Origin of the sequence: Arthrobacter sp. 1088, assembly GCF_031455315.1 — a bacterium.
Classification (GTDB): domain Bacteria; phylum Actinomycetota; class Actinomycetes; order Actinomycetales; family Micrococcaceae; genus Arthrobacter.
Window position 1 is genome coordinate 57,672 of sequence record NZ_JAVDSM010000016.1, and the last position, 46,917, is coordinate 104,588.

General features: G+C 62.1%; 44 protein-coding genes and 1 riboswitch (1 of these 45 cut by a window edge). Of the genes, 32 read left to right on the forward strand and 12 right to left on the reverse strand.

Annotated features, from left to right (window positions below; all coding sequences use genetic code 11):
* Both J2Y41_RS20535 and J2Y41_RS20540 read right to left on the reverse strand, forming a co-directional pair.
* Window positions 1–561 carry the 5' portion of a fused MFS/spermidine synthase gene (locus J2Y41_RS20535; protein WP_309931281.1) on the reverse strand. The gene continues 99 nt to the left of window position 1, outside the view, so only the first 561 of its 660 coding nucleotides appear in the window; it begins with the start codon at window positions 559–561; the stop codon falls past the left edge of the window.
* Window positions 562–692: 131 nt separating this feature from the next.
* A complete protein-coding gene (locus J2Y41_RS20540; protein ID WP_309931283.1) occupies window positions 693–1,940 on the reverse strand; it encodes an aminotransferase class I/II-fold pyridoxal phosphate-dependent enzyme in 1,248 nt (415 codons plus the stop codon).
* Between the two features lie 35 nt (window positions 1,941–1,975).
* Here J2Y41_RS20540 and coaD point away from each other — a divergent pair, with 35 nt between their 5' ends.
* The 9 genes from coaD to J2Y41_RS20585 all read left to right on the forward strand — a co-directional run bounded on the left by coaD (window position 1,976) and on the right by J2Y41_RS20585 (window position 8,648).
* Window positions 1,976–2,458, forward strand: a complete 483-nt coding sequence (gene coaD / locus J2Y41_RS20545; RefSeq protein WP_223933289.1) for a pantetheine-phosphate adenylyltransferase — start codon at window positions 1,976–1,978, stop codon at window positions 2,456–2,458.
* Between the two features lie 183 nt (window positions 2,459–2,641).
* Window positions 2,642–3,169: a DUF177 domain-containing protein gene (locus tag J2Y41_RS20550; RefSeq protein ID WP_224090813.1), complete on the forward strand. Its 528-nt coding sequence runs from the start codon at window positions 2,642–2,644 to the stop codon at window positions 3,167–3,169.
* Between the two features lie 33 nt (window positions 3,170–3,202).
* Entirely contained in the window at window positions 3,203–3,406 is a 204-nt protein-coding gene (rpmF, locus tag J2Y41_RS20555; RefSeq protein ID WP_011775139.1) for a 50S ribosomal protein L32, read from the forward strand.
* A 23-nt stretch (window positions 3,407–3,429) separates the two neighbouring features.
* Window positions 3,430–4,140, forward strand: coding sequence for a ribonuclease III (gene rnc, locus J2Y41_RS20560; protein WP_216923862.1), 711 nt, complete (start codon window positions 3,430–3,432; stop codon window positions 4,138–4,140).
* A gap of 19 nt (window positions 4,141–4,159) precedes the next feature.
* Window positions 4,160–5,116: a bifunctional DNA-formamidopyrimidine glycosylase/DNA-(apurinic or apyrimidinic site) lyase gene (gene mutM / locus J2Y41_RS20565; RefSeq protein WP_309931287.1), complete on the forward strand. Its 957-nt coding sequence runs from the start codon at window positions 4,160–4,162 to the stop codon at window positions 5,114–5,116.
* Window positions 5,117–5,162: 46 nt separating this feature from the next.
* Entirely contained in the window at window positions 5,163–5,597 is a 435-nt protein-coding gene (locus tag J2Y41_RS20570; protein ID WP_224090809.1) for a hypothetical protein, read from the forward strand.
* On the forward strand, window positions 5,594–6,286 hold the full coding sequence (locus J2Y41_RS20575; protein ID WP_224164591.1) for a hypothetical protein: 693 nt from the start codon (window positions 5,594–5,596) through the stop codon (window positions 6,284–6,286). Before J2Y41_RS20570 ends, J2Y41_RS20575 begins: the two co-directional genes overlap by 4 nt.
* 8 nt (window positions 6,287–6,294) lie before the next feature.
* Complete coding sequence (locus J2Y41_RS20580) at window positions 6,295–7,614, forward strand: MFS transporter (protein WP_309931291.1); 1,320 nt, start codon at window positions 6,295–6,297, stop codon at window positions 7,612–7,614.
* Complete coding sequence (locus J2Y41_RS20585) at window positions 7,611–8,648, forward strand: hypothetical protein (RefSeq protein WP_309931293.1); 1,038 nt, start codon at window positions 7,611–7,613, stop codon at window positions 8,646–8,648. Before J2Y41_RS20580 ends, J2Y41_RS20585 begins: the two co-directional genes overlap by 4 nt.
* 170 nt (window positions 8,649–8,818) lie before the next feature.
* On the opposite strand, the gene J2Y41_RS20590 is transcribed toward J2Y41_RS20585, so the two are convergent.
* Entirely contained in the window at window positions 8,819–13,567 is a 4,749-nt protein-coding gene (locus J2Y41_RS20590) for a DUF4082 domain-containing protein (RefSeq protein ID WP_309931295.1), read from the reverse strand.
* 367 nt (window positions 13,568–13,934) lie between these two features.
* Here J2Y41_RS20590 and smc point away from each other — a divergent pair, with 367 nt between their 5' ends.
* Window positions 13,935–17,519: a chromosome segregation protein SMC gene (smc, locus tag J2Y41_RS20595; RefSeq protein WP_309931297.1), complete on the forward strand. Its 3,585-nt coding sequence runs from the start codon at window positions 13,935–13,937 to the stop codon at window positions 17,517–17,519.
* 20 nt (window positions 17,520–17,539) lie between these two features.
* Window positions 17,540–18,748 (forward strand): signal recognition particle-docking protein FtsY, encoded by a 1,209-nt coding sequence (gene ftsY, locus J2Y41_RS20600; protein WP_309931299.1) that lies wholly within the window; start codon window positions 17,540–17,542, stop codon window positions 18,746–18,748.
* Window positions 18,749–18,824: 76 nt separating this feature from the next.
* Here ftsY and J2Y41_RS20605 read toward each other — a convergent pair whose 3' ends face one another.
* Window positions 18,825–20,045, reverse strand: coding sequence for an MFS transporter (locus tag J2Y41_RS20605; RefSeq protein ID WP_309931302.1), 1,221 nt, complete (start codon window positions 20,043–20,045; stop codon window positions 18,825–18,827).
* Between the two features lie 227 nt (window positions 20,046–20,272).
* Here J2Y41_RS20605 and J2Y41_RS20610 point away from each other — a divergent pair, with 227 nt between their 5' ends.
* Window positions 20,273–21,592, forward strand: coding sequence for an ammonium transporter (locus J2Y41_RS20610; protein WP_224164585.1), 1,320 nt, complete (start codon window positions 20,273–20,275; stop codon window positions 21,590–21,592).
* Window positions 21,589–21,927 carry a P-II family nitrogen regulator gene (locus J2Y41_RS20615; RefSeq protein ID WP_223933265.1) on the forward strand — a complete coding sequence of 113 codons (339 nt, stop codon included), beginning with the start codon at window positions 21,589–21,591 and terminating at the stop codon, window positions 21,925–21,927. Before J2Y41_RS20610 ends, J2Y41_RS20615 begins: the two co-directional genes overlap by 4 nt.
* Before the next feature lie 150 nt (window positions 21,928–22,077).
* Here J2Y41_RS20615 and J2Y41_RS20620 read toward each other — a convergent pair whose 3' ends face one another.
* Window positions 22,078–23,478 carry a glucose-6-phosphate dehydrogenase gene (locus J2Y41_RS20620; protein WP_309931303.1) on the reverse strand — a complete coding sequence of 467 codons (1,401 nt, stop codon included), beginning with the start codon at window positions 23,476–23,478 and terminating at the stop codon, window positions 22,078–22,080.
* A 171-nt stretch (window positions 23,479–23,649) separates the two neighbouring features.
* Here J2Y41_RS20620 and ffh point away from each other — a divergent pair, with 171 nt between their 5' ends.
* Window positions 23,650–25,227 carry a signal recognition particle protein gene (gene ffh, locus J2Y41_RS20625; RefSeq protein ID WP_309931305.1) on the forward strand — a complete coding sequence of 526 codons (1,578 nt, stop codon included), beginning with the start codon at window positions 23,650–23,652 and terminating at the stop codon, window positions 25,225–25,227.
* A gap of 109 nt (window positions 25,228–25,336) precedes the next feature.
* Window positions 25,337–26,059 (forward strand): alpha/beta fold hydrolase, encoded by a 723-nt coding sequence (locus tag J2Y41_RS20630; protein WP_224090790.1) that lies wholly within the window; start codon window positions 25,337–25,339, stop codon window positions 26,057–26,059.
* Here the strand turns inward: J2Y41_RS20630 and thiC are convergent.
* Window positions 26,042–27,889 carry a phosphomethylpyrimidine synthase ThiC gene (thiC, locus tag J2Y41_RS20635; protein WP_275964515.1) on the reverse strand — a complete coding sequence of 616 codons (1,848 nt, stop codon included), beginning with the start codon at window positions 27,887–27,889 and terminating at the stop codon, window positions 26,042–26,044. The genes J2Y41_RS20630 and thiC overlap by 18 nt on opposite strands.
* Window positions 27,885–27,992, reverse strand: a riboswitch (TPP riboswitch). It overlaps the preceding gene by 5 nt.
* Before the next feature lie 97 nt (window positions 27,993–28,089).
* Between thiC and J2Y41_RS20640 the strand changes: the two genes are divergently transcribed.
* The 17 genes from J2Y41_RS20640 (at window position 28,090) to J2Y41_RS20720 (ending at window position 41,346) form a co-directional block, all read left to right on the forward strand.
* On the forward strand, window positions 28,090–29,172 hold the full coding sequence (locus J2Y41_RS20640; RefSeq protein ID WP_309931309.1) for an amidohydrolase family protein: 1,083 nt from the start codon (window positions 28,090–28,092) through the stop codon (window positions 29,170–29,172).
* A gap of 77 nt (window positions 29,173–29,249) precedes the next feature.
* The gene (locus tag J2Y41_RS20645) at window positions 29,250–30,122 is read left to right on the forward strand and encodes a VOC family protein (RefSeq protein ID WP_309931311.1); all 873 of its coding nucleotides are present in this window, start codon (window positions 29,250–29,252) and stop codon (window positions 30,120–30,122) included.
* 107 nt (window positions 30,123–30,229) lie between these two features.
* Window positions 30,230–30,682, forward strand: a complete 453-nt coding sequence (locus tag J2Y41_RS20650) for a hypothetical protein (RefSeq protein ID WP_309931313.1) — start codon at window positions 30,230–30,232, stop codon at window positions 30,680–30,682.
* A 188-nt stretch (window positions 30,683–30,870) separates the two neighbouring features.
* Window positions 30,871–31,290 carry a 30S ribosomal protein S16 gene (gene rpsP / locus J2Y41_RS20655; protein WP_017199647.1) on the forward strand — a complete coding sequence of 140 codons (420 nt, stop codon included), beginning with the start codon at window positions 30,871–30,873 and terminating at the stop codon, window positions 31,288–31,290.
* A 1-nt stretch (window position 31,291) separates the two neighbouring features.
* Entirely contained in the window at window positions 31,292–31,534 is a 243-nt protein-coding gene (locus J2Y41_RS20660) for an RNA-binding protein (protein ID WP_144659985.1), read from the forward strand.
* Between the two features lie 131 nt (window positions 31,535–31,665).
* Window positions 31,666–32,217, forward strand: coding sequence for a ribosome maturation factor RimM (gene rimM, locus J2Y41_RS20665; protein WP_224090781.1), 552 nt, complete (start codon window positions 31,666–31,668; stop codon window positions 32,215–32,217).
* Window positions 32,218–33,015, forward strand: coding sequence for a tRNA (guanosine(37)-N1)-methyltransferase TrmD (trmD, locus tag J2Y41_RS20670; protein WP_224090779.1), 798 nt, complete (start codon window positions 32,218–32,220; stop codon window positions 33,013–33,015).
* 266 nt (window positions 33,016–33,281) lie between these two features.
* Window positions 33,282–33,635, forward strand: coding sequence for a 50S ribosomal protein L19 (rplS, locus tag J2Y41_RS20675; RefSeq protein ID WP_014922079.1), 354 nt, complete (start codon window positions 33,282–33,284; stop codon window positions 33,633–33,635).
* Window positions 33,636–33,715: 80 nt separating this feature from the next.
* Entirely contained in the window at window positions 33,716–34,390 is a 675-nt protein-coding gene (gene lepB / locus J2Y41_RS20680; RefSeq protein ID WP_224090770.1) for a signal peptidase I, read from the forward strand.
* The gene (lepB, locus tag J2Y41_RS20685) at window positions 34,391–35,224 is read left to right on the forward strand and encodes a signal peptidase I (RefSeq protein ID WP_309931319.1); all 834 of its coding nucleotides are present in this window, start codon (window positions 34,391–34,393) and stop codon (window positions 35,222–35,224) included.
* Between the two features lie 5 nt (window positions 35,225–35,229).
* On the forward strand, window positions 35,230–35,940 hold the full coding sequence (locus J2Y41_RS20690) for a ribonuclease HII (protein WP_224090766.1): 711 nt from the start codon (window positions 35,230–35,232) through the stop codon (window positions 35,938–35,940).
* Window positions 35,941–36,008: 68 nt separating this feature from the next.
* Window positions 36,009–36,353, forward strand: coding sequence for a DUF2469 domain-containing protein (locus J2Y41_RS20695; protein WP_216923842.1), 345 nt, complete (start codon window positions 36,009–36,011; stop codon window positions 36,351–36,353).
* A gap of 113 nt (window positions 36,354–36,466) precedes the next feature.
* Window positions 36,467–36,832 (forward strand): YraN family protein, encoded by a 366-nt coding sequence (locus J2Y41_RS20700; RefSeq protein WP_224090765.1) that lies wholly within the window; start codon window positions 36,467–36,469, stop codon window positions 36,830–36,832.
* Window positions 36,832–38,373, forward strand: a complete 1,542-nt coding sequence (locus J2Y41_RS20705) for a YifB family Mg chelatase-like AAA ATPase (RefSeq protein ID WP_309931323.1) — start codon at window positions 36,832–36,834, stop codon at window positions 38,371–38,373. The genes J2Y41_RS20700 and J2Y41_RS20705 overlap by 1 nt, the downstream gene beginning before the upstream one ends.
* Window positions 38,370–39,617 (forward strand): DNA-processing protein DprA, encoded by a 1,248-nt coding sequence (gene dprA, locus J2Y41_RS20710; protein WP_396133572.1) that lies wholly within the window; start codon window positions 38,370–38,372, stop codon window positions 39,615–39,617. Before J2Y41_RS20705 ends, dprA begins: the two co-directional genes overlap by 4 nt.
* A gap of 65 nt (window positions 39,618–39,682) precedes the next feature.
* Window positions 39,683–40,609 carry a tyrosine recombinase XerC gene (locus J2Y41_RS20715; RefSeq protein WP_309931325.1) on the forward strand — a complete coding sequence of 309 codons (927 nt, stop codon included), beginning with the start codon at window positions 39,683–39,685 and terminating at the stop codon, window positions 40,607–40,609.
* Window positions 40,610–40,842: 233 nt separating this feature from the next.
* Window positions 40,843–41,346, forward strand: a complete 504-nt coding sequence (locus tag J2Y41_RS20720) for a DUF3145 domain-containing protein (RefSeq protein WP_309931327.1) — start codon at window positions 40,843–40,845, stop codon at window positions 41,344–41,346.
* 106 nt (window positions 41,347–41,452) lie between these two features.
* On the opposite strand, the gene J2Y41_RS20725 is transcribed toward J2Y41_RS20720, so the two are convergent.
* From J2Y41_RS20725 to J2Y41_RS20750, 6 genes are all read right to left on the reverse strand, one after another.
* The gene (locus J2Y41_RS20725; protein ID WP_224164572.1) at window positions 41,453–42,688 is read right to left on the reverse strand and encodes a beta-ketoacyl synthase; all 1,236 of its coding nucleotides are present in this window, start codon (window positions 42,686–42,688) and stop codon (window positions 41,453–41,455) included.
* Between the two features lie 133 nt (window positions 42,689–42,821).
* Entirely contained in the window at window positions 42,822–43,067 is a 246-nt protein-coding gene (locus J2Y41_RS20730) for an acyl carrier protein (protein ID WP_011692310.1), read from the reverse strand.
* Window positions 43,068–43,181: 114 nt separating this feature from the next.
* On the reverse strand, window positions 43,182–44,243 hold the full coding sequence (locus tag J2Y41_RS20735) for a beta-ketoacyl-ACP synthase III (RefSeq protein WP_224090758.1): 1,062 nt from the start codon (window positions 44,241–44,243) through the stop codon (window positions 43,182–43,184).
* Window positions 44,240–45,169, reverse strand: coding sequence for an ACP S-malonyltransferase (locus J2Y41_RS20740; RefSeq protein ID WP_224090757.1), 930 nt, complete (start codon window positions 45,167–45,169; stop codon window positions 44,240–44,242). Before J2Y41_RS20740 ends, J2Y41_RS20735 begins: the two co-directional genes overlap by 4 nt.
* A gap of 88 nt (window positions 45,170–45,257) precedes the next feature.
* The gene (locus tag J2Y41_RS20745; protein WP_224090756.1) at window positions 45,258–46,502 is read right to left on the reverse strand and encodes a CdaR family transcriptional regulator; all 1,245 of its coding nucleotides are present in this window, start codon (window positions 46,500–46,502) and stop codon (window positions 45,258–45,260) included.
* A 205-nt stretch (window positions 46,503–46,707) separates the two neighbouring features.
* Window positions 46,708–46,917 (reverse strand): hypothetical protein (locus J2Y41_RS20750; RefSeq protein WP_309931333.1); only part of this gene is annotated, 210 nt, incomplete at its 5' end.

Genomic DNA, 46,917 nt, shown 5'->3' on the forward strand with positions numbered 1-46,917 from the left:
TCGGGTGCCCACCAGGATGATGTTGCCGGGGTAGCGCCCCGCGAACATTCCCGTCTCGGCAAATGCGATAACGTCCGCCATGGCTTGCCGGAGGGCTTTTACCTGGCTTCGCACCAGGGTTAGCGCCGGTTCGTCGCCGACGTTCACGATCAGTACGCCGTTTGGCCGCAAGCGGGCAGCGGCCTCTTCGTAGAACTCCCTGCACGCGATGTGGGCTGGTGCTTCCGGCCCGGAGAAGATATCAAGGATGACGACGTCGAACTCCACGTTGGCGGGAAGTTCGGCCAGCGCCTCGCGTGCGTCGCCTATATGGGTGTGCAGCCGCGTGCCCGCCGGCATGGGCAGCTTTTGCAGGACGAAGTCCAGCAATTCGCGTTCGAGTTCCACTGCATACTGGTCTGAACCTGGACGCGTTGCCTGGATGTATCGGGCCAAAGTCAGGGCGCCGGCGCCGAGGTGAAGCACGGAGAGCGGTTCACCAGGCTCTGCGGCCAGATCCACCACATGAGCGATCCGGCGAAGATATTCGTAGAAGATCTCCGCGGGGTTGGCCATGTTCACGTGGGATTGTTCAGCACCACCGATGCTGAGGATGTAACTGCCTTCAATGAGCGTATCGGCATCAACAGTGGCGTGCTGCCCTGTGGTCCGCAGGAAACGCGTGGCGTGATGGCGGCCGGAGTCGTTGCGGTTCAGAGCAGGTCCTTAAGTGCGGACAATCGTTCGGCCGCTTCTTCCAGGACGCTGGTTTTCTTGCAGAAGGCGAAACGCAACAGGCTGCGGGTTCGCTGCGCTCCTTCAGGGTGGCAAAAAACAGGAACCGGGATCGCGGCGACACCTACCAGGCCTGGCAACCGGCGTGCCAGGTCCACGGAGTCCTTGATGCCCAGTGGTTCTGTGTCGACGTTGACGAAGTACGTACCGCGAGGCGTGAAGACGTTGAATCCTGCAGCGCGAAGGCCCTCGGAGAGGATGTCGCGTTTGTGGCGAAGCGTTTCGGCTATCCCGGTGTAGAACGTGTCGGGAAGGGCAAGTCCCACCGCGATGGCGCTTTGGAACGGCGTGCCCGAGCTGTATGTCAGGAACTGTTTGACGGTGCGGACGGCGGCAACCAGGTCCTGGGGGCCGCTAAGCCACCCGATTTTCCACCCGGTGAAGGAGAAGGTCTTTCCTGCAGAGGAGATTGTGAGGGTCCGTTCCGCAGCCCCAGGCATGGAAGCGACTGGAATATGTGTTACGCCGAAGGTGAGGTGCTCGTAGACTTCGTCGCTGACAATGATGGCGTCGTACTTGATGGCCAGCTCAACCACCTTTTCCAGGACCTCCTGGGGGAAAACGGCGCCGGTGGGATTGTGCGGGTTGTTCAGGAGCACCACCCTGGTCCGGCTGCTGAAGGCATCTTCCAGCCTGGCGGGGTCCGGAAGGAAATCCGGGGCCGCCAGGGGAGCGGTGACATGTTGTGCCCCTGCCAATCCGATGATGGCTCCATAGGAGTCATAGAACGGTTCGAAGGTGAGGACTTCGTCACCGGGCTGGACGAAAGCCAAAAGTGACGCCGCTATGGCTTCGGTGGCGCCGGTAGTGATGATGATTTCCGTTTGCGGGTCTGGAGTGAGTCCATAGAACCGGAGTTGGTGTTCCGCGACAGCTTCGCGCAACTCCGTGGTGCCCTTGCCGGGTGCGTATTGGTTGGCTCCTGCGGCGATGGCTGCCTGCGCTGCGGCTTTGATCTCCGTGGGCCCGTCCTCGTCGGGGAAACCCTGTCCGAGGTTGATGGCGCCGGAGGACATTGCCAAGGTGGTCATCTCCTCGAAGATGGTCACTCCGAGGTTTCCGTCAGGCGAAAGCAGGTTGGCGCCGGTGGCGGCCCGCTGCCATGGCGCGGAGGCCTGGCCCGTATGAAGCGGTAAAGTCCTGCCTGCTGATGACATGTCAGCCATGGTATCCCGGCGAAGCTATGGGGTAGGTTCGTGTCATGAGACGTGCGGTATGCCCTGGATCCTTTGACCCTATCCACAACGGACATCTCGAAGTCATCGCGCGGGCAGCGGGCCTGTTTGACGAAGTCATCGTGGCCGTGTCCACCAATTACGCCAAGAAGTACCGCTTCAGCCTCGAAGACCGGATGGAGATGGCCCGCGAGACGCTGGCATCCTTGCGAGGCATTATCGTTGAGCCGATGGGGGAGGGGCTGTTGGCCGAGTACTGCCGCCATCGGGGTGTTTCGGCAATCGTGAAAGGCCTGCGCTCGTCCTCGGACTTTGACTACGAATTGCCGATGGCCACCATGAACCGTCAGCTGACCGGCGTCGAGACCGTCTTCCTGCCGGCAGAAGCGCACTATGTCCACCTTTCGTCCACCTTGATCAAAGAGGTCAATGTATTGGGCGGTGACATTTCGGATTTCGTACCGAAATCTGTGTTGAAGCGGCTCCTCGCTGGCGAGTCTGGAACGTAACCCTCCCGCAAGGGGGTAGTCTTGATAGGTACCTCGCAGCTTCTTGCGGTGGATCCCAGCTGAAACCGTGGCGTTCTTTGCGCGCCCGGCACCGGTTTGAGTCCTCAGGCTTGATCAGGCTAAGATGGTACGTCGGTCATATGTTCTACAGGAGTTCTCATTAAGCGAGATGCAAGTTCGCCCTTGGCGCTGGTAGTCAAGGACCTTGGACGCAGTCCAGGAACCATGCGGACACTCAACGAACATGTACCTGCGCCAAGTGACCTTGGTGTGGCGCTCATTGGCGTGAAGGAAGGCTCGGATGTCGAGTTGGATCTTCGCCTTGAGGCCGTACACGAAGGAATTCTGGTATCAGGATCCGTAATCGTCGAAGTAACCGGCGAATGCGGTCGATGCCTGGATCCCCTTGCGTATGACCTTGAAGTCAATGTGCAAGAACTTTTCTTCTATGAAGGCGTCGAGCTTTCTGACGAAGAAGACGATGAAGAGCAACGTCGAGTCGAGCACGATCTGATCGATCTTGAGCCGGTGTTGCGGGACGCAGTTGTCACTATGCTGCCGTTCCAGCCGGTGTGCCGGGAAGACTGCCAGGGCCTTTGCTCCGAATGTGGAGCACGCCTGGAAGACGAGCCGGGGCACCACCACGAGGTCATTGACCCTCGCTGGGCTGCCCTAGCTGATCTGGCTAAGACTGACCGGCAAACTGATTAGTAAGTGTTGGACTAAGAGAGAAATGAGATAGCCGTGGCTGTTCCCAAGCGGAAAATGTCTCGCGCAAACACACGCGCCCGCCGTGCCCAGTGGAAGGCAACTGCCCCCAACTTGGTCAAGACCATCGAAAACGGTCAGGTTACTTACAGCCTGCCGCACCAGGCAAAGGTCGTCACTGACTCTGCCGGCACCGCGCTGTTCCTTGAATACAAGGGCCGCAAGGTAGCAGACGCCTAATCTGCCCCATAGGCTGACAAAGGATGTCTTCAACTGAAGAGCTTCTGAAGCGTCTCGGTGTCTCCATTGACACCGAGACGCTTCGTCTTGCTCTGACACATCGCTCATACGCGTATGAGAACGGTGGGATTCCCACCAATGAGCGTCTCGAGTTCCTCGGCGACTCCATTCTGGGGTTCTCCGTGACCGATTCGCTCTACCGCGAGAACCCCGCGCTGCCTGAAGGCGAGCTCGCAAAGCGGCGATCCGCCGTCGTGAGCACGCGTGCCCTCGCTGGTATCGGTCGCGAGCTTGGCGTGGGCGAGTTCATTTACCTCGGGCAGGGCGAGAAGCTCACCGATGGCAAGAACAAGGCCTCGATCCTCGCGGATACGATGGAAGCGCTCATAGGTGCGACGTACCTCTCCAACGACATCGAAACGGCACGCCAGCTGGTGATGCGCCTTGTGGGCCCGCTCCTGAAGGACGCCGGCGCCCTTGGAGCGGGTACCGACTGGAAGACGAGCATCCAGGAACTGACCGCCAGCCGCCAACTCGGAGCAATCCACTATGCCGTGGAAGGCTCGGGCCCGGATCATGCGCGTACGTTCGAGGCCGTCCTGAACATTGGTGGGACTCCTTATGGCCGCGGCGCGGGCCATTCAAAGAAGGAAGCCGAGCAGGAGGCTGCCGCCGATGCCTGGCGTGCCCTGACTGCCCTGGACCAAGCTCCTGCCGGACCCGCTTCCGCCTGAAGCCGAGTCCACAGACCCAATGCCTGAACTTCCCGAAGTAGAAGTGGTTCGCCGTGGCCTGGCCCGCTGGGTCCGGGGCCGGACGATCACCGGGGTTGACGTCCTTGACTCCCGCTCCATCCGCCGGCATGCCCTTGGCACAGAGGATTTCATCGGCAATCTTGAGCACGCCACGGTGATGGACGTCGTCCGCCGCGGTAAGTTTCTCTGGATGCCGCTCGCCATGGACAGCCTGGATTCCGTTGGCAGCACCCTGCCCAAGGTAGCGCTCATGGCTCATCTGGGGATGAGTGGACAATTGCTCATGCAGGACCCCCATGTCCCTGACGAGAAGCATCTCAAAGTCAGAATCTCCCTTAGCCCGGTGGAGGACATGCCGGAGCAACTGCGATTTGTGGACCAGCGTATTTTCGGTGGCCTGTTCGTGACGTCCCTGGTGCCAACTCCCGACGGCGGCCCTGGAGGCTTGGGCGAGACGCCGTTGCCTGAGATCGCTGATGAAGCCTCCCACATTGCCCGGGACCCGCTGGACCCCTACTTTTCCTTCGAGGCGTTCTACCGCAAAGTCAAAAGCCGAAAGACAGGCCTGAAGCGGGCCTTGCTGGACCAGTCGGTCATTTCCGGGATTGGCAACATCTACGCGGATGAGGCCCTCTGGCGCGCGCGCCTCCATTACGCCCGGCCTACCGACACGTTGCGCCGCAGCGATGCTGCCCGGCTTGTGCAGGCCGTGGAAGACGTCTTGAACGCGGCACTGGCGGCCGGAGGCACGAGTTTTGATTCCTTGTACGTGAATGTCAATGGCGATTCGGGATACTTCGCCCGATCGCTCAATGCCTACGGACGCGCGGGTGAGTTGTGCAGCCGTTGCGAAGCAGCAGGCCTGCACAGCATTATCAAACGTGAGCAATTCATGAACCGCTCTTCCTACACGTGTCCGGTTTGCCAGCCACGGCCACGAAACGGGCGTTGGTAGGGCCAAAACTGTTCCGGAATCCGGATCGCAATGGCAGACTGTCCCCATGAAAAGCTTGGCGGTTCGGATCGCCATCGCACTGGTTTTCAACGCCATCACGTTGTGGGTGGCGTCAGTTCTTCCCGGGGTCCGTTTGGGAGCCGGGTTTCTTTGGGCCGTCGTGGTGTTCACGGCGGCCACGCTTTTGGTCAAGCCGTTGATCCTGGCCTTTTTCCATCACCGTCACGTCCAGCGGGCCGAGCGGCGTACGTGGCTGGTCACCAAGGTCCTGACGGTGCTGGCCGGGCTGCTGGCCACTTTCGCCATCCTTGTGGTGACGAGCATCTTTTCCAATGGGTTCACCATCAATGGCATCTTCGGCTGGATCGCGGCGACAGTGGTGATCTGGTTGGCATCGTTTATTTACGATTTCGTCGACGACGGGCTTGAGGCCAAGGCCCATGAGCTCCTTGGCGGCGCGGCAAGTCCGGGCAAGCCATGATGGCGCGGCGACTGGTGATTGCGGGCATCTGCCTCGCAGTGCTGATTGCCGCTGTAGCTCTCGTGCTGGACCAGATGGCTTCGAAGCCCGGATCTGTTACGGCCCAAAGCCCGGCATCTTCGAGCCCTGGTGCGAACCCCTCGAACGGCTCGGCTTCCGGCAGCGCCAGTGCACCTCCTTCCGGCAGTCCGACGTCGGGCAGTTCCGCAAGTGGCCCGGCGGACGGTGGAGGCGACGGCGGTACAACAGCCAAGCCACTTGAGGTCCTGCCCCCGGTCACATCCACACCCACCGGGCTGCCGGAGCCGTCTGCACCGGCCCCACTTATCACTGGCCCGCTGCCGAAACCCGGCACAGCGAAGGGCTCACTGGTGGAGGGCTGGCCGAGCAGCGTTGTGGCCATGCCGGCCGGGACCACAGTGGGCTCCACCAGCATCTCAACCTCCGGCAACGTCCTGCAGTTGACTGCCGACGGAATCGTGGGCACCCCGCAAGAAGACGTTCTGGCCGCCTTCCGCCAATCCTTGGTCCCTCAAGGCTTCTGGTCCGAGGATGCGCCCGCGCCGGATGGAGCCGTCGCCGCGAGGTTCGTGCGTGGCACGGACACAGTGACGGTGTCGGTTTCGGTGACCGGAACCGGCGTTTCACGCTTCCAGCTTTTGGGCAGCCTGCACACGACGGCGGACTAGGGGCACGCATGTACATCTCACTTTCGGATCGCAGCGGTGGCAAACGGGAAAAGCCCCGGGGAGCCACGACGGCACTATCCAGCGAGGTGCCGTTTCGTTTGTCTCCGGTCATCCTGTGGCTAGGCCTTGTCAGCATGGTGACGGACGTGTCGTCCGAGTCCGTGACGGCAATCCTCCCGCTGTATGTGACAGGATTTCTGGGCCTGTCAACCATCGCTTTCGGATTCATTGACGGCATTAACCAAGGCGCGAGTGCAATTGTCAGGATCGCGGCGGGCTGGGCATCGGACCGCAGCGGACACCCGAAACGGATCGCATTGGCCGGCTATGGGTTGTCCATGCTCGCCAGGATAGGTTTCCTGTTCCCAGGAGGATTCTGGGCCATAGCAGCCATTGTGACCGGGGACAGGATCGGCAAAGGCATCCGCACGGCTCCACGTGATGCGCTGATCACTGTTTCAGCGCAACCGGAACACTTGGCCCGTTCTTTTGGCGTGCACAGGATGTTGGACAACATTGGAGCGGCCGCAGGGCCAATGATTGCCTTCCTCGTGTTGCTGTTGATCCCCAATGGGTTCAGCACCGTTTTTGTGGTGTCGTTGGCCTTTGCGGTCATCGGCGTTGCAGTTCTCGGGCTGGTGGTGCCGGACCTTCGGGCGGATGGGCTAAAAGGGATTGAAGCGAACAGCGGTGCCGAACAAACAGCCGGCTCCCGGAAGAAAGGCCCCAGGCTCTTCGCGTTCTCGTGGAGCCACTTGCGGGAGCCGGGCCTGGGCAAGCTATTGATTTCTGCGGGTCTCCTTGGCCTACTGACCATTGGTGACGGTTTCATCTACCTTGTTTTGCAGGATCGGGATTCCTTTGCAGTGCAGTGGTTTCCGTTGCTTTTCGTCGGCACCAACATTGTGTTCCTGGCGTTTGCGATTCCGCTGGGGCGGCTGGCCGACCGGGTGGGCAGGGTACCGGTCTTCGTGGGAGGCCACATCGCGCTGCTTGCCTGCTACTTCCTGGCGGCGGCGCCTTTCGGTGGAATATGGAGCACCGTGGGCTGCCTGATCCTTGTTGGCGGGTTCTACGCAGCCACTGACGGTGTGCTGGCGGCACTGGCCAGCCAGTTGACTCCATCGGGGAAGCTGGCCACAGGCATCGCCTCTGCACAGACGGTGGTCGCGCTGAGCAGGATGACAGCCTCGGCCGGTTTTGGCGTTCTCTGGTACGCAGTAGGAGCCTCCACAGCCATGGTTGCGGCCGGAGCGTTGTTGGCATGCGCCGTGGTGGCGGTCGTCTTCATCCTTCCTGGGGCAAGGCCAAAGCTGGGCAGCGAATGAGCACTACCTTCACTGGCGGGAGGCTGCGGTGGGCCATCCTCCTTGCGGTAACGGCGGTGGTGCTCGCTGCGGCGGGTGTTTATGCGGTTGGCGCCTACCAGCGGTTTGAGCAGAGCCGCACTGCCGCGCCGTCCGTAGGGGTCACTGCAGGCCAGCCGTTGCCGGATGTTCCGTTCGTCCTTTTTCGGAACACGGCAGGCGGACAGGGGTACGGTAATGCCGCTACCGTAGCGTTGTCCTCGCCTGACGGAACGCGCGCGGTGAGCGAACAGGCCTGCGACAGGGTCTACGGAACCGTGTCCACGGTAATTTGCCTCAAAACGAACCGTGGCCTCGTGACCGCGTTCGAAGCCGCCGTCCTGGATCGTGACTGGCAACAGCAACGGGCATGGCCTGTGCCGGGGATACCGAGCCGCACGCGGATCAGTGCGGACGGCTCCATGATTGCAACCACTGTCTTCGTCACAGGCCATTCATATGCGACTGCCGGGTTCTCCACCGCTACTGAAATCAACTTCACTGCGGGTGGTTCAGGTGGTTCGGGGAATCTGGAGGACTTCGCACTGATAGTCAACGGCGAGCGCTTGCAGGCCACGGACAGAAACATTTGGGGGGTTACCTTTGCACCTGGGCAAAGCGACGTCTTCTACGCCACTGCGGCTTCCTCCGGGCGTATCTGGCTTGTTCGTGGCAGTTTGTCGGCCAAGACCCTGACTGCGGTCCACGATAACGTCGAGTGCCCGTCCATCTCACCGGATGGCACACGGATTGCCTACAAGAAGAACGACGCCGGGGCGTTGACTGCGCACTGGAAAGTCGCACTGCTTGACTTGGCTACGGGACGGGAAACTGTTCTTTCGGAGAAGCGAAGCGTGGATGACCAAATCGAATGGTTGGACAACCAAAACCTGCTTTACGGATTGGCCGACGAAAATATCCCAGGTGATAGCAATATCTGGAAGCTGGGGACGGATCCAGCGTCACAGCCCAGCCTGTTTATCCCCCATGCGTGGTCGCCCAGCGTAGTTCGATAAACCCAGCGTAGTTCGATAAAGACGTAGCCCGCTGAAGGGCTGCGCTGGGTTGATGCTTAAATGCCGACGTCCGGCCCTGGAGTTCAAGGGGGCCGGACGCCGGCAGATCGGGGCGGGCTTAGCGCATCAGGAGATCCTCAGCTGATTCCAAGGAGGCCGCTCGCCTGGGCTCAGGCCGGAGGGGTCGTAGTGGTGGAGTAGACCACGTCCACAAAGTAGTTCGTGGCATTCCATGAACTGCTCGGCATTGTCCCGGAGGCACCATACCGATACACGCCATTATCGGGACCGGAAGCCGTGAAGACGCCACTGGTCCACGTTTGGTTGAAGAAGCCGGTGGTGTAGGAGTACCTGCCATTGGGTGCCCGGTAGGAGACCACGTATCTCTGACCTGTAACCAGTGCCACTGGTGTGGACAGTGTGGCTGTTTGCCATCCGGTTGCTGTCTCGTTGACGAAGGTCACTTGTGCCAGGCGGGTGCCGGACGCGTTCCACAGCGACCCAACATGGGTGCCGGTGTTCCCGGTGCCTTTATAGAAACGAATGCCCGTCACGTTGCCTGCTTGGGAGACGCTGAATGCCGTCCCCAGTTCCACCGCTTTCGTTTCCGAAGCCGAGGCCACCTGCGGTAGGAGCGACCCAAAGATGGTGGACTGTTGCACGGTGGGGCTGGCTGTAGTGAACTGCCAGCTGGTAGGCGGCAGGGTTTGCCCCTGTAGCGAAACCACGTTCGTCACGCTGACGGATACTGATGCGCTGTTGGGCAGCGCCGTGGTCGGCGTAAACGTCAACGTCCGGCCGTCTGCTGACAACGCGGTGGTGCCCGCAACAGATGCGCCATTGACAGTCAACGTCATGGATGCTCCGGATCGAATGGCCGAGGACAGCGTTATCGAGGGTTTGACGTCGGTGGGGATGCCCGTAGCGCCGGGTGCCGGCACTTGGGCTGTGACCGTCAGTGGAGGTTCCGGCACCGTGAGCACCAGGTCCACCAGATAACTTGCCGTGGAAGGCACGTTCGGGAAATCGCTGCTGTATGAGTACGCGCCTGCGTCTGATGCGGTTCGCAGGGGTCCGCTGGTGAGACCCTCACCGAAGCCGTTGGCGGTGTAGGAGTACTTGCCGGTCGGAGACTTGTACGCAACAACGTATTCAGTGTCAGCGGCAATATTAACTGGTTGGCTGAAGGTTGCTGTCTGCCAACCCATACTCGACTCGTTGGTAAACGTGACCGATGCAAGGAGCTGCCCGGCGCCGGAGTAGAGCGAACCCGTATGCGTCCCGGTGTTTCCAGCGGACTTGTAGAAGCGGATGCCCGTCACCTGGCCTGCAGTGTCGCTGGAGAAGCGGACGCCCAACGTCAGCGGTGTACCGTCATCAACCTCGGCAGTAGTCGGTGTCACGCTGTCCTGGTACAGGGTGCAGGGGCACGAGCCCGGAACACGCGGGGCTGGAACTGTGGTGAAGGTCCAAGTGCCTCCGGTCAACTGCTGCCCGGAGGCAGACGATGTCGCAGCCAAAGTGGCCGTGAATGACGTACCCGCGGCGAGGGGCGAGGCGGGAGTGAACGTCACCTGGCGCGTTGTTTGGTCATAGCTTGTTGTTCCGGCTACGGCGGCGCCACTGGCTGCATTCACTCCAAGCGTGACGCTTGACGGTGTGGCCGCTTCGGACAGTACGGCGCTGACCTTGGTGTCCAGCGGGACACTGGATGCGCCGGGCAAAGGCGACTGTGCGCTTGCCGTGAAGGCAGGCGGTGGAATCATGGCGACGACGTCAACCAGGTAGCTGGCGGTTGAACTGGAAGCGGGGAAGCCTCCGCTGTACGTGTAAGCACCAGCATCCGAGTCTGTCCGCAAGGGCCCAACACTCATGCCTGAACCGAAGCCATTTGTGGTGGCAGAGTATGTGCCGGTGAGCGATGTGTAGGAGACGATGTATTGCGTGTTGGCAGCGATCTGGACAGACTGGCCGAAGATCGCTGTTTGCCATCCGGAAGCACTCTCATTGGCGAAGGTTACTGTCGCCAACTGTTGTCCGGACGCGGTGTACAGGGCCCCATTGTGGGTGCCGGTGTTGCCGGCCGACTTATAGAACCTGACGCCGGTGACCTCGCCGGCCCTGACGCTGTAGAAACGGACACCGAGCGTTAGCGGAACTCCGTCCCGGATCTCGGCGATTCCAGGCGTAACGCTGTCATCGAAGAGACTGCACGGGCAATCCCCGGCGACCGGCAAGGTTGCCGCCGTCGTGAAGGACCAGGTTCCGCCCGCAGTTACCGATCCGCCGATCGAATCGGTGCCGGACAGGGTCGCCGTGTACGTCGTGCTGAAAGCCAAGGCTGACGACGGCGTGAACGTCGCCCGACGCGTGGCGGAGTCATACGCAGTGGTGCCCGCCACGGTCCCGGAGGAGGACTTCAACGTCAGCTGGACGCTGGATGCAGTGACCGGTTTGGAGAACACAGCACTGACCTTGGTATCGACGGAGACGCTGGAAGAGGACGGGTAAGGCGTTTGTCCGGAAACCGTCATCGGCGTGGTGTCAACCGTGCTGAAAAGGGCGTCAACGAAGTAGTGGCCGCCGTTGTGGCTGGCGATCGGGAATCCCGATCCGCTGTAGACGCCCGCAGGCTGGGCACCGAAGCCGCCGGCAACCGTCAACGGCGCATCCGTTGAACCGCTGTAGGCCCACTGGTATTCCTTGCTGGCATAGTGGCCGTTGGGATCCCAGTAAGAAACTGTGTAAGTTTGGCCCGCAGCCACAGGGACGGCCTGGCTGAAGAGGACTTGCTGCCAGCCGGAGGTTGTTTCGTTGGTGAAAGTGGCCGTGGCCAGGCGCTCGCCGGAGCCGCTCCAGAGTGAACCGATGTGAGTTCCTGTATTGGCCTGGCTCTTGAAGAACCTCACACCCGTGACGAAACCATCTACAGTTGGCGAGAACCGCAGTCCCAGTTCATAGGCACCGGCGTCGCCGGCGTCCTGGATGGCGGGGACAGTCTGGCCAAAAACGCTGTAGGGGCCCGTGATTGTGAGGTTCCGGGTGGACGTGGCACCAATGTTGGCACTGTCATCGATGGCCCGGACCTGGACAGTGGCTGATGAGAGGCCTTTCTGGATGTAGTTGTAGGTCCAGTTCTGCTTCCCTTGTGCCGGGTGCCACGTCGCGCCACCGTCCGTTGACACCTCGACGCCGGCCACAACGCCGCCCCCAGTGTCTGAAGCAGTACCGGATACGGTGACGCTTGTTCCGTGGGCGATGGTGGCAGCGTTGGCTGGTGCTGCAATGGCGACGGTTGGCCCGGTCAGATCCGTGCTGGCCGTTGCCGCGGCTATGCCCGCTGCCCGTGTAGCCGGTTGAGCACCCATGTCTGCAAGCAGGTTGACTTGGGCCTGCCGCATCCGGGGATCGGCCGCTGCGCCGCCGCCATCATGTTCCTGGTCCAGGCCCCAGGTCCACTGGACGCTGCCGGCAGAGAACACCAAGGCACCACTGGGGGCGCGGTACAGAGTCAGGTGGTGTGTTGTGCGGCCCGGCTTGACCGTGTTGCCGAAGTCCTGCAGGTACTGATCAACGTCCCCAACTGTGGTGGACAGCTGGATCAGCCCTGCCGGCCGGAAACCATTGTCCAGGTCCTCGTCCGACTCATACCCAATGGTGTGTGGGGCCAGAGCTGCCGAGGAACCTGCAGGCAGCGAAGTCAGGGAAGTATTTCGCCACAGCCTCGTCTTCCCTTCCTCTGCGGATACGGTCACGGGCAGATCGGTGTAGTTGGACATATAGAGAGTCCCGGTAAGCCCGTTTTCCGGTAAGCCTGCACCAGCGCTTTGCGAAGCAAACCGTGGGTCACGCCACGTGCCAGTCCATTGGGTAGTTGGATCGCTCTTGGTGTTGGCCCACGTCTCCTTGTAGCAGGTCAAAGTGCGGCCAGCGCCGCCATCAACCGTCGAGGCCTCGAAACGCGTGCGCCAGTACATCTCATTGCCGGAGAGGAACTGTAGGTTTACCCCCGCGTCCCTGGCCGCGGTGACGGCGGCGCGTTGCGGACCGGACCAGTATTCATCGTGGCCCACTGACAGGAAGACCTTGTGGTTAAGCAACTGGGCGCCGCTGCGGTCGGTATCCAGACCACTGATGTAGCTTACGTCGTAGCCGTTCTGCTCCAGGAAGCGGACCATCGGATACTCGTTGGCGAAGTAGAAGTCCCGCCCGCCGATCCCGCCACGGGTATCCATTGGACGGTTGTAACTAAGTTTGTAGGCCCGGCCATTGGCCGCGCCCTGGTAGAAGTTGGAACCGCCATAACCGTTGTACGCCTGCCACGTGGTATCGGAGGTCTGGAAGACGACGTCGGAATGGTTGCCATCGTTTCGCACAATGAACGTGATGTGGCTCTGGTCCCCGTTGTCAGGCCGCGTGAGAAGAGCTATGTAAATTCCCGAGACAGCTGTCGACGGAACCTGCCAGGTAGCTGAAACGGCCCAGTTGCCGCAGTCATAGAGTTCGGTGGTCAGATCGCTGATGCATTGGGGCTGGTTCTGTCGCAGTACCGAGGGCGTTACATCGGCAATCTTCCGGGCGCCGTTCCCGCCGTACCAGCCTGTGCGGTAGATGGCGATGGAGTAGTTCGAGGCGTTCGTATCAATCTTAAACTTGATTGGCTGCCCGGCGTTGACACTGATCTCCGTGGAAAATCCCTGTATCCCGGCATCCCCTGCGCCGGCAATGTCCCACTCTGAAGGTGGACTTCCGGGTTTGGAGTTTTCACACACCACAGGATTCATCCCGGGATCGCAAGGCCCCGCTGCGACGGCCGCCGGGGCAGTAAGAGGCAGCAAAGCTGCAACCATGGCAATCACCAAAGGCAAGAGAAAGCCTTTGACGACTTGCTGTGGTCGGGTAGCTGAAGGACCGGTCATCAGAACTCCTGGAGTGGTACGCCAAATGCGAATATGGGTCCGCGTCTAGCGCACGGTCCCTGCTTGCCGCTCCCCAGCCAGGGTCAAACCAAGATCTTCAGTTATGGAATACGGGTTCTGCACCTGGATGATTGTTTCCGAATATCTGGACCGTATCCAGCCTTTACCCGAGGGACCTTCAGGTCAAAGCCGGATCACCGGAGCGAATCCGCCAAGTAACCCTTGGCAGGAGTGTAGGGGTGCGGCATCCCTGCCGCAAGGCTTTCCCGTTACAGATCCATGGATTTCGGCCAAACGGCAGTAGATTTAGGGAGAGACAGCCGCCCGCAAGGGCTGACAACGGGCCATCCAGGAGAACCGAACCGCCTTGCATTTGAAAAGTCTGACTGTCCGCGGATTCAAGTCGTTTGCGTCGGCCACGACGTTCGACTTCGAGCCCGGCGTCACCGCAGTAGTCGGTCCGAACGGCTCGGGTAAGTCCAACGTCGTGGATGCCTTGGCGTGGGTCATGGGGGAGCAAGGCGCCAAGACTCTGCGCGGTGGAAAGATGGAAGATGTCATCTTTGCCGGCACGTCCGGCAGGCCTCCTTTGGGACGCGCCCACGTTTCCCTGACGATCGACAACGCGGACAACGCGCTTCCCATTGAGTACAGCGAAGTCACGATTTCCCGCACACTTTTCCGGACCGGAGGCTCCGAATACGCCATCAACGGTGCGCCCTGCCGGCTCCTGGACATCCAGGAGCTTTTGTCCGATTCCGGACTGGGACGCGAGATGCACGTGATAGTCGGCCAAGGCCAGTTGGACCGCGTACTACACGCGACACCTGAAGACCGCCGCGGTTTCATCGAGGAAGCCTCAGGTATCCTCAAGCACCGGCGCCGCAAGGAAAAAACCGTCCGTAAGCTCGAAGCCATGCAGGCCAACCTGGCCCGTCTTGGCGACCTCACCGCAGAGATCCGACGCCAGCTGACACCCTTGGGCAAGCAGGCAGAAATCGCCCGGCGTGCACAAACAGTCCAGTTCGATGTCAGGGACGCCCGCGCCCGGCTCCTCGCCGACGACCTCGTAGCGCTGACATCGAGCCTGGAGCAGGACGTCGCAGACGAAGCCGCCCTCAAGGAACGCCGCCAGGTGGTCGAGGCAGAACTGGGCCACGGCCGGCAACGCCAAGCCGCATTGGAACAGCAGGCAGCGGAAGCAACCCCCCGGCTCAACGCAGCGCGGGACAACTGGTACCAGCTGTCGGCGGGCCGTGAGCGGCTCCGCTCGCTGGGTTCCCTGGCAGCCGAACGTCGCCGGCTGCTGGGCTCCTCGGAACCTGTACCGGACTCCGGCCGGGACCCCGAACAGCTGGAGCGCCAGGCGGCGAAGGTCCGCGGGGAACAAGCGGCCTTGGAACACGACATCCTCGCCAAGCAGGCCGCCCTCCTGGAAGCAACAGTGGCGAAGGACTCTGCTGAGGCGCTCGCAGCCGCCGAGGACAAACGGCTGACGGCCATGCTAAGGGCAGCTGCCGACCGTCGTGAAGGTCTGGCCAGGCTCGCAGGCCAGGTCGCGGCCGCACGCTCCAGGGCAGAAGCAGCGGAGGCCGAGCGCGGCCGGCTCCGCGAATCACTGGCTGCGGGCAACGAGCGACGCCGCCACGCTCAGAGCGAATTCGCAGCCCTCGAATCCCAGGTCGCCGGGGTTGAAGATGGCGAAGAGAGCCTTGACGCTGAGTACGAGAATGCCAATGAGGCCTTGGACGCCGTGCTGGCGGAGATCGAAGAGCTGAAATCCGCAGAACGGGAAGCACTTCGCCAACGGGATGCCCTGACCGCCCGCCGCGATGCACTCCTTTTGGGGCTGAACCGCAAGGACGGCTCAGAACGTCTGCTCTCCGGCGATGTCCAAGGCATTCTGGGGCCGCTCGCCGGGATGCTGGCCATTGAGCCCGGTTATGAGGCCGCGATAGCAGCGGCGCTGGGCTCTGCATCGGACGCGCTCGTGGTCGGGGACTCCGCTGTCGCGGTCGCCGCGATCAAACTGTTGAAAGAGGACGACGCCGGCAGGGCCGCGCTGCTCTTGGCTGACGTTGTGCCTGGGGCTACTGAAGTAGCATCCTCCTCACAGCTCCCGGCTGGCTGCAGATGGGCGGTGGACGTCCTCAAGGTCACGGAACCATCTGCCCAAGGTGCCCTGGCCCTCCTGGCCGGGATCGCCGTGGTCGATGATCCGGCAGCGGCGGCAGCGCTGATTGGTGACCAACCCAAACTTAAAGTGGTCACCCTCGCAGGCGACGTCTTCACGTCGCTAACGGCCCAGGGCGGTTCAGCCACGGCCCCTTCACTGTTGGAGATCCAGGCAGCAGTGGACGACGCCGTAGCCGGGCTTCAGGAAGTTACGGCACACTTGGAGCGGGGAAGGTTCGCCCTGGCTGGTGCTGAAGCTCGTCGCGCCGAAGCCCAGGACCGGGCCGATGCAGCATTGGAAAGGCTGCATGAATCAGATGCCCGCCTTGCCGCCGTGGCAGAGCGCTTGGGGCATTTGAACTCGCTTCTTCGCAGTGCGGTGGGTGAAAGCGAACGCCTGGAGGGTTCGCTGGCGCGTGCGGAAGCGAACATTGCAGAAGCCCGGTTGGACCTTGAAGTCGCGGCCGAGCGGCTCGCCGCCGCCCAGGAAGCTCCGGACGAGGAACCATCCACGGATCATCGGGATGAGCTCGCGGGGCAGGCGAGGTTGGCACGTTCGAACGAAATGGAAGCCCGGCTCGCCCTGCGAACGGCCGAAGAACAACTGGGGGCCATCTCTGGCCGGGCCGCCTCCCTTGAACGCGCAGCAGGTACGGAGCGGCGGGCCCGTGAAGAGGCCGCCCGCCGGGCGCAGAGGCGCCGCGCCCAAGCCCAGCGTGCCGGTGCAGTGGTGTCTGCCGTTGAGCAGGCGCTTCGCTTCATCGATATTTCCGTGGATGTCGCCGGCCATGAACGCGACCTTGCCGAGCAAGCGCGTGAGCAACTGGAGAAGGAACTGTCCGGCGTGCGTTCCGGAAACGATTCCCTGGCAAAGGAACTCGCCGAACTTACAGACTCTGTGCACAAGGACGAGATGGCCAGGACCCAGCAGCGTCTTCGAATCGAGGCGTTGGAGGCCCGTTCCATCGAAGAACTCGGACTATCGGCTGAACAGCTCGTTGCAGATTACGGCCCAGATCAACCTGTCCCACAGCCGGCTGGCGCAACCACGGACAAATGGGCAGAACTCCGGGCGCCGGTGGACGAAACGGGTGCGCCGCTCGTGCAAGGAATTCCCTTCGATCGGGCGGAGCAGGAGAAAAGACTCAAAAAGGCCGAGCGTGAATTGGCGGCACTGGGGAAGGTCAACCCCTTGGCGCTGGAAGAGTTTGCCGCACTTGAGGAGCGTCACCAGTTCCTCAGTTCCCAACTGGAGGATCTCAAGTCCAGCCGGAAGGACTTGCTGGACATCATCAAAGAAGTGGACAACCGCGTCCAGCAGGTCTTCGCCGAAGCCTTTGCCGATACCTCAGCGCAGTTTGACCGGGTCTTCGCACGGCTCTTCCCAGGAGGCGAGGGCAGGCTGGTCCTGACGGATCCGGACGATATGTTGACCACTGGCATCGAGGTGGAAGCCAGGCCGGCAGGTAAGAAGATCAAGAGGTTGTCCCTGCTCTCCGGCGGCGAGCGGTCACTCACCGCTGTGGCACTGCTGGTGGCGATCTTCAAAGCCAGGCCGTCGCCGTTTTACGTCATGGACGAAGTAGAAGCGGCCTTGGATGACACCAACCTGGGCCGGCTCATCACCATCTTCGAAGAGCTTCGGGAGTCCAGCCAGTTGATCGTCATCACGCACCAGAAGCGCACCATGGAAGTGGCCGACGCCCTCTACGGTGTCACCATGCGTGGTGACGGAGTGTCCACCGTCATCAGCCAGCGGCTCGGTGCCGGGGCATAGCTTTATGAGAAGGTAGGGGAGTGAACGATTTCCTACCCATAATTCTGTCCATTCTCGCTGCGCTCGTCGTGGTCGGCGGACTGGTGCCGGTACTGATGAAGGCCCGGAAGTCAGGGGCCAAGTACCCCGGAACGCGGGACGCCAATGACCCCGTCCAGTCATCGGCAGCAGGCAGCGGAACCCTTGTGGAGGACCGGCCGGATACCGTAACAGCACCTCCGGCCCCAACCTTCGACGGAAGCGTCGAAGGTGCTGACGTTCCGGATGATGCCGCCGGGTTGGAGACCATCGCCGTTGAGACGCCGGCGCCTGTGGAAGGCCGCCTGACCCGCCTCCGCGCCCGCCTCGTGAAGTCGAACAACATTCTGGGCAAGGGCCTGCTGGCGCTGCTGTCCGGCGACAAAATCGACGAGAACGTGTGGGACGAGGTTGAGGAGACACTGCTTCTTGCCGACCTCGGCACCGAGCCCACCATGCAGTTGGTCGATGCCCTCCGGGAACGCGTCAAGGTATTGGGCACCCGCAGCCCCGAGGATGTTAAAGCCATGCTCCGTGAAGAACTCATCAAGCTCGTGGATCCCACCATGGACCGTTCCCTCAACGTCGAGCGCAAGGGTGACCGACCCGCCGTCGTGCTTGTTGTTGGCGTCAACGGTGTGGGCAAGACCACAACAGTAGGCAAGCTGGCGCGCGTGCTCGTGGCCGAGGACAAAGACGTGCTGCTCGGTGCGGCCGATACTTTCCGCGCCGCCGCCGCTGAGCAGTTGGCCACATGGGGCCAGCGTGTTGGCGTTCCCACGGTCAAGTCCGACATCGACGGCGCCGACCCCGCCTCCGTTGCCTACGAGGCCGTCAAAGCGGGCATTGACCAGGAGGTCGACGTCGTTATGGTGGATACCGCCGGGCGCCTGCAGAACAAGACCGGCCTGATGGACGAACTCGGCAAGGTCAAGCGTGTTATCGAGAAACTGGCTGAGGTGGACGAGGTCCTGCTGGTCCTTGATGCCACCACGGGTCAGAACGGCCTGAACCAGGCCCGCGTCTTTGCCGAGGTAGTCAACATCACGGGCATCGTGCTGACCAAATTGGATGGCACGGCCAAGGGCGGCATTGTGGTCGCTATCCAGAAGTCGCTGGGTGTGCCTGTCAAGCTCATCGGTCTCGGCGAAGGTCCGGACGACCTCGCGCCGTTCGAAGCGGAGGGCTTCGTGGACGCGCTGCTTAACTAGTTCCCGTTCAACCAAAGTCTCCACGCTGGCTGGCCGGCAGCGGTGGTCCTCAGTGAGGGCAATCGCTGCCTGCCGGTCAGTTTTTGCTTTTAAGGGGTTCGCGCGCCAAGAGCCAGCCAGCGGCGGTGAGCAGCAGAACTCCGCCGGTGACAGCGAAGGCGAGCCCGTAGCCGAAGCGGTCGGCGAGGATCCCGGCTACGACGGGGCCGATGATGGCACCGGTGTCTGCGGCCATCTGGAAGACCGCCAGTACTTTGCCGCCGGAGCGTCCCCGGCCAATGACATCAGCGACAGCAGCCTGCTGCGCCGGGCCCAGCAACCCGGAACCGAAGCCCGCCACAGCGGAAGCCGCGAAAAATGCGGGAAGGTCTGTGGTTAATCCGATGACACCGGTGGCGAGGCCAGTGATGACAAGACCCGGAACGAGCAGGGGCTTCCTGCCCCAGGCATCGGCGAGTCGCCCGGAGAACGTCAAAGCGACGGCGTTGCCCACGGCAAAGACGGCCAATGCCCACGCCGCCGTCTCAGGCCGCGACTGAAGCGCCGCGACGGCAAAGAGCGGGATGGTTGCCATCCGGACGCCAAAGGTGACCCAGCCATTTCCGAAGCTGGAAAAGACAGCCGCCCGGTACGCTGAGTCGGCCAGCGCCTCCTTCAATGTCATGGGCGGAGAGGGGGTGGCATCCTGACCGGGGGTACCCTCGCCGCTAAGCATGGTGCGGACAACCAGCGCCGCAAGGAGCAAAGCTCCCGCATAGGCAAGGAACGGTACCCGAAGGCCGAAGCCTGCCAGGAGGCCACCGACAACCGGCCCCAGGACGCTGCCTATCAGAAAGGCCGATGCGTACGCACCTGATACGCGTCCCCTGCGTTCCGGCGGTGCCAGACGGATGAGCAGCCCCATGGCGGCGACTGTGAACATTACGGAACCCGCACCCCCAAGGCCCCGGAAAATCAGCAGCTGCCAGTAATTCTGGGCGAACGCACAGGCGGCAGTGGAAACGGCAACGATCAAGAGGCCGGATACGTACACGTTCCGCTCACCGAAGCGTCCGATGAGTGAGCCCCCCGCCGGGGCGAAAACCAATCGCATGAAAGCGAAGATGCTGACAATGACGGCGGCGGCGGTGGCGCCAACGTCGAAGGTGGTGGCGAATTGGGGGAGCACCGGCGCTACAAGCCCGAAGCCCAGCGCAATTAAGAACGCTGCCGCCAACATCACCTTGATGTCGCGGGGCAGCGGTTCCTTCTCCCGCCGGATCCTTGGATCTTCAACGGATCTGGGCGACTCAGTCATGCGGTGCGGGTCCTTCAATTCTGGGTATTTGCGGGGAAGTGTGACGCATGAAACATATCCGTAACAACGGTGATATGCACCATTTACGTTGGGGAGGTTGTTGTAACGAGCCCGCAATGTAAAACCTGCGCAGGCGAAACACGGCGGCACAAAAATCTTAAGCAGGACGCAAAACGGCGTCAGGACGGCGGTTGAACCGCAGATCTAGCAAGAGAGGAACGTGCACCATGGAACTTACCGCAGGTCACGTATGGGTCATGGTGGCGGCGGCACTCGTGCTGTTCATGACTCCCGGTTTGGCATTCTTCTACGGCGGCATGACCCGCGCCAAGGCAGCCCTGAACATGATGATGATGAGCTTCATCTCCATCGGCATCGTGGGTGTGGTCTGGGTGCTGTGGGGCGCGTCGATGAGCTCAGGCGAAGGCTTCATGGAGATCGTGGGCAATCCGTTTGCCACCTTCGGCCTTGAAGGTATCACCACACCCGATGGTTTGATCAAGGTCGGCTACGCGGCCACCTTCGCCATCATCACGGTAGCCCTTATCAGCGGCGCCATCGCAGACCGCGCCAAGTTCGGCGCCTGGAGCCTGTTCGTTCCCGTTTGGGTCACCCTGGTCTACTGCCCGCTTGCCTACATGGTCTGGGGCGGCGGCCTGTTCGGCCCCGAAGGCGCGATCGGCAAGGCCCTTGGCCCGGCCATCGACTTCGCAGGCGGCACCGTGGTGCACATCAACGCCGGTGTTGCAGCACTCGTCCTCGTTCTGATCATCGGTAACCGCCGCGGCTTCGGCAAGGACCCGAACCACCGCCCGCACAACATCCCGTTCGTCATGCTCGGTGCAGCCATCCTCTGGTTCGGTTGGTTCGGCTTCAACGGCGGTGCAGCAGCCACTGCTGAGCAGGCCGGCCTGATCTGGATCAACACTCTGGCGGCTCCCGCCGCAGCCATGATCGCCTGGCTCGTCACCGAACGCATCCGCGATGGCCACCCGACCTCATTGGGTGCAGCTTCCGGTGTGGTCGCCGGCCTGGTTGCCATCACTCCCGCTTGCGCCAATGTCAGCCCGGTGGGTGCCCTTGGACTCGGTGTTGTAGCCGGTGTCGCTTCAGCCCTGGCAGTCGGCCTGAAGTTCCGCTGGGGCTTCGATGACTCCCTGGATGTTGTCGGCGTCCACCTCGTGTCGGGCATCATCGGCACCGTGGCCCTTGGTTTCATCGCCCTTCCTGTCGACGGCGTTGGCGGTGGCCTCTTCTACGGTGGCGGCATGACGCAGATGTGGGCACAGCTCGCAGCTGCCGGCGTCGCAATTGCCTTCTCGGCAATCATGACGGCCATCATTGCCTTCGCAATCCACAAGACGATGGGCTTCCGGGTCTCCACCGAGCAGGAGAGCGTGGGTGTCGACCTCAGCCTCCACGCCGAGACTGCCTACGAATTCGGCGTCGGTGGCCACGGCGGAAGCTTCCAGCCGCTGCACGACCTCGTTACGGGCAAGTCTGAAGAGAAAGCTGCCGCCGAAGGCAAGGAGAGTGTCCAGGCATGAAGCTCATTACAGCGATCGTCCGCCCGGAAAAGCTCGAAGCAGTCCGGGAAGGCCTGGAAGCGTACGGGGTCCAGGGTTTGACGGTCAGCGCGGCAAGCGGCTACGGCCGGCAGCGCGGCTACACCGAGGTGTACCGCGGCGCCGAGTACAACGTGGACCTGCTGCCCAAGATCCGCATTGAGGTTCTTGCCACGGACGAGCAGGCAGATGACATCCTGGATGTCCTCATCGCCAGCTCCAACACAGGACGTGCCGGAGACGGCAAGGTCTGGACCGTGGATGTTTACGAAGCAGTTCGGGTTCGGACCGGTGAGCGCGGCTCAGCCGCCATCTAGGTCCTGAAACCAGGTTCATACACAAGGCGGGCCGGGTACCAGTAAAGGTATCCGGCCCGCCTTCTGCGTCCCCGGCCTGCTGAAGCAACGCGGGGTCACTTACGGCCCGTGGTGAGGCCATTTATGGGCCGTAAGTGACCCCGGGTTGCGTTAAGGCGCGACGGCGGTAGGCCAGTCCGCGGGTCCGGCGCTACCGGCGTCGTATTCATCCAACGGGACGGTGTCCCGCTCCCATGCCCGGAGGACCGGCTCTATGATTCGCCAGCAATCCTCGGCGGTGTCGCCCCGGACTGAAAGCAGGGGATCGCCGGTGACGATGCCCTCAAGGACTTCGCCGTATGGCAGCATGCCCGGCTCGTTGAGCTCGGTCACGAGGCTGGCGCGGTCCAAGGTGAAGATGTCCCCGGGGCCGTTCACATCGACGTCGAGTTGGAGGACATCCGGACCGAATCCAATCCGCAGCTGGTTGGGGGAGTCCACGCCGGAGAACCCGGTGGGAAGGTGGGGTACGGGACGGAAAGTGATCACCGCTTCCTTCCGCCGGCGCCCTATGGCTTTGCCGGAGCGTAAAAGGAAGGGAACGCCCTTCCAACGCCAGTTATCGATGTCCACCCGCACCTCGGCAAGCGTCTCGGTATTGCGGGCAGGATCAACGCCTTCCTCGGCGGTGTAGTCCGGCACTGTGCGTTCGCCGAGGGTTCCTGCCGCATAGCGTGCCCGCCGGGTTGACTCGCGGTAGGGGGCCTTGACGCTGCTGGCCCTCAAGACCGTGGCCACGGCATCACGGAGATCACGTTCATCGATGCTGGCTGGTGCATCGATCGCGATAAACGCCATGATGTGCAGCAAATGGCTTTGGATCATGTCACGCAAGGCACCAGCGCCGTCGTAGTAGCGGGCCCGTCCTTCAAGTGCCAGGTCCTCGTCGAAGACGATTTCCACCTTTTCGATGTGGTCGCGGTTCCACACTGGCTCAAGGAACCGGTTGGCAAAGCGCAAGCCAAGGATGTTCAGGACTGTGGCCTTGCCCAGGAAGTGGTCAACGCGATGGATGTGGTCCTCCGGGACCAGCGTGGCCAGCGTTTGGTTGAGTTCGCGTGCAGACTCACTGCCGGAGCCGAAGGGCTTTTCCAACACCAGGCGCGTGCCGGCTGGCAATTGCCCGCGCCGCAGGACCTCGCATGCCTTCTGGCTAACGTGGGGCGGCAGGGCGAAGTAGATGGCGATGGGTCCCTCCAAGCGTGCCAGGAGGTCTGCCAGCGGGCCGTCGGCCGTGACGTCCAACTGGTGGTACTCGGTGGATTCGGCCACGTTTGCCAAGGCATTACGCCCGCCCGCATCGGCTGCCTTTGACGCAGCCGCAAATGCGCCATTGACCCTCTCCTGCCATTGTTCCGGCGACCAGGGGTCCGACCCCGCGCCCACCAGCCGCAAACCGGGCGCCCTGCCCGTGCCAATAAGCCCTGCAAGTCCGGGGAGGAGCAGCCTTCCCGTAAGGTCCCCGGATGCGCCGAGGATGAGCAACGTTTTCACAGTTGTTTTGCTGGTCACTGTGCCAGCATGCCATCTTGCAGGTGCGACTTGGTACCCTAGATAGTCGAGTCCCCTGATTGGCGCAGATTTGTTGGGGTTGAGGCAAATTTGTTGGGGCAGGATTAAGTCAAGACTCTGGCGTGCCGCATTGGCCGCCAATCGCAGACCATCGAAAGAAGTGCACGGCGCGTGTTCAATTCACTCTCTGACCGGTTGACAGCAACCTTCAAGAACCTCCGTGGCAAGGGCCGCCTCTCCGAGGCTGATGTCGACGCCACCGTCCGGGAGATCCGCCGCGCCCTGTTGGACGCGGATGTTGCCGTTTCGGTGGTCCGCGAATTTACCTCGCGGATCCGCGAGCGGGCTCTGGGTGCTGAGGTGTCGGGTGCGCTGAACCCGAGCCAGCAGATCGTCAAGATTGTCAACGAGGAACTCGTGGAGATCCTCGGCGGTGAAACCCGGCGTATCCGGATGGCCAAGACCGGCCCCACGATCATCATGCTTGCCGGTCTCCAGGGTGCCGGTAAGACCACCCTTGCCGGCAAGCTCGCCAAGTGGCTGAAGGCCCAAGGCCACAGCCCCATCCTCGTAGCTTGCGACCTCCAACGGCCCAACGCCGTGACGCAGCTCCAGGTTGTCGGCCAGCGGGCAGGCGTTCCTGTCTTTGCGCCTCACCCCGGAGCCACCTCGGAGTTGGAGCACCCGGCCGGTGACCCGGTGGCGGTTGCCAGCGCCGGTGTGGCGGAAGCACGCCAGAAGCTGCACGACGTCGTGATCGTTGACACCGCCGGACGCCTCGGTGTGGACGCCGAGATGATGGACCAGGCGCGCAGGATCCGCCAGGCGATCATCCCGAACGAAGTGCTCTTCGTGATCGACTCCATGATCGGCCAGGATGCCGTCAACACGGCCATGGCGTTCGACAACGGCGTCAACTTCACCGGCATCGTGCTGTCCAAGCTCGACGGCGATGCCCGCGGTGGTGCCGCACTTTCGGTTGCGTCCGTCACGGGTAAGCCGGTCATGTTCGCGTCCACCGGTGAAGGTCTGGACGACTTCGAGCTCTTCCACCCGGATCGTATGGCGTCGCGCATCCTGGACATGGGTGACGTCCTGACCTTGATCGAACAGGCTGAAAAGGCCTGGGACAAGGACGAAGCTGCCCGGATGGCGAAGAAGTTCGCCGACCAGGAAGACTTCACCCTGGACGATTTCCTGGCCCAGATGCAGCAGATCCGCAACATGGGTTCCATGAAGAAGATGCTCATGATGATGCCGGGTGCCCAAAACATCCGCCAGCAACTGGAGAACTTCGACGAACGCGAAATCGATCGCGTCGAGGCGATCGTCAGGTCCATGACGCCGCACGAGCGCGTGGCTCCCAAAATCATCAACGGCTCCCGCCGGGCCCGCATAGCAAAGGGTTCAGGTGTGCACGTCTCCGAGGTCAACGGCCTCCTGGAGCGCTTCGCCCAGGCCCAGAAAATGATGAAGAAGATGGCCCAGGGCGGCATGCCCGGTATGCCGGGCATGCCTGGAATGGGTGGCCCCGGTGGCGGCCGCAAGAATGCCAAGAACGCTCCCAAGAAGAAGGCGCGCTCCGGCAACCCGGCAAAGGCAGCCCAGGAACTCCGGGAGGCCGAAGCCAAACGTGCCAACGCGGCCTCGGCAGCTCCTACAGGAGCGGCGTTCGGTCAGGGCGCTGCGGACTTCGATCCGTCCACGCTGAACCTCCCCAAGGGCTTCGAGAAGTTCCTGGGCAAGTAACCCGGAACCTCCGACTCAACACTGTGACAGTTGGCGCCGTTATGAATGCACATAACGGCGCCAACTGTTTTTGGGCGGCGATGTCAGGGCTCTGGACTAGGGTGAATCCATGCACAAGCAGCGCGTAGTCTTCGTCCACGGACTGGGGAGCTTTGGCGCCTCGGCATGGCCCAGGCAGCACGGCATGGCCCTGTCATATGACGCACTTTTCCTCCGCCGGCACGGCTTCGATCCCGTCGCTGAACCCCTGGAATCGGACGTCGCTGCGGATATCGGCATCGTCGTTGCTTCGCTGGAGGATGCCGGGGGCGGGCACGTCGTGGCGCATGAGCAAGGTGCAATCTCTGCCATGCTCGCAGCAGTTGAACGCCCGGACCTGGTGCACTCACTGACACTGGTTGAACCGGCTTGTTTATCCTTGACCGCCGAGCTGCCGGCCACCACTTTCCATCGTTCGCTCATGGAACCGTTGTTTGACGTGCGGAACCAGGTTCAGGATGCCGACTACGAACGCGAGTACTTCAGGCGTGCATTTTCGGCCGAAGCCAGCGGGCTGGACACGCCCGAAGCCCGCCGTTCCGCACGTCGCCTCCGGCTTCAGGCGCCTCCTTGGGAGGCGCCCCTTCACATCGTTCCCGGCGTGCCTACTCTCGTCCTTACGGGCGGGTGGGAACCCCTGTACGAAGAAATCGCCGGGTACCTGGAGGACACCGGTGCCCTCCGCCGCGTAGCAGCTGGAGGGCACCGGCCCCAGGACTCGGTTGATGGAGACCGGATTATCCGCTCATTTGTGGCCGATGTTGTCCGGACGAGGTCAGTTAAGGTTTCCTGACGCTCCGGCCGCGTGGGTAGAGGGAAGCTGCAGCTCAGGCAGGTACACCTTGCCACCTGAAGCCAGGAATTCTTCGCTCTTTTCCCGCATGCCGTCGTATATCCCCGCAATAGCTGCCTGCGCGTCGGCCGAACCGAACTCGTCCCTGATGTCCTGGCTGATACGCATCGAGCAGAATTTGGGTCCGCACATCGAGCAGAAGTGCGCGGTCTTCGCCGGTTCCGCTGGCAGTGTTTCGTCGTGGAATGCCTCGGCGGTGACCGGGTCCAGGGACAGTGCGAACTGGTCCCGCCAACGGAACTCGAACCTGGCCTTGGAGAGAGCATCGTCGCGTTCGTTGGCGCCCGGGTGTCCCTTGGCGAGGTCCGCCGCGTGCGCTGCGATCTTGTACGTGATCACACCGGTCTTGACATCGTCCTTGTTTGGCAGCCCCAGGTGCTCCTTGGGAGTTACGTAGCAGAGCATGGCGGTGCCGTAGCGGGCGATTTCCGTGGCACCGATTGCCGAAGTGATGTGGTCATAGCCGGGAGCAACGTCCGTGACCAGCGGTCCCAAGGTATAGAAGGGGGCACCTTTGCAGAGTTCCTGTTGGCGCTCCACATTCTCGCGGACCAAGTGGAAGGGAATATGCCCGGGGCCTTCAACCATCACCTGGACATCAAATTCCCATGCCCGCTGGGTCAGTTCGGCGAGCGTGTCCAACTCGGCGAACTGGGCGGCGTCATTGGCATCTGCCGTGGCGCCCGGGCGCAGCCCGTCACCGAGGGAGAATGCGACGTCGTACTTGGCGAAGATTTCGCACAGCTCATCGAAGTGCGTGTAGAGGAAGTTTTCCTGGTGGTGCGCCAGGCACCAACCCGCCATGATCGAACCGCCGCGGGACACGATGCCGGTGACGCGGTTGGCTGTCAGCGGCACGTACCGAAGCAGCACGCCGGCGTGGATGGTCATGTAGTCCACACCTTGCTCGCACTGCTCGATCACGGTGTCGCGGAAGATCTCCCACGTGAGTTTATTGGCCTCGCCGTTGACCTTTTCCAGGGCCTGGTAGATCGGGACAGTTCCGATGGGCACGGGGGAGTTGCGGATGATCCACTCACGCGTGGTGTGGATGTCATCGCCGGTGGACAGGTCCATAACGGTGTCGGCACCCCATTGGGTGGCCCACTGCAGCTTGTCTACTTCTTCGGCAATGGAGCTCGTGACGGCGGAGTTGCCGATGTTGGCATTGATCTTGACCAGGAATGCCTTGCCAATGATCATCGGCTCGGATTCCGGGTGGTTGATGTTGTTGGGAATGATGGCCCGGCCTGCGGCGACTTCACTCCTGACGAGTTCAACTTCGCAGTTCTCACGCAACGCCACGAACTGCATTTCAGGCGTGATGATGCCCTTCCTGGCGTAGTGCATCTGGGTGACGGTCTTGCCTTCGACGGCGCGGCGGGGCACCGGCTGCGCGCCCTTCCACTCAGCTGACGCTGCGCCTCGGCGGACGGCCGACTTGCCGTCGTCGAGCAGGTTCCGTTCGCGGCCGGAGTAGGCTTCCGTGTCGCCACGGCCCTCAATCCATGCGGCCCGGAAGGGCTCCAGGCCCACTACGGGATCACTGCCGGGCCCCGCGGTCCGGTACACCTGCAGCGGAGCGTTTGCCTCACCGTTTGGGGACGGTTCAAGCGCGATTTCCGTGACGGGGACGCGAATGCCGTTGGCGGGGTCTTCCAGCCAGGCCAGCGAATGGGACTTCAGCGACTGCGTGACGGTTTCAGCCGCCTTTTCGCTGGTGTTGGCCTGGTTTTCGGCAGGGCTGTGCTGTGTTTCGGTGGTGCTCAAAGGATTACTCACTTCCTTCGCCGGCATTACCCGGACAGGTTCAACGGTCGCAGACTGCTTCAGTCCGATCTCAGCCCCTGCAGGGGCCCCCGTGTGGTCGTAGACGAAGCTACCACAGCTCCCGATCCGGGGCCCAGTCATGATCCAAACGCAGACCCGTCGGTAAACCTGTGTCATGCAGGGCAGATTAGGCTTTTGCCATGGCCAACATCATCGAATTCACCGGTCCTGTGCTTGTTGCAGGAGACGACCAACGGCACGGGCTGTGGTCCGTTGATGGCAACCTGACGTTCGAACGTCCCGTGGCCGCACCCGATTCCATACTGGAGGGATGGGTCCTCCCTGGGTTTGTGGACGCCCATTGCCACATTGGACTTGGCGTCGGCGGGGCAGTTGATGAGCAGACAACCCTTGCCCAGGCCCAAGCCGACCTGAAAGCCGGCACGTTGTTGATCCGTGACGCCGGCTCGCCAAGCGATACACGCTGGGTTCAGCGGCGGGAGGATCTCCCACGGCTGCTTCGTGCCGGGCGCCACATCGCCCGGAGCCGGCGTTACCTGCGTGGATTGGGTCACGAAGTGGAGCCCGGCGAACTCGTGGAAACAGTCCGCAAGGAAGCCCGGGATGGGGACGGTTGGGTGAAACTCGTGGGCGACTGGATCGATCGCGGTGCCGGCGACCTCGCGGTTTCCTTCCCTCGGAACGTGGTGCGGGATGCGATTGCTGCCGCCCACGACGAAGGGGCCAGGGTGACGGCCCACTGCTTCGCTGAAGACACTATTGATGACATGCTCGACGCCGGGATTGACTGCATTGAGCACGCCACCGGCCTTTTGCCCCGGCACATTCCCCGTCTGGTGGAGCAGTCTGTCCCGATTGTTCCTACGTTGGTAAACATCGCGACTTTTCCGGATATCGCAGTCCAGGCCGCACCTAAGTTTCCGGTCTACGCCGAGCACATGACCCGGCTCTGGGAGCGACGACGTGAACGGGTGCTCGAGGCCTTTGAAGCCGGTGTTCGCATCTACGCGGGAACGGATGCAGGGAGTGTGATCAAGCACGGCAGGATCGCTGATGAAATGCAGGAACTTTACGACGCCGGCCTGCCAGCCACTGCCGTACTGGACGCCGCCACGTGGGGCGCACGGGAGTGGCTGGGAGCCGAGGCCATCAGCGAAGGGGCAAGTGCCGACGTCGTGCTGTGCCGGGATGATCCCAGGGAGAACCTCGCAACTGTGGCAAGCCTGAACCATGTAGTCCTTCGCGGGAAAGTGGTCTACTAGGAATAAATTGAAGCTTCAAGTAATTTAGATAGGTAGGACGTGCCGAAGGGCGGCCACCTATGAACCGGGAGCTTCACATGACGACGACATCCAACCAGGATCTCCTTCCTGCCGAACTCACCATGGGCACGGTTATGCTCAAGGTCGGCGATATGAAGGTCATGAGTGACTACTATCAGCGGGCCTTGGGCTTGGAGATCGTGGCCGAGCAGGATGGCGGGCTGTACCTGGGACGACTGGGCAAGCCTGTAGTCCACCTCGCTCCCGCGGCCGGCCTGCAGATTCCAGGCCGTGGGGAAGCGGGGCTTTTCCATACCGCCATCCTGTTCCAGGACCAGCCTTCCCTGGCAGCCACCATCGCCACGGCGGCACAGTACGAACCGCGCGCCTTTGTAGGCAGCGCCGACCATTTGGTGAGTGAAGCGTTCTACTTCACCGATCCGGAAGGCAACGGCATCGAGCTCTACTACGACAAGCCGCGCGATGTCTGGCAGTGGGATGGCAAGAATGTGGTGATGGACAATGTTGCCTTGCCGCCGCAGCGTTTCCTCCAGCAGCACTTGAGCGAGGCTGCCGTGACTGGCCAGCGGGAAGCCGCTGCCGGCGTCGGGCACGTGCACCTTCAGGTAGGTGACGTGCAGACCGCCCAGGATTTTTATGTGGACACGCTGGGTTTTGAGAGGACAGCGGGCTGGCATGGGCAGGCGTTGTTTGTTTCTGCGGGCGGCTACCACCACCATATGGCGATGAACGTATGGAACAGCCGTGGGGCCGGGCCCCGCAGGGATACGCTGGGCCTGGGCGAAGTCCTGATCGAGCTTCCATCTGCCGAGGATGTCGCCGCACTGGCTGACCGGCTGAAAGTTGCGTCCGTGGCGAACCACCATACGGGCCTGGCGTTGCAGTTCGAAGACCCCTGGCGCAACAAGCTGCGCGTGGCAGTTCGCTAAGCAACCTCCCACTGCCTTTTCGAGGGCATGGGCCGGGACTGCACTAGGCTGGGTCTTGACGGTATTCGTCCCCTGGGCCCTTGCCGCCGCCCCGTCAGCACGAACGAATGAGAGCACTCTCCATGGGCTTTGCCGAAATTTTTGTAGCCACCCACGATGAAGCCCTCAAGAGGGCGGCTGCCCTGGACCGGGGCGCCGACGTTACCGGCCCCGCCGTCAGGATTGATGGCATCACCGACTTTGAGGTCGAGCAACTGGGTGACCTTGCCGGCAAAGCCGTTCATGCTGCCGGCGCAGACTACGAACTGGCGTTGGTGGACGTCACCAGCGACGCACTCCTTGGCGTTCCAGAGGCGATGGTGAGGGCGCTTGCCGAGCTGCTGACGTACGAAAGCGAAGGCGACGGGAACGTTCTTGACGACGTCGCTGCTGCGTGGGCAGCGCAGGAAGACATGCCTTTTGGCGCGGACGAATCGCGTCAGTACGTGCAGCAGTTGGCCTCCCTGGCTACTGACGTGGAAAAAGCGGAGCGGTCAGGGCTCTACGTCTGGTCTGTCTGACCGTTGGGGCCGGGAGTGGCGAAAGTCGTAATTACTTCCCGCATCTGGCACAATGGTCAGGTACTTGATTGGCACGGCCCCTCTCTCCGTGCCCAAATCTTGTCCTTTCGAACCCCCAAGTATGGCCCGCCCCACGGGTGCAGAACGTCGGGTTCAACCCCGTTTCAGAAACAGGAGTGACCACAAAAGTGGCCGTAAAGATTCGCCTTAAGCGCTTCGGTAAGATGCGCGCACCGTACTACCGCATTGTCGTCATGGATGCCCGCGCCAAGCGCGATGGCCGTGCCATTGAAGAAATCGGCAAGTACCACCCCACCGAAGAGCCGTCGTACATCGAGGTCGCTTCCGAGCGCGCCCAGTACTGGCTTTCCGTTGGCGCCCAGCCGACCGAGCAGGTTGCCGCGATCCTTAAGATCACCGGTGACTGGCAGAAGTTCAAGGGCCTGCCGGGCCAGGAAGGCACCCTGAAGACCAAAGCTCCGAAGGAAGCCTTCGTAGCCCCGGAGAAGGGTTCCGTCATCATTCCGGAAGCCATCACCAAGAAGGCCAAGAAGGACGAAGCCGAAGCTCCGGCTGAGGCTGAAGCAGAGACCACCGAGGCTGAGTAAATTGCTGGCAGAAGCGCTCGAGCACTTGGTCCGTGGGATCGTTGACAGCCCTGAGGATGTCAAGGTCAGTGCCAGGAACAACCGCCGCGGGGAATCCCTTGAGGTGCGTGTTCACCAGGAGGACCTCGGACGGGTGATCGGCCGTCAGGGACGTACCGCACGCGCATTGCGCACTGTGGTTGCAGCCTTGGCAGGTGGCGAGCAGGTCAGGGTCGACGTCGTCGACACCGATCGTCGCCGGTAACGCGCTCAGCAATACTTGTCTTAGATCCGGCCCCTTCACCGAATATGGTGGAGGGGCCGGATTGCTTTATCGATCATTTCACTTCCGCTGCTGCCCGGCAGCGCGGGCACAACGAGAATTCAGAGGAACCCATGCAGCTCCAGGTGGCCCGGATCGGCAAACCCCATGGCATACGCGGCGAGGTGACGGTGCAAGTGCTCACCGACGCCCCCTCCGAGCGCTTCGTCGCTGGAACCGAATTCGTCGTCGAGCCGGCCTCTGCGGGCCCGCTGACCATCCGAAGCGCCAGATGGAACAAAGACATCCTCCTGCTGGGCTTCGAAGAGATTGCAGATCGCAACGCCGCCGAGGCCATCCGTGGTGCGAAGCTTTTCATCGAAACCGAAGAACTCGATGACGAAGACGACGAAGGCTGGTATGAGCACGAACTCGTAGGGTTGGAGGCGCGGGTTGGCTCACAGGTTGTGGGCAAAGTTGCCGCTCTGACCACACTGCCGGTCCAGGACCTGTTGACCATTAAGACGGAGGAAGGGAAGGAAATCCTGGTTCCCTTCGTCGATGAGATCGTGCCTGAGGTCAACATCGAGGACGGCTTCATTCTCATCACACCGCCTGCTGGTCTCTTCGAAATCAACGATGACACGGCCGGGGAGTCCAGGGACGGCGCCGGGGATGATGCCTGAATGAGGATCGATGTCGTCAGCATCTTCCCTGAGTACCTTGCCCCGCTTGAACTTTCGCTGATAGGCAAGGCACGCCAGGATGGGCTCCTGGAACTTAACGTCCACGACCTCCGGACGTTCACCACTGACAAGCACCGGACCGTGGACGACACTCCTTACGGGGGCGGCGCCGGCATGGTGATGAAGCCCGAGCCGTGGGCGCAGGCGCTCGAGTCGGTCGCCGCGGTTCGTGAGGGCACCAAGCCTGTGCTGATCGTGCCTTCGCCGGCAGGGGAGAGGTTCACCCAGGCCCTTGCCTATGAGCTCGCCGAAGAGGAACAGTTGGTCTTTGCCTGCGGGCGGTACGAGGGAATTGACGAGCGCGTCATCGACTGGGCCCACGAGCACTTCACGGTGCGGCCTGTCAGCCTTGGCGACTACGTACTCAATGGCGGCGAAGTTGCTGTCCTGGCCATGGTGGAAGCCATCGGTCGTTTGCTTCCAGGCGTGGTGGGCAATCCCGAATCGCTCGTTGAAGAATCCCACTCGGACGGCCTGCTGGAGTATCCGGTGTATACCAAGCCGTCCTCATGGCGGGACCACGAAGTGCCTCCGGTCCTGCTCAGCGGCAATCACGGAAAAATCGCGCAGTGGCGGCGTCACGAACAGTTCCGTCGCACTGCCGAGCGCCGTCCGGACCTCCTTGACCACTTCGACGCCGGTCAGTTGAGTCGTGCGGACCGCAACGCACTCGCGGACCTGGGTTACGACGTCGTGGATGGTCGCCTGCGCCGCCGCACGGAAAGCAGTGCGACATAGCGGACCCGCTGCCCGCCCCCGGGCATTGCGAGTCAGCATAGTTGGCCCGATGCCGGGGCGTGTGGCAGAATTAACCCTTGTGTCTGCTGGGCCAGCACCTGCCACAGGGGGAGCGAAGCCAACAGCCGGACAACCCGGTGCCGCCAATCAGTGGCGGAATCGGACACTAAGAAACTTCGGCGGAGATTTCCGGTTGGCTTTGTGCCGCGGGCTTGTCCGCCGTAACCCAAAGTGGATGACCTGTGGCGTTCACCAGGAGTGGATTAATGCATATCCTCGATAGCGTAGATGCAGCCTCGCTGCGTAACGATGTTCCCGAGTTCCGCGCGGGTGACACCCTCAAGGTTCACGTCAACATCATCGAAGGCAAGAACTCCCGTGTCCAGGTATTCCAGGGCTTCGTCCTGGGCCGCCAGGGTGACGGCGTTCGTGAAACCTTCACCGTGCGCAAGGTTTCCTTCGGCGTCGGCGTAGAGCGTACCTTCCCGGTACACTCCCCGATCATCGACAAGATCGAGGTCGTCACCAAGGGTGACGTCCGTCGTGCCAAGCTTTACTACATGCGCGCACTGCGCGGTAAGGCTGCGAAGATCAAGGAAAAGCGCGACTTCGCGAAGTAAGTCCACGACTTACGCAACGGGTCCAGGATCCGTGCCCGGTTTGTTCCGGAGCAATCCGCAACGCAACAGGGATACGAGTCATGGACACATCAGAACGCCAGCCCCGGAAACAGGGCTGGCGTTTTGTTTTGCTGGCATTGGTCCTTGCCGTCGCAATCAGTGGCCTGGTCCGCTCTTTGTGGATCGACGTCTACTACATTCCTTCCGAGTCCATGGAGCCGTTGCTGGGCACGGGGGACAGGATCCTGGTTTCGCGGACGGCGTTCACCGCCGGGCCCATCCAGCGTGGAGACGTGGTTGTCTTTGATGGGCGTGGGTCGTTCGCCCCGCTCAGCAGCGGTAAGGGTCCCCTTGTTGATGCGGCTGCTGCAGCAAGCCAGTGGTTCGGGCTCACGGGAAGCGACACCACATATGTGAAGCGGGTTATTGGGGTTCCGGGTGACCACGTTCAGTGCTGCTCCCCCGACGGCCGCCTCACAGTGAACGGTCAGGTACTTGAGGAACCCTATGTTTATCCCGGAGACGAACCCAGCAAACAGAAGTTCGACGTCGTAGTCCCCGAGGGCCGGCTCTGGCTGATGGGCGACCACCGATCCCGCTCTGCTGATTCCCGCGGACTGCTGGGAGCGCCCGGTGGGGGAATGGTCCCGCTTGACCGGGTGATCGGCAGACCGGTCCAGATTATCTGGCCCCTTGATAGATTTGCAGAGGTGCCTCGCTCCGCGCAGGCCGAACCATCAAAGAACGGACAATAAATGCCGGACAAAGTTCCCGAGAATCCCGAGCGGCACGACGACGACGCGCGGCTCTCGGACGGAACGGCTGGCGTGGCCGGAGTGGCTGAGCCCAGCCCGGTCGCTGACGCTACTGACGATACCGGCAACAAATCCGAAGAGGGCGAAAAGCCCCACAGGAACCCTGTCCTTGGATGGCTGAAGGAAATCGTCACGGTCGTGGCCATTGCCGTAGTGCTCTCCTTCCTTATCAAGACCTTCCTTTTCCGGGCGTTCTACATTCCTTCTGAATCCATGGAAAGCACCTTGGACGTGAATGACCGCATCTTCATCAATCTGCTGGTGCCGGAGCCCTTCGCCTTGGAACGGGGCGACGTCGTGGTTTTCAAGGATTCGCAAGGTTGGCTGCCCGCAGTTCTCAAGAAACCGGCGGGACCCCTTGATTGGGTAGGCGACACTTTGGAATTCGTCGGGTTGGCAGCCGACGACAATGAGCAGCACCTGGTCAAGCGCGTGATTGGGCTTCCGGGCGATCATGTTTCCTGCTGTGACGCGCAGGGTCGGGTCAGCATCAATGGCAAGCCAGTGGACGAAACATACATCAATCCCGCGGAAGTGCCCCAGCCCAACCCGTTTGACATCGTCGTTCCAGAGGGCAAAGTCTGGGTGATGGGAGACAACCGCAACCACTCGGCCGATTCCCGGGCGCACCAGGAAGTCAATGGTGGTTTCATTAATATCGAGGACGTTGAAGGCAAGGCCACGGTCATCGCCTGGCCCGTCAACCGGTGGACGGTGCTGGACAATTACCCGGATGTCTTCAAGAACGTTCCCGCGGCCACGTCAGGAAAGTAACGGCCATGGGAAGCACCCGGCTGAAAACCAAGACACCGACCGACGTTCCAACCCTGGACGTCGAGCGTTCCTTCCTGTCTCCCCGGGTTCGACTGCTGGCAGGTGTGGACGAGGTTGGCAGGGGAGCCCTGGCTGGCCCCGTGAGTGTGGGAATCGCAGTGGTCAATCTTCAGGACCACGCCCTTCTGGCCGATGTCAGGGACAGCAAATTGCTCAAGCCCGAGGATCGCGACAGGTTGGAGCCTTTGGTCCGGGACTGGGCTGTAGCGTCCGCAGTTGGACATGCGTCCGCCCGCGAAATCGATGAGGTGGGTATCATAGCTGCCCTGCGCCTGGCGGGAACGCGGGCGTGGTGTGAGATTCTGGCCGGTGGCATCACGCCCGACGTCGTGTTGTTGGACGGCAGCCACAACTGGCTTTCTCCGGAAGTTCAAGCTTCACTGTTCGACACCGCACCCACAGGACCCTGGTGTGAAGCTCCGGTCCACACGAAGGTAAAGGCAGACATGAGCTGTCTCAGCGTGGCTGCTGCCAGTGTTTTGGCAAAAGTAGCTCGCGATCGGATCATGGTTGATCTCCACTCTGAAGTACCGGCGTACGGCTGGAACGAAAACAAGGGTTACGCCACCGCAGCCCATCGCGAAGTGATCAGGCTGCAGGGTCCCAGTGCCTATCACCGGACAAGCTGGAACCTCACCGGGCCGGACGTTGTCTGACTGCTTGCTTGGCAGCGTGTGTCCTGCTGATGGCGTCCGGTGCGCGGCAGATGGTGCAAGATGGAACTATGAGCGCCGAGGACCTTGAGAACTATGAAACCGACATGGAGCTGCAGCTCTACCGTGAATACCGGGACGTTGTCGGTTTGTTCAGCTACGTTGTCGAAACTGAGCGGCGTTTCTACCTGGCCAACCATGTTGATTTGCAAGCCCGCAGCGCAGACGGCGAAGTCTATTTCGATCTAACCCTGCAGGATGCGTGGGTTTGGGATGTTTATCGTTCAGCCCGCTTCGTGAAAAATGTCCGGGTAATAACGTTCAAGGACGTCAACGTCGAGGAACTTCCACGCAATGAAGACCTTGCGTTGCCCAAGGATGGCGGCCTGGGAGATCTGGGCGATCTCGGGAATTAGCCCCGCTTCCGCATAACTCTTCCTCCACAAGACGGTGATGTGACGGGTTTACCCACATAGCGCCGGGACTGTCTGTCACCGACCGCTGCCAGCGTGAAAGCTGGGTAGCGGAGGTGGTGCTCATGAGGGCAAAAGACATTCTTGGCCGTAACGGCGAGGCTTTGGCCGCAGGATTCCTGGAAGGCCAGGGCATGCGGATTGTCGATCGAAATTGGCGGTGCGCCGACGGTGAAATCGACATCGTGGCGTTGGAGGGCGACACCCTGGTGGTCGCGGAGGTAAAGACCCGCAGCAGCCTGGATTACGGACATCCGTTTGAAGCCGTGGGTCCAGCCAAGCTGGCACGCCTGCACCGGCTCGCGTCATCGTGGTGCCGGGAGCATGAACTGAATGCTCCGCAAAGACGTGTGGACGTGGTGTCGGTCATCCATGACGGCATTGGAGACCCCCAGCTGGAACACCTGAGGGGTGTTGGCTGATGGGGGTCGGACGCAGCTACTGCATTGCCCTCGTTGGCCTCAACGGCTACATCGTCGAGGTAGAAGCCGACATCGGCCAGACGCTTCCCGCTTTCGTGATCCTGGGCCTCCCGGATGCCGCATTAAACGAAGCCAAAGAACGAATACGCTCCGCGGCACAGAACTCGGGAATTCCTCTGAGCCGGAGGAAGATCACCGCCAATCTCATTCCAGCATCCTTGCCCAAACGTGGTTCGGGCTTTGACCTCGCCATCACCATGGCTGTTCTCCGTGCTGCGGAGGACATTCGTTCGATCGATGGAACAGTCTTCATTGCCGAGCTCGGTTTGGACGGCCGGCTTCGGCCGGTGAGGGGCATCCTCCCGGCCGTGATGGCTGCCGTCCAGGCGGGGTATCCGGAGATTGTCGTAGCAGAAGCAAACGTCGCGGAGGCAACATTGGTGCCGGGGGCTCGCGTCACGGGATACCGGACTCTTGCCCGGCTGGCGTACGACTTCGGTGCGGACCCCAAAGAACTCGCCCTGGACTACGACCCGCCCGGTGCTGATCCCGGGGATGAAAATGATGACGCAGAGGGCATCGTGCCCGATCTTTCCGACGTTTCGGGGCAATCGGAGGCCCGGCGCGCCCTGGAAGTCGCAGCGGCAGGTAGCCACCATATGCTCCTGACCGGTCCACCGGGTGCCGGTAAGACGATGCTCGCAGAGCGTTTGCCAGGACTCTTGCCGGACCTGGCGGACAAGGCGGCAATGGAGGTTACTGCCATCCACTCCCTGGCGGCGGTCCGCTCATCAACCGGAACATTGCTCCGGAGGCCGCCGTTTGAGAATCCCCACCACAGTGCTACTTCAGCTGCCATCATCGGCGGAGGCTCGGGGCTTCCCCGTCCGGGCGCTGCCTCGAGGGCACACCGTGGGGTCCTCTTCCTGGACGAGGCTCCCGAGTATGAACGACGCGTCCTGGATGCCCTGCGGCAACCCTTGGAGAGCGGCGAGCTGGTCATTCACCGTTCGGCGGGAACGGCAGCTTACCCCGCCCGGTTTCAACTGGTACTGGCAGCCAATCCTTGCCCCTGCGGCAAAGCCTCGGGCAAGGGGATGGACTGTACCTGCACCGCAATAATGCGGCGGCGGTACTTCGGCCGAATATCTGGTCCTCTCCTGGACCGCGTCGACATACAACTCCAAGTGGAACGCGTGTCCCTTGCCGATTTTGGACAAGCAGGTACCGAAGAGCGAACGGACGCCGTTGCAGGACGGGTACTGGCTGCGAGGCTGAGGCAGGCCGAGCGCCTGGGGGCGTTCGGCATTGAGACCAATTCCCAAGTACCGGGACGCACCCTTCGTGGGGAACTGAGGCTGGCACAGGGCACCACCCGCATCCTGGACACGGCCTTGGAGCGAGGCATTCTCACTGCCCGGGGATACGACCGCGTCCTTCGCTTGGCGTGGACGCTGGCAGACCTGGACCATAGCAGGGTTCCCACTGCAGACCACATCGGACAAGCTCTCGGCCTCCGGCAAGCAACGGCGACGACATGAAGGACAACGTGACGAAGGACGAACTGGCAACGGAACGCACAAGCGCAGTCGTGTTGGGGAAACAGGAAAAGGAAAGGCTTGCACGGGCAGCACTGGCGCGTCTGATGGAACCACAGGATTCCGTGGGGCTCGCCTTGGTTCATGCTGTTGGAGCTGTTGACGCGCTGGGTATCGCGACCGGCGAACTCGCTGTCGGCCCACGCCTGGAACAGGAAATTTCCACCTTACTGACCGAAAGCGGAGGCCCGGCTTCCTGGCCGGGGCTCACGGCCAGCAAGCGACGGTGGGCTCCACGTGTTCCGGACCTTGCACCGGACCGTGACCTGGAGACGATGAAGAGGCTCGGTGGCCGCCTGATCGTTCCCGGCGACGAGCTATGGCCAGGGCAATTGTCGGACCTCGGCCTTCAGGAGCCTTTGTGCCTGTGGTGGCGCGGACACGAGCAACCCCTTCCATCAACCCGGCAGACCATCGCGCTGGTGGGGTCCAGGGATAGCACGAGCTACGGAGCATCTGTGACGGGGGACCTTGCCTACGGCTTGGCCCAACGTGGATACTGCGTAGTTTCCGGTGGAGCCTATGGCATTGACGCCCACGCCCACCGTGGGGCCCTCCGTGGCGGGGTCGCAAACGTACCGACCATTGCAGTCATGGCTGGGGGAGTGGACCGCTTCTATCCCTCCGGAAACGAGGATCTGCTTCGTGCTGTGGCCAACCAAGGAGCGGTGATTTCCGAGGTGCCACCCGGATCTGCCCCTACGAGGTACCGGTTCCTGCAGCGAAACCGCCTCATCGCCGCACTGGCGGCTGTCACGGTGGTGGTGGAAGCACGATGGCGCTCAGGCGCACTGAACACGGCCCATCACGCCGAGAGCATAGGACGGGTAGTGGCAACTGTCCCGGGATCCATTCACAGCGCGAATTCGGCTGGGTGCCACAGGCTGCTCCGCGATGGCGGGGCGATCTGTGTGACGGACGTTGGAGAAATCGCTGAATTGGCCGGTCGGAACGGTGAGGTGATCGGCTCCGAGAAGGATTCGCCGGCCGCGCCTCATGATGGCCTGTCCTTGGAAGACCTGATTCTCCTGGACGCCTTACCGCTTCGATCGGCAAGTTCCGTGGAGAAACTCACAATAGTTGCCGGCCTCAGCCCGGACACTGTCCGCGCGGGCTTGGGGCGATTGGGACTGCTGGGACTCGCGTCCTCGGAACGGGGGGCTTGGAAGCGCACCAAGAATGCGTAGGGCGGACAAGTAGCGAAGCATGTTGATACGCAGCGACGGTCCATGTTGCTGGCAAAGTTGGAAGGGTGGACGCAGAATTATTGCCGGCATCGCTCAAGAGCGCAGCGGAGGGATTCGAACGCTACCTACGCGGTGAACGCGCGAGGTCGGCACATACTGTCCGCGCCTATCTGGCAGATGTGCACAGCCTTCTCGGATTCGCGGTCCAGGAGGGCATACGCGATCTCGATGAATTGGAGTTGGGTTCTCTGCGCCGGTGGTTGGGCGCACAAAGCGAAGCCGGCATGGCCCGGTCCACCCTCGCCCGCCGGGCTGCCACGGCCAGGTCGTTCACTAAGTGGGCTTTGAGGGAGGAACTCATCGCCACGGATCCAGCCATTCGGCTGCAGGCTCCTAAACGCGTGAAATCGTTGCCTGGAGTCCTGCAGCAGCAGCAAATTCTCAGGGTCGTGGATAGCCTTGACGCTGCCGCGGCGGATGGAGGTCCTCTGGCCATCCGGGATCGAGCGATGGTGGAGTTGCTGTACGCAACCGGCGTGCGGGTTGGGGAGCTTGCCGGGCTGGACATCGATGACATGGATCCGGATAGACGGACCCTCCGCGTCATTGGCAAGGGAAACAAGGAGCGTACCGTTCCTTTCGGAGTTCCAGCTGCCCTTACCATCGACGACTGGCTTCGCCGGGGACGCCCGGCGCTGGTGACTGCCACGAGCGGGCCGGCTCTGTTCCTGGGCGTGAGAGGAAACCGCGTTGACCCACGCCAGGTCCGTGCGGTTGTAGCCGTCCTGCTGGAGGCACTTGGCGACACGGCTGCAACGGGGCCCCACGCCTTGAGGCATAGTGCCGCGACCCATCTGCTGGATGGTGGGGCGGATCTTCGCGCCGTGCAGGAAATTCTTGGTCACAGTAGCCTCGCCACTACCCAGATATACACCCACGTTTCCGTGGACAGGCTTCGGAAGAGCTACCAGCAGGCACATCCCCGGGCCTGAACATAACGCCCAAAGAGTCGCACTGGCGGAAAAGGGAAGGGTACGGCAAAATGAAAGCACCACCGCCGAACCTTCAATTTAGGGTTGAGGGTTCGTTTCGTGTCACAATCTAAGAGTCTTAGCTAATTGAATAGCCTGCAGGGTCCATAAGAATGACAGGGCCGGGCAGCAACAGAAAGACATCCGCTGCAGAGGTCGTTGGGGAAGACGTACCTACAGCTATGGAGGATGGAATGTCTGTTGCAACAACCCGCGGTGTCCTTTTCGTGCACTCGGCCCCTACGGCGTTGTGCCCGCACGTTGAGTGGGCCATCGGATCGGTCGTGGACAAGCGGACCGATCTTGAGTGGACCCCTCAGCCAGCTGCGCCCGGAATGTTCCGTGCCGAACTGTCTTGGACAGGTGCGCCCGGCACGGGTGCCCAGTTGGCGTCTGCTCTTCGGGGCTGGGCACACCTGCGGTACGAAGTGACTGAAGAACCCAGCCAAGGCGTGGACGGGGCCCGATGGTCGCACACTCCGGAATTGGGGATCTTCCATGCTGTCACGGATGTGCACGGCAACATCATGGTCAGTGAGGATCGCATCCGCTATGCCTATGAGTCAGGAGCGGGAGATCCGTCGGCCGTTTACCATGAGTTGTCGTTGGCCCTCGGCGAAGCCTGGGACGAGGAACTGGAGCCCTTCCGCCACGCCGCTGAGGGCGCCCCGGTCCGGTGGCTGCACCAGGTCGGGTAGCAGCAACGCCTGACCGCCACAACATTCCCATAGCAACAGAGAAGGGCCCACCTGATGGTGGGCCCTTCTCGTCCATTCACCTCACGGCATCCGGCGGACGCAGCTCCTAGACGTTGCGGACGGCGATGACAGCGTTGTGTCCGCCAAATCCGAACGAGTTGCTCAGCGCGACGATGTCGCCCGAAGGCAGGTCACGGGCGGAGGTTACGACGTCGAGGGGGATCTCGGGATCCTGGTTCTCAAGGTTGATGGTGACGGGTGCCTTGCGCTCATAGACGGCCAGCACAGTGAGGACAGCCTCTACAGCCCCGGAGGCGCCCAGGAGGTGCCCCATCTGGGACTTGGTGGCAGAGACCGCCACGTTGTCCACGTGGGTCCCCAAGGCGGCACGGAGGGCCGTGTACTCGGGCTTGTCGCCAACCGGTGTGGAGGTGGCGTGGGCATTGACGTGGACTACGTCTTCAGCCTGGATCCTGCCGTCAAACATTGCGGCCTTGAGTGCGCGGGTGGCGCCGAGACCTTCGGGGTCAGGAGCTGTGATGTGGTAGGCGTCAGCTGTGACCGAGGTTCCGGCAAGCTCAGCATAGATGCGGGCGCCGCGGGCGATCGCGTGCTCTTCTGCTTCAAGTACCAGGGCACCGGCACCCTCACCCATGACAAAGCCGTCACGGTCGACGTCGTACGGACGGGAGGCGCGCTCAGGATCGTCATTGCGGCGTGAGAGTGCCTGCATGGACGAGAAAGCCGCCAAGGGCATGGGGTGAATCGCGGCTTCCGCCCCACCGCACATGACCACATCGGCCTTGCCCGAGCGGATCAGGTCCAAGCCAAGGTGCAGGGCCTCGGTACCGGATGCGCAAGCAGAAACTGGAGTGTGGGCTCCGGCGCGGGCGCCGAGGTCAAGGCTGACGGCAGCGGCTACGCCGTTGGGCATAAGCATGGGAACGGTCATTGGCAGGACCCTACGGGGACCCTTGTCCCTGAGGGTGTCCCATGCATCAAGGAGCGTCCATACGCCGCCGATACCCGTGGCAAAGGCCACCGCCAGGCGGTCGTGGTCGATGTCCTCGATGCCAGCGTCGGCCCATGCCTCCCGGGCAGCGATGACACCAAACTGCGTGGATGGGTCCATGCGCTTGGCTTCCACCCGGCTCAGGACTTCCAGGGCCGGCGTCGAGCACCGGGCAGCAAAGTGGACGGGGAGGTCGTACTTGGCCACCCACTCGTCTTCGAGCGTGCGGGCACCTGAGACCCCTTTCAGCGCGTTCTGCCACATTGTGGGGACGTCGCCGCCGATGGGAGTGGTGGCCCCCAGACCGGTTATGACTACTTTGCGTGCCATGCGATCACTCTCTGTCGGATCAGCCATCCCGTCTGCGGTTTTTGCAGGGGACGGCAGGAAAAACTTTGGGCGTTACTGCGGCTGTGCCGGGCACAGGGTCAACCACCCTGGCCCGGCACAGCAGGTACCAGGCTTAGGCCTGGGCGTTTGCGATGAAGCTGACGGCGTCCCCGACGGTCTTGAGGTTCTTGACCTCTTCGTCCGGGATGCGTACGCCGAACTTCTCTTCGGCGTTCACGACGATGGTCATCATGGAGATGGAGTCGATGTCCAGGTCCTCGGTGAAGGACTTGTCCAGCTCGACGGCTTCGGTAGCCAGACCCGTTTCTTCGTTGACGATTTCAGCCAGGCCGGCCAGGATTTCTTCGTTGCTAGCCATTGTTGGCTCCTTTTCTTGTTGTGCCGGCTATGCCGGAAAGGGGGCAAACCGCGGTTACGGTTTGGGTTTGTAAGTCATATTCAGTTGGCTGGAGGCCGCGGGGCCTGTCCAGGTCTATGGCAGGACGACTACCTGGGCACCGAATACCAATCCAGCGCCGAAGCCGATCTGCAATGCCAATCCACCGCTGAGTCCAGGGTTCTCCTGAAGCAGGCGGTGCGTGGCCAGCGGGATGGAAGCGGCTGACGTATTGCCGGCTTGGGCGATGTCGCGGCCAATGAGGACTGTCTCGGGAAGCTTCAGCTTCTTCACCATCTCATCGATGATGCGCATGTTCGCCTGGTGGGGAACAAACGCGGCGAGGTCGCTGGCTTCGATCCCGGCAGCGTCCAACGCTTGCTGGGCCACCTTGGCCATTTCCCACACGGCCCACCGGAAAACAGTCTGGCCGTCCTGACGCAGCGTAGGCCAAACATCCTGCGTTGCAGAGATGATTGCGAGGTCATCTGTTTCGTCCGAGTGGCGGGCGGATTCACCCAGCTTCTTGACGTCTTCCAAAGAGTGGGTCATTCCGATCGCGTCCCACTTGCTGCCATCCGAGCCCCATACTGAAGGTCCGATGCCGGGAGTGTCGGAGGGGCCCACCACTACTGCGCCGGCACCGTCGCCGAGCAGGAATGAGATGGTGCGTTCGTGGTTGTCGATGACATCCGAGAGTTTCTCGGCGCCAACCACCAGAACATATTCGGCAGAACCGGAGCGCACCAGCGCGTCTGCCTGGGCAACGCCGTAGCAGTACCCTGCACAGGCGGCGGAGATGTCGAAGGCGGGTGCCGGCGTCGCGCCCAAACGCTCCGTAAGGGCAGCGGCGGCTGACGGTGTTGCGTAAGGGTGCGTCACGGTGGAGACGATGACTGCGCCCAGCTGGGAAGGTTCGATCCCGGCCTGCTTGATGGCCTCGCGGGCGGCACCTTCGGCCATGTCAATGACGCTGACATCGGCAGCTGCGCGGTGGCGGGTGATGATGCCGGTGCGCTGACGGATCCATTCATCCGAGGAATCGATCCACTGGCAGACGTCGTCGTTGGTGACGATGACATCGGGACGGTATGCGCCGATGCCCAGGATGCGGGCGTTCTCGTTGACCGTAGCTTTCTTGAGTACGGGAGTGCTCACGCCTGTCCCTCCAGTTCAGCGAAAAGTGCCAGCGCCGCAGACAAATCGTCCGGGGTTTTGACAGCAACTGTCTTGACGCCGGGCATTCCACGCTTGGCCAAACCAGCAAGGGTGCCGGCGGGAGCCAATTCGATCACACCGGTGACTCCGCGGGCGGAGAGGTTCTCCATGCACTGGTCCCACCGGACGGGCCGGGACACTTGTGCAATCATGCTGTCGACGGCGGCAGTACCCGCCGTTACTTCCTTGCCGTCGTAGTTGGACAGAAGGGGGACTGTCGGATCCTGCGGGGACAAGGAAGGCTTGAGGGCTTCCAGCGCGCTGACGGCGGGAGCCATGTGCGAGGTGTGGAAGGCGCCGGCCACCTTCAGCGGAATGACGCGCGCCTTGGCCGGCGGGTTGTCAGCCAAGGCCTTGAGCTGCTCGAACGTTCCTGCGGCCACTGTCTGGCCGGCTCCGTTCACATTGGCGGGAGTGGCGCCCGACGCCTCGATGGCGGCGAGGACCTCCGCGGGGTCACCACCGACCACTGCACTCATGCCCGTGGGGGTTACCGCTGCTGCGGCAGCCATACTGTTGGCCCGCTCGCGGACGAAAGTCATGGCTTCCTTCTCAGTGAGGACGCCGGCAAGGGCTGAAGCCGTGATTTCACCGACGGAGTGCCCTGCAAGCACAACGGGAAGTGTGTTGAGTTCGACGTCGAACAAAGACCTGGCTGCCACCAAGCCCGCGGCCACGATCAGGGGTTGGGCCACTGCGGTGTCTTTGATGGTTTCTTCATCGGACGTGGTTCCGTGGGCCTTGAGGTCGATGCCTGCGATCTCGCTCAGGGTGGCCAATTGGCCTTCGACGGAGGGGAGTTCCAGCCAAGGGGCCAAAAATCCAGGGGTCTGGGAGCCCTGTCCAGGGCAGACGATTGCAAGCACGTATCCAGCTTTCCAAATTGCCACGTGATCCACTGGTGTTTTCGTACACCAAGCTCACTGGGTCAGTTTGTAGGAAGTCTACAACGGTTCAGTTCTGTGAACGCGATGCGTGACGCTCGGGGGCGGCTTTGGGCTGGGCCGAAAGCCGGCCCACCACCAGGGCAGTTTGAAGTACGAATGCTTCCCTTGGGAGGAGCGGATCCCAGCCAGTCACATCGCAGACACGCTTCAAACGGTAGCGCACAGTGTTGGCATGGACGAACAATTCACGCGCTGTGGCCTCCAATGAATGTCCCAGCTCGAGGTAGGTTCCCAAGGTTTCCACCAAGCCGTTCGAGGCTGCCAGCAGCGGGCGGTAAATATTCTTGATGAGGGACCGCCGGGCCGCATCATCCCCGGAAACAACGCGTTCCGGGAGGAGATCGTCCGCTGCGACAGGTCGAGGCGCCGAGGGCCAGGCGCGGGCTGCGGTAAGGCCGGCGAAGGCGGCCTGGGCCGACGTACTGGCCTCCAGTAACGAGCCGGCCTCGGGCCCGTACACGACTGCGCCCGGCGCAAACAGTTCACTGAGCTTCAAGTACGCCGTATCGCGGTCCTGGACCCCGCCGAGGATGAGGATGAGGCGGTCACCCTGGATTCCTACGAGCGCGTCTTCTGCGAAACGGCCGGCAGTCCGGCGTAAATCGCTGACGTAGCTGGCGCTGGGCTCCGATGGCGAGTTGCCCACCATGACGGTGAAGCGCTCCTGCGCCTTCCAACCCAGGGCGGCGATCCTTGACCGCAATGCATCTGTGTTCTCGCCCCGCAGGATTGCGTCCACAATCAGCGCCTCAAGCCGGGTATCCCAGGATCCCCGTGATTCCGCCGCGCGGGCGTAGACATCCGCGGCCGCGAACGCCACTTCACGGGAGTAGCGGAGCACCGCCTCGCGGAGCGAAGGCTGGTCCGATTCAGGAGCGATCACAGGAACCTGGTCCTCGACGACCTCCACTACGATCCGGATCAACTGCAGGGCCTTCTGCAGGCTGATGGAGCGGGTCAGTTCCGTGGGTGCATTGCCGAAGACGTCGGTCAGGATCCACGACGGCGAACTGGGGCGCTCGTACCAGGTCACGAAAGCGGCAATGCCATTTTGGGCCACGAGCCCCAAAGCGGAGCGTTCATCAGAGCTCAGTCGACTGTACCAAGGCAGCGATTTCTCAAGCTGCCGCATGGTGCTGGTGGACAATTGCCCCACATTTGCACGGAGCTGCCGCAGGGTCTCCGCCTTTTCCGGCGACAATGCCTGGGTTGCTGCTTTGCGCTTTGTAGTGATTTTGCTGGGCTCTGCCATGGAACGAGCATACGGTGCATCACGGGCAAGCTCCATTTGTGCGAAGGCTACAACTTATGTTGTCGCTGGTCACGTCATGTTGAGCGCAGAAAAGCCTTTGTTAAACGCCCGACGGCGGCCCCCACCTTCCGATGGAAGCCGCCGTCGCGGGTACTGCCTGAGTTCGTACAACCTGGACTGGTGCCCTGGTTTTCCGGGTTCCTTCTTAGGCGTCGCCGCCTGCTCCGCCGGTGGTGCCGGCGTTCACATCCAGGAGCCGGTACTTATCGATCGCCTTTTCCAGGGCACCTTCTTCGACTTCACCCTTGGCGGCGAGGAGTTGGAGGGTTTTGGCGACGATGGAGTGGGTGTCGTTTTTGAAGTAGCGGCGGGCGGCTTGGCGGGTGTCGGAGAAGCCGAAGCCGTCTGCTCCGAG

Bases quoted from the DNA above. Each gene is read 5' to 3' on its own strand.
- J2Y41_RS20610 (WP_224164585.1), top strand. From the start codon at position 20,273: ATGGAACTTACCGCAGGTCACGTATGGGTCATGGTGGCGGCGGCACTC.
- J2Y41_RS20730 (WP_011692310.1), bottom strand. From the start codon at position 43,067: ATGGCTAGCAACGAAGAAATCCTGGCCGGCCTGGCTGAAATCGTCAAC.
- J2Y41_RS20585 (WP_309931293.1), top strand. From the start codon at position 7,611: ATGAGCACTACCTTCACTGGCGGGAGGCTGCGGTGGGCCATCCTCCTT.
- J2Y41_RS20630 (WP_224090790.1), top strand. From the start codon at position 25,337: ATGCACAAGCAGCGCGTAGTCTTCGTCCACGGACTGGGGAGCTTTGGC.
- J2Y41_RS20695 (WP_216923842.1), top strand. From the start codon at position 36,009: ATGAGCGCCGAGGACCTTGAGAACTATGAAACCGACATGGAGCTGCAG.
- J2Y41_RS20725 (WP_224164572.1), bottom strand. From the start codon at position 42,688: ATGGCACGCAAAGTAGTCATAACCGGTCTGGGGGCCACCACTCCCATC.
- J2Y41_RS20540 (WP_309931283.1), bottom strand. From the start codon at position 1,940: ATGGCTGACATGTCATCAGCAGGCAGGACTTTACCGCTTCATACGGGC.
- J2Y41_RS20720 (WP_309931327.1), top strand. From the start codon at position 40,843: ATGTCTGTTGCAACAACCCGCGGTGTCCTTTTCGTGCACTCGGCCCCT.
- rimM (WP_224090781.1), top strand. From the start codon at position 31,666: ATGCAGCTCCAGGTGGCCCGGATCGGCAAACCCCATGGCATACGCGGC.
- J2Y41_RS20640 (WP_309931309.1), top strand. From the start codon at position 28,090: ATGGCCAACATCATCGAATTCACCGGTCCTGTGCTTGTTGCAGGAGAC.
- J2Y41_RS20590 (WP_309931295.1), bottom strand. From the start codon at position 13,567: ATGACCGGTCCTTCAGCTACCCGACCACAGCAAGTCGTCAAAGGCTTT.
- mutM (WP_309931287.1), top strand. From the start codon at position 4,160: ATGCCTGAACTTCCCGAAGTAGAAGTGGTTCGCCGTGGCCTGGCCCGC.
- J2Y41_RS20645 (WP_309931311.1), top strand. From the start codon at position 29,250: ATGACGACGACATCCAACCAGGATCTCCTTCCTGCCGAACTCACCATG.
- J2Y41_RS20650 (WP_309931313.1), top strand. From the start codon at position 30,230: ATGAGAGCACTCTCCATGGGCTTTGCCGAAATTTTTGTAGCCACCCAC.
- J2Y41_RS20705 (WP_309931323.1), top strand. From the start codon at position 36,832: ATGGGGGTCGGACGCAGCTACTGCATTGCCCTCGTTGGCCTCAACGGC.
- J2Y41_RS20745 (WP_224090756.1), bottom strand. From the start codon at position 46,502: ATGGCAGAGCCCAGCAAAATCACTACAAAGCGCAAAGCAGCAACCCAG.
- trmD (WP_224090779.1), top strand. From the start codon at position 32,218: ATGAGGATCGATGTCGTCAGCATCTTCCCTGAGTACCTTGCCCCGCTT.
- J2Y41_RS20615 (WP_223933265.1), top strand. From the start codon at position 21,589: ATGAAGCTCATTACAGCGATCGTCCGCCCGGAAAAGCTCGAAGCAGTC.
- rnc (WP_216923862.1), top strand. From the start codon at position 3,430: ATGTCTTCAACTGAAGAGCTTCTGAAGCGTCTCGGTGTCTCCATTGAC.
- dprA (WP_396133572.1), top strand. From the start codon at position 38,370: ATGAAGGACAACGTGACGAAGGACGAACTGGCAACGGAACGCACAAGC.
- J2Y41_RS20575 (WP_224164591.1), top strand. From the start codon at position 5,594: ATGATGGCGCGGCGACTGGTGATTGCGGGCATCTGCCTCGCAGTGCTG.
- lepB (WP_309931319.1), top strand. From the start codon at position 34,391: ATGCCGGACAAAGTTCCCGAGAATCCCGAGCGGCACGACGACGACGCG.
- J2Y41_RS20570 (WP_224090809.1), top strand. From the start codon at position 5,163: ATGAAAAGCTTGGCGGTTCGGATCGCCATCGCACTGGTTTTCAACGCC.
- J2Y41_RS20690 (WP_224090766.1), top strand. From the start codon at position 35,230: ATGGGAAGCACCCGGCTGAAAACCAAGACACCGACCGACGTTCCAACC.
- J2Y41_RS20605 (WP_309931302.1), bottom strand. From the start codon at position 20,045: ATGACTGAGTCGCCCAGATCCGTTGAAGATCCAAGGATCCGGCGGGAG.
- lepB (WP_224090770.1), top strand. From the start codon at position 33,716: ATGGACACATCAGAACGCCAGCCCCGGAAACAGGGCTGGCGTTTTGTT.
- J2Y41_RS20580 (WP_309931291.1), top strand. From the start codon at position 6,295: ATGTACATCTCACTTTCGGATCGCAGCGGTGGCAAACGGGAAAAGCCC.
- coaD (WP_223933289.1), top strand. From the start codon at position 1,976: ATGAGACGTGCGGTATGCCCTGGATCCTTTGACCCTATCCACAACGGA.
- rplS (WP_014922079.1), top strand. From the start codon at position 33,282: ATGCATATCCTCGATAGCGTAGATGCAGCCTCGCTGCGTAACGATGTT.